Annotated in this window: 57 protein-coding genes (2 of these 57 only partly in view); 18 read left to right on the plus strand and 39 right to left on the minus strand. The window is 55.4% G+C overall.

Annotation, left to right across the window (positions count from 1 at the left end):
- Window positions 1-600, minus strand: partial view of an AraC family transcriptional regulator gene (locus MWH02_RS17260; protein WP_101763054.1) — the 5' portion only. Its footprint begins 231 nt before the window's first position; 600 of the gene's 831 nt are visible here — the first part of the coding sequence; the start codon lies at window positions 598-600; its stop codon lies off the left edge, out of view.
- Between the two features lie 121 nt (window positions 601-721).
- On the opposite strand from MWH02_RS17260, the gene MWH02_RS17265 reads away from it, so the two are divergent.
- From MWH02_RS17265 to MWH02_RS17275, 3 genes are all read left to right on the plus strand, one after another.
- On the plus strand, window positions 722-1,249 hold the full coding sequence (locus MWH02_RS17265; protein WP_271461123.1) for an isochorismatase family protein: 528 nt from the start codon (window positions 722-724) through the stop codon (window positions 1,247-1,249).
- A gap of 72 nt (window positions 1,250-1,321) precedes the next feature.
- Window positions 1,322-1,765: an Xre family toxin-antitoxin system antitoxin gene (locus MWH02_RS17270; protein ID WP_101763056.1), complete on the plus strand. Its 444-nt coding sequence runs from the start codon at window positions 1,322-1,324 to the stop codon at window positions 1,763-1,765.
- Window positions 1,762-2,223: an RES family NAD+ phosphorylase gene (locus MWH02_RS17275; protein ID WP_271461124.1), complete on the plus strand. Its 462-nt coding sequence runs from the start codon at window positions 1,762-1,764 to the stop codon at window positions 2,221-2,223. The genes MWH02_RS17270 and MWH02_RS17275 overlap by 4 nt, the downstream gene beginning before the upstream one ends.
- A 72-nt stretch (window positions 2,224-2,295) precedes the next feature.
- On the opposite strand, the gene ssb1 is transcribed toward MWH02_RS17275, so the two are convergent.
- Entirely contained in the window at window positions 2,296-2,850 is a 555-nt protein-coding gene (ssb1, locus tag MWH02_RS17280) for a single-stranded DNA-binding protein SSB1 (protein ID WP_192236001.1), read from the minus strand.
- Between the two features lie 222 nt (window positions 2,851-3,072).
- Between ssb1 and uvrA the strand changes: the two genes are divergently transcribed.
- Together uvrA and MWH02_RS17290 are read left to right on the plus strand one after the other, a co-directional pair.
- Window positions 3,073-5,901, plus strand: a complete 2,829-nt coding sequence (uvrA, locus tag MWH02_RS17285) for an excinuclease ABC subunit UvrA (protein ID WP_110868157.1) — start codon at window positions 3,073-3,075, stop codon at window positions 5,899-5,901.
- A 219-nt stretch (window positions 5,902-6,120) separates the two neighbouring features.
- Window positions 6,121-7,185, plus strand: a complete 1,065-nt coding sequence (locus MWH02_RS17290) for an NAD(P)-dependent alcohol dehydrogenase (protein ID WP_271461125.1) — start codon at window positions 6,121-6,123, stop codon at window positions 7,183-7,185.
- 6 nt (window positions 7,186-7,191) lie between these two features.
- Here the strand turns inward: MWH02_RS17290 and MWH02_RS17295 are convergent, their stop codons facing one another.
- The 7 genes from MWH02_RS17295 to dnaB all read right to left on the minus strand — a co-directional run bounded on the left by MWH02_RS17295 (window position 7,192) and on the right by dnaB (window position 13,908).
- Window positions 7,192-7,542: an MmcQ/YjbR family DNA-binding protein gene (locus MWH02_RS17295; protein WP_101763060.1), complete on the minus strand. Its 351-nt coding sequence runs from the start codon at window positions 7,540-7,542 to the stop codon at window positions 7,192-7,194.
- Between the two features lie 3 nt (window positions 7,543-7,545).
- A complete protein-coding gene (locus tag MWH02_RS17300) occupies window positions 7,546-7,962 on the minus strand; it encodes a secondary thiamine-phosphate synthase enzyme YjbQ (protein WP_061718371.1) in 417 nt (138 codons plus the stop codon).
- Between the two features lie 108 nt (window positions 7,963-8,070).
- Window positions 8,071-9,606, minus strand: coding sequence for a catalase (locus tag MWH02_RS17305; RefSeq protein ID WP_137384966.1), 1,536 nt, complete (start codon window positions 9,604-9,606; stop codon window positions 8,071-8,073).
- 190 nt (window positions 9,607-9,796) lie between these two features.
- Window positions 9,797-10,990, minus strand: a complete 1,194-nt coding sequence (locus MWH02_RS17310; RefSeq protein WP_271461126.1) for an amino acid aminotransferase — start codon at window positions 10,988-10,990, stop codon at window positions 9,797-9,799.
- 48 nt (window positions 10,991-11,038) lie between these two features.
- On the minus strand, window positions 11,039-11,653 hold the full coding sequence (locus MWH02_RS17315; protein ID WP_008109953.1) for a YitT family protein: 615 nt from the start codon (window positions 11,651-11,653) through the stop codon (window positions 11,039-11,041).
- Window positions 11,654-11,881: 228 nt separating this feature from the next.
- A complete protein-coding gene (locus MWH02_RS17320) occupies window positions 11,882-12,373 on the minus strand; it encodes an Lrp/AsnC family transcriptional regulator (RefSeq protein WP_097095220.1) in 492 nt (163 codons plus the stop codon).
- A gap of 128 nt (window positions 12,374-12,501) precedes the next feature.
- Window positions 12,502-13,908, minus strand: a complete 1,407-nt coding sequence (dnaB, locus tag MWH02_RS17325) for a replicative DNA helicase (RefSeq protein WP_101763062.1) — start codon at window positions 13,906-13,908, stop codon at window positions 12,502-12,504.
- Between the two features lie 73 nt (window positions 13,909-13,981).
- Between dnaB and MWH02_RS17330 the strand changes: the two genes are divergently transcribed.
- Window positions 13,982-14,965 carry a quinone oxidoreductase gene (locus tag MWH02_RS17330; protein ID WP_192412679.1) on the plus strand — a complete coding sequence of 328 codons (984 nt, stop codon included), beginning with the start codon at window positions 13,982-13,984 and terminating at the stop codon, window positions 14,963-14,965.
- Between the two features lie 191 nt (window positions 14,966-15,156).
- Here the strand turns inward: MWH02_RS17330 and pspG are convergent, their stop codons facing one another.
- The 3 genes from pspG to MWH02_RS17345 form a co-directional block, all read right to left on the minus strand.
- On the minus strand, window positions 15,157-15,423 hold the full coding sequence (pspG, locus tag MWH02_RS17335) for an envelope stress response protein PspG (RefSeq protein WP_101763064.1): 267 nt from the start codon (window positions 15,421-15,423) through the stop codon (window positions 15,157-15,159).
- 233 nt (window positions 15,424-15,656) lie between these two features.
- The gene (gene dusA / locus MWH02_RS17340) at window positions 15,657-16,655 is read right to left on the minus strand and encodes a tRNA dihydrouridine(20/20a) synthase DusA (protein WP_271461127.1); all 999 of its coding nucleotides are present in this window, start codon (window positions 16,653-16,655) and stop codon (window positions 15,657-15,659) included.
- 96 nt (window positions 16,656-16,751) lie between these two features.
- Complete coding sequence (locus tag MWH02_RS17345) at window positions 16,752-18,002, minus strand: conjugal transfer protein TraF (protein ID WP_137384961.1); 1,251 nt, start codon at window positions 18,000-18,002, stop codon at window positions 16,752-16,754.
- Between the two features lie 451 nt (window positions 18,003-18,453).
- Between MWH02_RS17345 and zur the strand changes: the two genes are divergently transcribed.
- Window positions 18,454-18,972: a zinc uptake transcriptional repressor Zur gene (zur, locus tag MWH02_RS17350; RefSeq protein WP_192412683.1), complete on the plus strand. Its 519-nt coding sequence runs from the start codon at window positions 18,454-18,456 to the stop codon at window positions 18,970-18,972.
- A 75-nt stretch (window positions 18,973-19,047) separates the two neighbouring features.
- On the opposite strand, the gene MWH02_RS17355 is transcribed toward zur, so the two are convergent.
- The 4 genes from MWH02_RS17355 to MWH02_RS17370 all read right to left on the minus strand — a co-directional run bounded on the left by MWH02_RS17355 (window position 19,048) and on the right by MWH02_RS17370 (window position 21,972).
- Window positions 19,048-19,260, minus strand: a complete 213-nt coding sequence (locus MWH02_RS17355; RefSeq protein ID WP_110868149.1) for a CsbD family protein — start codon at window positions 19,258-19,260, stop codon at window positions 19,048-19,050.
- A 164-nt stretch (window positions 19,261-19,424) separates the two neighbouring features.
- A complete protein-coding gene (dinF, locus tag MWH02_RS17360) occupies window positions 19,425-20,747 on the minus strand; it encodes an MATE family efflux transporter DinF (protein ID WP_271461128.1) in 1,323 nt (440 codons plus the stop codon).
- 136 nt (window positions 20,748-20,883) lie between these two features.
- Entirely contained in the window at window positions 20,884-21,498 is a 615-nt protein-coding gene (lexA, locus tag MWH02_RS17365) for a transcriptional repressor LexA (protein WP_008109941.1), read from the minus strand.
- 105 nt (window positions 21,499-21,603) lie between these two features.
- Window positions 21,604-21,972 carry a diacylglycerol kinase gene (locus tag MWH02_RS17370; RefSeq protein WP_222184959.1) on the minus strand — a complete coding sequence of 123 codons (369 nt, stop codon included), beginning with the start codon at window positions 21,970-21,972 and terminating at the stop codon, window positions 21,604-21,606.
- A 127-nt stretch (window positions 21,973-22,099) separates the two neighbouring features.
- Between MWH02_RS17370 and plsB the strand changes: the two genes are divergently transcribed.
- Window positions 22,100-24,523, plus strand: coding sequence for a glycerol-3-phosphate 1-O-acyltransferase PlsB (plsB, locus tag MWH02_RS17375; RefSeq protein ID WP_110868147.1), 2,424 nt, complete (start codon window positions 22,100-22,102; stop codon window positions 24,521-24,523).
- Between the two features lie 48 nt (window positions 24,524-24,571).
- Here the strand turns inward: plsB and ubiA are convergent, their stop codons facing one another.
- The 4 genes from ubiA to MWH02_RS17395 all read right to left on the minus strand — a co-directional run bounded on the left by ubiA (window position 24,572) and on the right by MWH02_RS17395 (window position 27,242).
- Window positions 24,572-25,456 (minus strand): 4-hydroxybenzoate octaprenyltransferase, encoded by an 885-nt coding sequence (gene ubiA, locus MWH02_RS17380; protein WP_271461129.1) that lies wholly within the window; start codon window positions 25,454-25,456, stop codon window positions 24,572-24,574.
- 7 nt (window positions 25,457-25,463) lie between these two features.
- Window positions 25,464-25,982 (minus strand): chorismate lyase, encoded by a 519-nt coding sequence (ubiC, locus tag MWH02_RS17385; protein ID WP_101763073.1) that lies wholly within the window; start codon window positions 25,980-25,982, stop codon window positions 25,464-25,466.
- Between the two features lie 82 nt (window positions 25,983-26,064).
- Complete coding sequence (psiE, locus tag MWH02_RS17390) at window positions 26,065-26,475, minus strand: phosphate-starvation-inducible protein PsiE (RefSeq protein ID WP_061718383.1); 411 nt, start codon at window positions 26,473-26,475, stop codon at window positions 26,065-26,067.
- 68 nt (window positions 26,476-26,543) lie between these two features.
- Complete coding sequence (locus MWH02_RS17395) at window positions 26,544-27,242, minus strand: UTRA domain-containing protein (protein ID WP_271461130.1); 699 nt, start codon at window positions 27,240-27,242, stop codon at window positions 26,544-26,546.
- A 224-nt stretch (window positions 27,243-27,466) separates the two neighbouring features.
- Between MWH02_RS17395 and MWH02_RS17400 the strand changes: the two genes are divergently transcribed.
- The 6 genes from MWH02_RS17400 (at window position 27,467) to MWH02_RS17425 (ending at window position 33,718) form a co-directional block, all read left to right on the plus strand.
- A complete protein-coding gene (locus tag MWH02_RS17400; protein ID WP_101763075.1) occupies window positions 27,467-28,528 on the plus strand; it encodes an ABC transporter substrate-binding protein in 1,062 nt (353 codons plus the stop codon).
- 10 nt (window positions 28,529-28,538) lie between these two features.
- Window positions 28,539-29,348, plus strand: a complete 810-nt coding sequence (locus MWH02_RS17405) for an alkaline phosphatase family protein (RefSeq protein ID WP_217550070.1) — start codon at window positions 28,539-28,541, stop codon at window positions 29,346-29,348.
- Entirely contained in the window at window positions 29,348-30,193 is an 846-nt protein-coding gene (locus MWH02_RS17410) for an ABC transporter permease (protein WP_101763077.1), read from the plus strand. Before MWH02_RS17405 ends, MWH02_RS17410 begins: the two co-directional genes overlap by 1 nt.
- A gap of 10 nt (window positions 30,194-30,203) precedes the next feature.
- Entirely contained in the window at window positions 30,204-30,989 is a 786-nt protein-coding gene (locus MWH02_RS17415) for an ABC transporter permease (protein WP_101763078.1), read from the plus strand.
- A gap of 2 nt (window positions 30,990-30,991) precedes the next feature.
- On the plus strand, window positions 30,992-31,984 hold the full coding sequence (locus tag MWH02_RS17420; protein ID WP_222234570.1) for an ABC transporter ATP-binding protein: 993 nt from the start codon (window positions 30,992-30,994) through the stop codon (window positions 31,982-31,984).
- Window positions 31,985-32,092: 108 nt separating this feature from the next.
- Window positions 32,093-33,718, plus strand: coding sequence for a Na/Pi cotransporter family protein (locus MWH02_RS17425; protein WP_222211738.1), 1,626 nt, complete (start codon window positions 32,093-32,095; stop codon window positions 33,716-33,718).
- Window positions 33,719-33,791: 73 nt separating this feature from the next.
- On the opposite strand, the gene gntU is transcribed toward MWH02_RS17425, so the two are convergent.
- From gntU to MWH02_RS17445, 4 genes are all read right to left on the minus strand, one after another.
- Window positions 33,792-35,132 carry a gluconate transporter gene (gene gntU / locus MWH02_RS17430; protein ID WP_110868139.1) on the minus strand — a complete coding sequence of 447 codons (1,341 nt, stop codon included), beginning with the start codon at window positions 35,130-35,132 and terminating at the stop codon, window positions 33,792-33,794.
- A 2-nt stretch (window positions 35,133-35,134) separates the two neighbouring features.
- Window positions 35,135-35,671 carry a gluconokinase gene (gntK, locus tag MWH02_RS17435; protein WP_036621490.1) on the minus strand — a complete coding sequence of 179 codons (537 nt, stop codon included), beginning with the start codon at window positions 35,669-35,671 and terminating at the stop codon, window positions 35,135-35,137.
- Between the two features lie 142 nt (window positions 35,672-35,813).
- Window positions 35,814-36,809: a gluconate operon transcriptional repressor GntR gene (gntR, locus tag MWH02_RS17440; RefSeq protein WP_101763082.1), complete on the minus strand. Its 996-nt coding sequence runs from the start codon at window positions 36,807-36,809 to the stop codon at window positions 35,814-35,816.
- Window positions 36,810-36,947: 138 nt separating this feature from the next.
- A complete protein-coding gene (locus MWH02_RS17445; RefSeq protein ID WP_110868138.1) occupies window positions 36,948-37,643 on the minus strand; it encodes a pirin family protein in 696 nt (231 codons plus the stop codon).
- Window positions 37,644-37,860: 217 nt separating this feature from the next.
- Here MWH02_RS17445 and MWH02_RS17450 point away from each other — a divergent pair, with 217 nt between their 5' ends.
- Both MWH02_RS17450 and MWH02_RS17455 read left to right on the plus strand, forming a co-directional pair.
- Window positions 37,861-39,432 (plus strand): AbgT family transporter, encoded by a 1,572-nt coding sequence (locus tag MWH02_RS17450; RefSeq protein WP_192412701.1) that lies wholly within the window; start codon window positions 37,861-37,863, stop codon window positions 39,430-39,432.
- A 226-nt stretch (window positions 39,433-39,658) separates the two neighbouring features.
- Window positions 39,659-40,150, plus strand: coding sequence for a GNAT family N-acetyltransferase (locus tag MWH02_RS17455; RefSeq protein ID WP_101763085.1), 492 nt, complete (start codon window positions 39,659-39,661; stop codon window positions 40,148-40,150).
- A 68-nt stretch (window positions 40,151-40,218) separates the two neighbouring features.
- Here the strand turns inward: MWH02_RS17455 and ggt are convergent, their stop codons facing one another.
- Window positions 40,219-41,970 carry a gamma-glutamyltransferase gene (gene ggt, locus MWH02_RS17460; protein WP_110868136.1) on the minus strand — a complete coding sequence of 584 codons (1,752 nt, stop codon included), beginning with the start codon at window positions 41,968-41,970 and terminating at the stop codon, window positions 40,219-40,221.
- A gap of 329 nt (window positions 41,971-42,299) precedes the next feature.
- Between ggt and MWH02_RS17465 the strand changes: the two genes are divergently transcribed.
- Window positions 42,300-42,578: a DUF2756 domain-containing protein gene (locus tag MWH02_RS17465; RefSeq protein ID WP_101763088.1), complete on the plus strand. Its 279-nt coding sequence runs from the start codon at window positions 42,300-42,302 to the stop codon at window positions 42,576-42,578.
- Here MWH02_RS17465 and ugpQ read toward each other — a convergent pair.
- The 10 genes from ugpQ to MWH02_RS17515 form a co-directional block, all read right to left on the minus strand.
- Window positions 42,575-43,318 (minus strand): glycerophosphodiester phosphodiesterase, encoded by a 744-nt coding sequence (gene ugpQ, locus MWH02_RS17470; protein ID WP_110868135.1) that lies wholly within the window; start codon window positions 43,316-43,318, stop codon window positions 42,575-42,577. The genes MWH02_RS17465 and ugpQ overlap by 4 nt on opposite strands.
- Window positions 43,315-44,388 carry a sn-glycerol-3-phosphate import ATP-binding protein UgpC gene (locus MWH02_RS17475; protein ID WP_222234581.1) on the minus strand — a complete coding sequence of 358 codons (1,074 nt, stop codon included), beginning with the start codon at window positions 44,386-44,388 and terminating at the stop codon, window positions 43,315-43,317. Before MWH02_RS17475 ends, ugpQ begins: the two co-directional genes overlap by 4 nt.
- Window positions 44,389-45,234, minus strand: a complete 846-nt coding sequence (ugpE, locus tag MWH02_RS17480) for a sn-glycerol-3-phosphate ABC transporter permease UgpE (protein WP_101763091.1) — start codon at window positions 45,232-45,234, stop codon at window positions 44,389-44,391.
- A complete protein-coding gene (ugpA, locus tag MWH02_RS17485; protein ID WP_101763092.1) occupies window positions 45,231-46,118 on the minus strand; it encodes a sn-glycerol-3-phosphate ABC transporter permease UgpA in 888 nt (295 codons plus the stop codon). Before ugpA ends, ugpE begins: the two co-directional genes overlap by 4 nt.
- 63 nt (window positions 46,119-46,181) lie before the next feature.
- Window positions 46,182-47,498: a sn-glycerol-3-phosphate ABC transporter substrate-binding protein UgpB gene (ugpB, locus tag MWH02_RS17490; protein WP_271461131.1), complete on the minus strand. Its 1,317-nt coding sequence runs from the start codon at window positions 47,496-47,498 to the stop codon at window positions 46,182-46,184.
- 282 nt (window positions 47,499-47,780) lie between these two features.
- Window positions 47,781-48,494 (minus strand): high-affinity branched-chain amino acid ABC transporter ATP-binding protein LivF, encoded by a 714-nt coding sequence (livF, locus tag MWH02_RS17495; RefSeq protein ID WP_101763094.1) that lies wholly within the window; start codon window positions 48,492-48,494, stop codon window positions 47,781-47,783.
- 1 nt (window position 48,495) lies between these two features.
- Window positions 48,496-49,263, minus strand: a complete 768-nt coding sequence (livG, locus tag MWH02_RS17500) for a high-affinity branched-chain amino acid ABC transporter ATP-binding protein LivG (protein ID WP_192412710.1) — start codon at window positions 49,261-49,263, stop codon at window positions 48,496-48,498.
- Window positions 49,260-50,531, minus strand: a complete 1,272-nt coding sequence (locus MWH02_RS17505; RefSeq protein ID WP_110868130.1) for a high-affinity branched-chain amino acid ABC transporter permease LivM — start codon at window positions 50,529-50,531, stop codon at window positions 49,260-49,262. The genes livG and MWH02_RS17505 overlap by 4 nt, the downstream gene beginning before the upstream one ends.
- The gene (gene livH, locus MWH02_RS17510; protein ID WP_101763097.1) at window positions 50,528-51,454 is read right to left on the minus strand and encodes a high-affinity branched-chain amino acid ABC transporter permease LivH; all 927 of its coding nucleotides are present in this window, start codon (window positions 51,452-51,454) and stop codon (window positions 50,528-50,530) included. The genes MWH02_RS17505 and livH overlap by 4 nt, the downstream gene beginning before the upstream one ends.
- A gap of 66 nt (window positions 51,455-51,520) precedes the next feature.
- Window positions 51,521-52,648 carry a branched-chain amino acid ABC transporter substrate-binding protein gene (locus MWH02_RS17515; RefSeq protein WP_271461132.1) on the minus strand — a complete coding sequence of 376 codons (1,128 nt, stop codon included), beginning with the start codon at window positions 52,646-52,648 and terminating at the stop codon, window positions 51,521-51,523.
- 402 nt (window positions 52,649-53,050) lie between these two features.
- Between MWH02_RS17515 and panM the strand changes: the two genes are divergently transcribed.
- Window positions 53,051-53,437, plus strand: coding sequence for an aspartate 1-decarboxylase autocleavage activator PanM (gene panM, locus MWH02_RS17520; RefSeq protein WP_217550088.1), 387 nt, complete (start codon window positions 53,051-53,053; stop codon window positions 53,435-53,437).
- Between the two features lie 95 nt (window positions 53,438-53,532).
- On the opposite strand, the gene rpoH is transcribed toward panM, so the two are convergent.
- From rpoH to ftsY, 4 genes are all read right to left on the minus strand, one after another.
- On the minus strand, window positions 53,533-54,390 hold the full coding sequence (gene rpoH / locus MWH02_RS17525; RefSeq protein WP_064737937.1) for an RNA polymerase sigma factor RpoH: 858 nt from the start codon (window positions 54,388-54,390) through the stop codon (window positions 53,533-53,535).
- A gap of 239 nt (window positions 54,391-54,629) precedes the next feature.
- Window positions 54,630-55,613, minus strand: a complete 984-nt coding sequence (gene ftsX / locus MWH02_RS17530; protein WP_101763100.1) for a permease-like cell division protein FtsX — start codon at window positions 55,611-55,613, stop codon at window positions 54,630-54,632.
- Entirely contained in the window at window positions 55,603-56,271 is a 669-nt protein-coding gene (gene ftsE, locus MWH02_RS17535; protein WP_008109888.1) for a cell division ATP-binding protein FtsE, read from the minus strand. Before ftsE ends, ftsX begins: the two co-directional genes overlap by 11 nt.
- A gap of 5 nt (window positions 56,272-56,276) precedes the next feature.
- Window positions 56,277-56,595 carry the 3' portion of a signal recognition particle-docking protein FtsY gene (gene ftsY / locus MWH02_RS17540; RefSeq protein WP_101763101.1) on the minus strand. Its footprint extends 1,127 nt past the window's final position, so the window shows 319 of its 1,446 coding nt (coding positions 1,128-1,446); its start codon lies off the right edge, out of view; it ends in the stop codon at window positions 56,277-56,279.

Raw genomic sequence — 56,595 nt, forward strand, 5'->3', positions numbered from 1 at the left:
CGACAGTGATGCCAGCGCCGCAAGTTCTTCGAGGCGCACCGGTTCGGCGAGATTTTCACGCAAATAGTCTCTTACCGCATCAAAGCGATGTGCACCTTCGACAGGTCGCTGCTGTCCCTGACGCGCCAGCGGACGCATTAACTCCAGCAGTTCGAGCAAAATGCTTTCACGCTCCAGCGGGGTTTCCGCCTGCCACATCTGCGCCAGCAATTGAGAAAACGGCTGCGCCAGACGCGCATCGGTGCGCAGAGCATCGGTGAACCACCAATGACGATCGCCGGTCAGACGATCCATCTCCTGCGGATCGATATAGATCATGCGATAACGCCAGCCTTCGTCGCAGGCAGATTCACCGGTGTGCAGCTCGTCAGGATTCATCATCACCAGCGAATGCTGCGGCGCGGTGTAACTGGCGCCGCGATAGCGAAAGCGCTGGGCGCCGGATTCGATAGTGCCGATGCCAAAGGCTTCATGGGTATGCGGTTCAAAAGCGTAGCGGGAGATGTGCGCCTGATACAGCTCGATGCCCGGCAGCTCAGCGAAATGCTGAAACTGCGCACGATCTTGCTCACAAGGAAAGATTTCAGGAACCACCTTCACGACACACCTCCGGGAAAAATCGCTTATAAGCATGCGCGGCAGTGGCGATAAATGCAAAGCGGATTTGCTTTACCTCGTTGCGAGTTCACCGGACACTGTCAAAACTTAACAGGAGATCAAAATGGCTAATCGTGTGGTTGTGGTAGTGGATATGCAAAATGGCGTGCTGGCATCGCCGCGTTTTGATCGTGCCGGACGCTGCGAGCGGATCAATCAGTTAACCGCTGCGGCCGATCAGGTGATCTTCATCCAGCACGTTGGGCCAGGTTTAGAGGTCAATTCAGCAGGCTGGGCCATCGTGCCCGAGTTGCAGCAGCCGGCCAACGCCATCTTTGTCAATAAAACCGCCTGCGACAGTTTCTGGCAAACCGATCTCGCCGCTCAGCTCGACCAACGCAGTATTAAAAGCTTCGTTATTTGCGGCTGCGCGACCGATTACTGTGTCGATACCACCATCAAAGTCGGCGCCAGCCTCGGCTATCACATCACCGTCGCCGCCGATGCGCATACCACCGCCGACCGCACGTATGTTTCCGCGCAGCAGCAGATTAATCAGCACAACGAAGTGTGGGCCGATTTGATTATGCCGGGCAACCCGGTGCTGGTACGTGAGACGGAAGCGTTATTGCGGGAATGGCGACCGCATTAGAGGTTCTGCTATTGAAAACTTCTGACAAGTGTCAATAATAGAGTATGACATTTGTCAGACCTGGAGAATTTTATGAGAGCCTACATTCCTGATGGCAAATCACATGACAATGCACTTTGGCGCTTTGCTGGCTTACCCCCACGCGGATTGGAGCTAACTCGCATGCTTGAGGCGGGCTTGCCGGTCGCGGTGATTGATGACATTCGTCATTGGTCGGCAATGAGTAGAGCCGAAATTATGAAGGTCACTGGCATCAATGAGCGAAATATTGCCCGCCGTAAAAGCGCAGGTAAAAGCTTGTCACCCGATGAGAGCGAACGCATAGCCCGCTTCGTCCGAGTGATGGATGCAGCCGTTCAATTGTTTGGTGGTAATAAAGAAGATGCTACGCAATGGTTAAGCCGGCCGGTCAAAGGATTAGGTAACATTGCCCCTATTACATTGCTAGCCACTGAAAGCGGCGCACTGGATGTGCTCGATTTGATTGGCCGTTTGGAGCATGGTGTCTTCTCGTGATTTTCTATCGGCTAACCAAAACGCTATACGCTTCTGAAGCCTGGACCGGCAACGGTGCGAAACAGTACGGTGGCCGCTGGAATCACAAAGGCCACGCAACCATTTATGTCGCAACCTCGGTTTCACTTGCTGCGCTTGAAGTGCTGGTGCACGTTTCGAACGAGTCGATTTTGGATGATTACACTTTATTCAGCATCGAGATTCCTGACGATGAAGTCTCCTATATTGGAGAAGCATTTTTGCCAACCGATTGGCGACAGGATCCGGCTCCGGTTTCGACTATGGATTTGGGTACAGGTTGGCTTCAATCGGGGGAAGATGCAGCGTTGATTATTCCCTCAAGCATTATTCTGATGGAAAATAATGCGATATTGAATCCGGAACATACGGTATTTGAGGATTATCTGTCGAGCATAAAAAAGCTGCCGTTTTCATTCGATAAGCGATTGATTAAATAATAAAAATATCTTTTTTGAACAATAAAAAGCCCCGCATTGCGGGGCTCTGAACAGATACTACATTCTGTATTTTTAGAACGGAATATCGTCGTCAAAATCCATTGGCGGTTCGTTGTTAGCAGGCGCGCTCTGCTGCTGTGGACGCTGCTGCGCACCGCCGCTGAACTGGTTGCCACCGCCCTGCGGCTGCTGTTGTGGCTGCTGTGGCTGGCCCCAACCATTGTTATTGCCGCCGCCCTGGCCGCCCGCTGGTGCGCCACCTGCGTTCGCGCCCTGCTGACGTCCGCCCAGCATCTGCATGGTGCCGCCAACGTTAACCACCACTTCAGTGGTGTATTTATCCTGGCCGGCCTGATCGGTCCATTTGCGGGTACGCAGCTGACCTTCGATGTAAACCTGAGAACCTTTACGCAGGTATTCGCCAGCCACTTCCGCCAGCTTGCCGAACAGCACAACGCGGTGCCATTCCGTGATCTCTTTGTTTTCACCGGTTGTCTTATCGCGCCAGCTTTCTGACGTGGCCAGCGTAATGTTGGCTACCGCGCCACCATTTGGCATGTAGCGCACTTCCGGATCCTGACCCAGATTCCCGACTAGAATCACTTTGTTTACGCCACGACTGGCCATGTTGCTGTCTCCCGATGAGTTGATGCTAAAAGTCTAAGCGAAAAATTGTATCACGTCACATTGGCGTGTGCCCACTTTAGAGCGGGATTCCAAAATTTATCGGCGGACGGAATAGCAAAAACACTGGATATTTATTCAGTTTATTTTTTGTGCCATAATGGACCGTTTCTGCTGGTCGTGCTGGCAAGGCATGGCGAGTGTTGTTCAATCCGGGAAAGGTGAATGGATAAGATCGAAGTCCGCGGTGCTCGCACCCATAATTTGAAGAACATCAACCTGATCATCCCTCGCGATAAGCTCATTGTGGTCACCGGTCTGTCAGGTTCCGGTAAGTCTTCGCTGGCGTTTGATACGTTGTATGCGGAAGGCCAGCGTCGCTATGTCGAGTCGCTTTCGGCCTATGCGCGCCAGTTTCTTTCATTAATGGAGAAACCGGACGTTGACCATATTGAAGGTCTTTCGCCCGCCATCTCCATTGAGCAGAAATCGACTTCGCATAACCCGCGTTCCACTGTCGGTACCATTACCGAAATTCACGACTACCTGCGCCTGCTGTTCGCGCGCGTGGGTGAACCGCGCTGTCCGGATCATGACGTTCCACTGGCGGCGCAAACCGTGAGTCAGATGGTCGATCAGGTGCTGTCGCAGGAAGAAGGCCGTCGTCTGATGCTGCTGGCACCGGTGGTGAAAGATCGCAAAGGCGAACACACCAAAACGCTGGAAAACCTCGCCGCGCAGGGCTATATCCGTGCGCGTATCGATGGTGAAGTGTGCGATCTGTCGGATCCACCGAAGCTGGAGTTACAGAAGAAGCACACCATCGAAGTGGTGATTGACCGCTTCCGCGTGCGCGAGGATCTGGCAACGCGCCTGGCCGAATCCTTTGAGACCACGCTGGAACTTAGCGGTGGCACCGCGATCGTCGCCGATATGGACGATCCCAGCGCCGAAGAGATGCTGTTCTCGGCCAACTTTGCCTGCCCAATCTGTGGCTACAGCATGCGTGAACTCGAACCGCGCCTGTTCTCGTTCAACAATCCGGCTGGCGCCTGCCCGACCTGCGATGGCCTGGGCGTGCAGCAATATTTCGATCCCGATCGAGTGGTGCAGAACCCCGAGCTGTCGCTGGCCGGAGGCGCTATCCGCGGCTGGGATCGCCGTAACTTCTACTACTTCCAGATGCTGCGCTCGCTGGCAGAGCATCTGCAATTCGATGTCGAAGCTCCGTTTAACAGCCTAAGCGACAAAGCGCGCGAAGTGATTCTGTACGGTTCCGGCAAAGAGAATATCGAATTCAAATACATCAACGATCGCGGTGACACCTCAGTGCGCCGCCATCCGTTTGAAGGCGTGCTGCACAACATGGAGCGCCGTTATAAAGAAACGGAATCCAATGCGGTGCGCGAAGAGCTGGCGAAATTTATCAGCAACCGTGCCTGCGCCAGCTGTGAAGGTACGCGTCTGCGTCGTGAAGCGCGCCATGTTTTTGTTGAAGACACCAACCTGCCGACCATCTCAGAAATGAGCATCGGTCATGCGATGGATTTCTTTGCCAACATGAAGCTGAGCGGCCAGCGTGCGCAGATTGCGGAAAAAATCCTGAAGGAGATTGGCGATCGCCTGAGCTTCCTGGTGAACGTCGGCCTGAATTACCTGTCGATGTCACGCTCGGCGGAAACGCTCTCCGGCGGTGAAGCGCAGCGTATCCGTCTGGCCAGCCAGATTGGTGCCGGTTTAGTCGGCGTGATGTACGTGCTGGATGAACCCTCAATCGGCCTTCACCAGCGCGACAACGAACGCCTGCTTGGCACGCTGATTCACCTGCGCGATCTCGGTAACACGGTGATTGTGGTGGAGCACGATGAAGATGCGATTCGTGCCGCTGACCATGTGATCGATATCGGCCCAGGCGCGGGCGTGCACGGTGGTCAGGTGGTTGCCGAAGGTGATGTGCACGCGATCATGGCGAATGAAAATTCCCTGACCGGCCAGTTCCTTAGCGGCAAACGTGAGATTGCGATCCCTCAAGAGCGCGTTAAAGGCGATCCAGCCAAAGTGCTGAAACTCACCGGTGCGCGCGGTAACAACCTCAAAGATGTCACGCTGACGATTCCGGTCGGCTTATTTACCTGCATCACCGGCGTGTCCGGATCGGGTAAATCGACGCTGATCAACGATACGCTGTTCCCGATTGCGCAGCGCCAGCTCAACGGCGCGACCACCATCGAAGCCGCGCCTTATCGTGAGATCGCCGGTCTGGAGCATTTCGATAAAGTGATCGATATCGATCAGAGCCCGATCGGTCGCACACCGCGTTCGAATCCCGCGACCTACACCGGCATTTTCACTCCGGTGCGTGAACTGTTCGCCGGCGTGCCGGAAGCGCGTTCACGCGGCTACAATCCGGGGCGCTTCAGCTTCAACGTGCGCGGCGGACGCTGCGAAGCCTGTCAGGGTGACGGCGTGATCAAGGTAGAGATGCACTTTCTGCCCGACATCTACGTGCCGTGCGACCAGTGCAAAGGCAAACGCTATAACCGCGAAACGCTGGAGATTAAATACAAAGGCAAGAGCATCCACGAAGTGCTGGATATGACCATCGAAGAAGCCCGCGAATTTTTTGATGCGGTGCCGGCGCTGGCGCGTAAGCTGCAAACGCTGGTCGATGTCGGCCTGTCGTATATCCGTCTGGGCCAGTCAGCTACCACGCTTTCTGGTGGTGAAGCGCAGCGCGTCAAGCTGGCGCGTGAGCTGTCAAAACGCGGCACAGGCCAGACGCTCTATATCCTCGATGAGCCGACCACCGGCCTGCACTTTGCGGATATTCAGCAGTTACTGGAAGTGCTGCATCAGCTGCGCGATCAGGGCAACACCATCGTGGTGATTGAGCACAACCTCGACGTGGTGAAAACCGCAGACTGGATTGTCGATCTCGGCCCGGAAGGCGGCAGCGGCGGCGGTGAAATCCTGGTGTCCGGCACGCCAGAAACGGTGGCGGAGTGTGAAAAATCACACACGGCGCGTTTCCTTAAGCCAATGTTGAAGAAGTAAACTTCTCTCAGGCCCGCCATTGCGGGCCTGTTTTTTTCTGTCGGATTCCGCAACGAAATGCAGGAACAGGCAAGAATCAGACAACTTCAGGCATATACGCATTCCCCCCTGCTGACTATCCTTACAACGTTCCTTTTGGCGTCCCTTACGCCCTTTATCCCTTCAGTGCGCTGAACGGGATCCCGCATAGAAATCACGACACATCCTACTGGAGACACCATGAATATTACGCATGCCTATGCCGCACAGGACGCGAAAGCAAAACTCGCCCCGTTCGATTTTAAGCCACGCGAACTGCGCGCTCATGATGTGCAGATTGAAGTGTTGTACTGCGGCGTCTGCCACTCGGACCTGCATACCGCGCGCAACGAATGGCGCAACACCATTTTTCCTGTAGTGCCTGGCCATGAAATTGTTGGTCGCGTGACGGCAGTTGGCGCTCACACCCACAACTACAAAGTGGGCGATTTGGTCGGCGTTGGTTGTATGGTTGATTCCTGCCGCAGCTGTCCAAGCTGTCAGGAAGGGCTGGAGCAGTATTGCGAGGATGGCTTCGTTGGTACTTACAACGGTGAAGACCGTGAAACCAAAGCCATCACCTACGGCGGTTACTCCACCAGCATGGTGGTAGATGAAAGCTTCGTGCTGCGCGTACCAGAAAATCTCGATCTGGCGGGCGTTGCGCCGCTGCTGTGTGCCGGTATCACCACTTACTCACCGCTGCGCCACTGGAATGTCGGTCCGGGTAAAAAAGTTGGTATCGTCGGTTTGGGCGGCCTTGGTCACATGGGCGTGAAGCTAGCTCATGCGATGGGCGCACATGTGGTGCTGTTCACCACGTCACCGTCAAAAATTGAAGATGGTAAACGTCTGGGCGCTGATGAAGTGGTGATCTCGAAAGATGCCGACCAAATGGCCGCGCACACCAACAGCTTCGACTTCATCCTGAACACCGTTGCAGCGCAGCACGATCTGAACCCGTTCATCGCCCTGCTGAAGCGTGATGGCAACATGACGCTGGTCGGCGCGCCGGAGCACGATCACCCGGCACCGCAGGTCTTCAACCTGATCTTCAAACGTCGCAGCATCGCCGGTTCACTGATTGGCGGCATCGCGGAAACCCAGGAAATGCTGGATTTCTGCGGCAAGCACGGTATCACTTCAGATATCGAACTGATCGCGATGAATCAAATCAACGAAGCCTACGAACGTATGCTGAAAAGCGACGTGAAATACCGCTTCGTGATTGATATCAATACTCTGCGCGAGGATTCTGCGGCTTAATTTGCCTCAGTGTTCATCATGGTTGACGCCCGCCGCGCGCGTGGCGTCAGCCTGTTGCCAGGAAGCATCCACCAGATAGTAAATCTGCGAATCTTTTAGCGAACCATCCAGCCACAGCGTGCTCCAGTGCGACTTATTTAAATGTTCGCTGGGAAACACATCGTTGTGCTCCTCACGTAATAACTCCGCCAACGCAGGCGTGGCTTTCAGCGACAAGGCCGGACGCCCTTTTACCTCATAAAGCATGGCAAACAGCACACCTTCACTTTTAATCTGCGTCGCCTGCCAGCACTCTTTAAAGCTTTGCTCCGCGCCCGGCTTGCTCATGCAGTAAGTCAGTAAATCCGAAGTATTCATCTTTTATTCCCCTTGTAAGGTTGCCACGATACGCCGCGCACCGCCCTGCACCCGATGTTCACCCAACCAGATTCCCTGCCACGTACCTAACATCAGACGACCGCGGTTAACCGGAATCAGCAGCGAAACGCCGAGCAGTGACGATTTGATGTGTGCCGGCATGTCGTCTGCCCCTTCGTAATCGTGCTGATAAGGCGCACTTTCCGGAACATGGCGTAAGAAATGCTGCTCCATATCGCTGCGCACGGTGGGATCGCAATTCTCATTGAGCGTTAACGACGCCGATGTGTGTTGCAGCAGCAGATGCAGTTGGCCGACGCGCACATCGGATAAGCCATGAAGCTGGCCGACAATCTCGTCGGTGATCAGATGAAAGCCGCGCGCTTTGGCGCCAAGCGTAAGCGTTTGTTGATGCCACATGCCAGAATCCTAAAAGTAATTACACCGTTTAAGTGTGCAGCATGTCGGCGAAAGGTAAACCCTGAAGAGAGGAAAAAACGGCAGAGCGTGAACTCTGCCGACTGAAGGTTAGTCGCTCAGCTTAGCGGCCATGGTTTTGATGCTGCCCACATCGTCTTTAGTAATTGCAGCCAGACGTTCGCCGTACTCTTTATCAGCCTTGTAGAAGTACGACAACATAATGGCGCGGCTCTGCACATCCACGCCTTTCAGCGCGCCGCCCAGAGAATTGATCAGATCGGTTTTCTCTTTGTCATTGAAGGAACGATACAGATCGCCCGCCTGCTTAAAGTTCTGCGTTTTGGCAATCATCGCCTGCTGCGTGGTGCCGCTCAGCGGGCTGTGGCTGTATCGGGCGCTCTGCAGCTCTTCGCGTGGATAGACACGGCTTGGCTGATAGTTGACGCCATGATCGTCAGCCTTGCCGCTGTTCATCGCGCCGTCCTGATTACCGTTGCTCACCGGCACGCGCGGCGCGTTGACCGGCAACGTCAGGCCATTGGCGCCCAAACGGTGCATCTGGGTATCGGCGTAAGAGAACAAACGACCTTGCAGCAAGCGATCTTCCGATGGCTCAATGCCCGGAACCAGATTCGATGGCGCCATCGCCACCTGCTCGGTTTCCTGGAAGAAATTATCCACGTTGCGGTTCAATTCCATCTGGCCGACTTTCACTTCTGCGATACCCGGCCAGATTTTGGTAGCGTCCAGCGGGTTGAAGTCGAACTTATCCAGATCGCTGGCTTTGATGGTTTGAATATAGAGATCCCATTTCGGGAAGTCTTTGTTGTTGATCGATGCCACTAAATCTTCTGTCATGTGGCTGAAAGTGCTGCTCTGAATAGCCGCCACTTCGCCCGGATCGAGATTTTTCTCGCCCTGCAGGGTTTTCCAGTGGAATTTCACGTAGTGCACTTCACCTTTGGCGTTGACGAACTTATAGGCGTGCACGCTGTTGCCATCCATCTGGCGATAGTTTGCTGGCGTCCCCATGTTGGAGAACAGCATGGTCAGGCCGTGCGTGGCTTCCGGTACGTGAGAGAAGAAATCAAAGGTGCGCGCGTCGTTGCCAAGATTGGTGCGTGGATCAGGCTTAAAGGCATGCACCATGTCCGGGAATTTAATCGCGTCGCGGATGAAGAATACCGGCAGGTTGTTACCCACTAAATCCCAGTTGCCCTGGCTGGTGTAAAACTTGGTGGCAAAACCGCGCGGATCGCGCAGCGTTTCCGGTGAATGTTTGCTGTGCACCACGGATGAGAAGCGCACAAATACCGGCGTCACGCTGCCTGGTTTAAAGACTTCGGCAATGGTTAAGTCGCTGATGTCTTTGCTGGCGCGGAACTCGCCGTGCGCGCCGGTACCGCGTGCATGTACCACGCGCTCTGGAATGCGTTCTCGGTCAAAGCGTTGCAGCTTTTGGATCAGCTGCACATCTTGCAGTAACACTGCGCCATTTTCGCCTGCGGTTTGTGAGTTCTGGTTATCGCCGACGGGTGCGCCGTTATCACGCGTTAAAGCGGTGCTGTAAACCGGAAGGGAAAAGGCTAAGGCTAATACACAAGCGAGGGGTTTGACTGCAAAAGAGTAAGCGGTCCGGGTCATAAGCGTGCTTCCTTGTGAGTTTAAATATGCGACTACATTGCCGCTCTCGCGCCGTTTCAGGCTGGAGGATATTTACACTCATGGGGAGAAGCGCTAACGAGACCAGTCCGGTTTATAGTTAAAAAAAGTTATAAATAAAAAACCGCCAAACCATGTTGGCGGTTTTTTGTGGCGCGCAGTCGCAGTGAAGTTACATCACCGCAGCAAACGCCTCAGCAACCTGGTTGACGTTACGGCTGTTCAGGCCGGCAACGCACATGCGGCCGCTGGCGATCAGATACACGCCAAACTCATCACGCAGACGGTCAACCTGCTGCGCGCTCAAGCCGGTATAGCTGAACATGCCACGCTGTTTCAGCAGGTAATCAAAGTTTTGTCCCGGCAGTTTGGTACTCAACATGTCAACCAATGCCTGACGCATGTCGATGATGCGCAGACGCATCGCTTCGACTTCTGCCAGCCAGTTGTTGAGCAGCGCTTCGTCGTTCAGCACGCAGGAGACCACCTGCGCACCAAAGTTTGGCGGGCTGGAGTAATTGCGGCGCACGGTGGCTTTCAGCTGGCCCAGCACACGAGCGGACTCTTCCGCGCTATCGCAGACAATAGACAGGCCGCCAACGCGCTCGCCGTATAGCGAGAAAATCTTGGAGAACGAGTTGCTGACCAGCGCAGGCAGACCCGCGGCCGCAATCGCGCGAATCGCATAAGCATCCGCTTCCATGCCCGCGCCAAAGCCCTGATAAGCGATATCGAGGAACGGAATCAGCTCCTGCGCTTTCAGTACTTCGGTGGTTTCATCCCACTGTGCGTTGGTGAGATCGGCGCCGGTTGGGTTATGGCAGCACGGATGCAGCAGCACGATGGATTGCTTCGGCAAGGTTTTCAGTTTGGCGATGAACGCATCAAACTTCACGCCGTTGGTTTCCGCGTCATACCACGGATAGGTATTCACCTCGAAACCGGCACCGTTGAAGATCGCGACGTGGTTTTCCCACGTCGGATCGCTCACCCACACGTTGGACGCCGGGAAGTAACGCTTAAGGAAATCAGCACCGACTTTCAGCGCGCCTGAGCCGCCCAACGTCTGGATGGACGCAATGCGGCCCGCTTGCAGCATCGGATGTTGTTTACCGAACAGCAGCGGTGCAATGGCGTTACGGTAAGCGTTCAGACCTTCCATCGGCAGATACAGCGACGCCTGATGCGGCTGCGCCTGCAGGCGCTCTTCTGCTGCGGCAACCGCCTGCAGCTGAGGAATGATGCCCGCTTCGTTGTAATAGAGACCAATGCTCAGGTTTACTTTGTTATCGCGCGGATCTTGTTTGAAGGTTTCCATCAACGACAGAATCGGATCGCCGGCATAGGCATCAACGTTTTGAAACACGGTGCAGATCTCCATGATTGGTCATAAATAAGAGGTAAAGATGCGTCATCAAACCATGTAACGGCCGGGACGATGATTCATTGCGATGATGAGATTGAGGATCACCGCGCCCGCGATTGAAGCAAACAGCATCGGTAACGACACCACAAACAGCGACGCTAATACCACGCAGGTATCGACCGCCATTTGCAGTTTTCCGGCACGCAGACCGATGCGGTCCTGCAGCCAGAGCGCCAAAATATTAATACCGCCGAGGCTGGCTTTGTGACGGAACAACACTATAAACCCAATGCCCATCACCACGTTACCGAACAGTGTCGCATAAAACGGATTTAGCGCAGAAAAATGCACAAACAGTGGATGCAGATGGGTGAACAGCGACACCAGGCCAACCGCGCAGAAGGTTTTCAGGGTAAATTCCCAGCCCATGCGCCGCACGGCCAGCCAGTAAAATGGTAGGTTGATCAGGAAGAAGGCGCTACCGAAGGAGAGCGGTGACAAATAGCTGATTAAGAAGGCAATACCGGCAGAACTGCCGGTGAGTGCACCCGCCTGTTTCAGCATAATGACGCCGAAAGAGACCATTAGCGTGCCGAGGACTATCGCCAGCGCATCTTCAATCAGCGAATGGGGAACTTTAGTGGGTTGAACAACGTTATCCATGGGTTAATCTCATTGCAAATGATGCGGTTCAAATGCAAAAAACGCACCACATCGGCGGCGTATGCTCGCCGCCGATGGGTGCCAGTGATTATCCAATTGATAACTAAGGCGCTTTATTGCAGGTTTTTGTGCATCAGTTGAGACTTAAACCATCAACCCATGCACAAATCTGTTTTCTGGTGCGCGTTTTTTGCATTATTAAGGCAATAATTGCACCAGATTAGCACGTCACGCACTTTTTTGGCGCGTTTTGTGCTGCGGGATGATCATCAAACCGTTCTCTTTCAAACGGCTCAATACCACGGAAGTTTTCACGTGCGCCACGCTTTGATGGCCAGCCACTAACTGGCTGATCAGCGCGCTCAGTGAAGCCAGATCGGCTACCGCCACTTTCAGCAGATAATCGGCATCGCCGGTGGTTTTGAACGCATCAACAATCGCGGCTTCTTCTTCCACCATGCGATGGAAACTCTCTTCATAATCCGGCGTATGGTTTTTCAATCGCACTTCAATCAATCCCACCATGCCAAGGCCCACCGCGTCGGGCGAGAGGCGTGCGTGATAGCCGAGAATGAGATTGGCCTGCTCAAGATTGATGCGGCGGCGTGAACATTGCGACGCCGAAAGTCCGACTAAATCACTGAGTTCCTGGTTGGTGAGGCGTCCGTTAGATTGTAATAATGTCAATATCTTAAGGTCGTGATCGTCTACCTGAGTCATTCTGTTTCCACAGCGTAATAAGGGGCGCTTTGCTACAGATAACCTGATTAAAGCCGGGGTTGTCCAACACTATTTTCTGATGACGTGAAATGCATGCACAAAACGTGCATGCATCCGGAATGAAAGGGTTATTCGTCGTCGTATTGCGGGCCAGCGTAGTTATCAAAGCGCGACCATTGGCCATTAAAGGTCAAGCGTACCGTACCGATCGGGCCGTTACGCTGCTTACCCAGGATGATCTCGGCGATGCCTTTGAGATCGCTGTTTTCGTGATACACCTCGTCACGGTAGATGAACATGATCAAGTCGGCATCCTGCTCGATCGAACCTGATTCACGCAGATCCGAGTTCACTGGGCGCTTATCCGCACGTTGTTCCAGTGAGCGGTTTAGCTGCGACAGCGCCACCACCGGCACATTCAGCTCTTTCGCCAGCGCTTTAAGTGAGCGCGAGATTTCAGCGATCTCCAGCGTACGATTGTCCGACAGCGCAGGCACGCGCATCAGCTGCAGGTAGTCGATCATGATCAGGCTCAACCCGCCATTTTCACGGAAGATGCGGCGCGCGCGTGAGCGCACTTCGGTGGGCGTCAGGCCAGAAGAGTCATCGATAAACATGTTCTTCTTCTCAAGCAAAATCCCCATGGTGGCGGAAATGCGCGCCCAATCTTCATCTTCCAGCTGACCGGTACGAATGCGCGTCTGATCTACGCGCGACAGCGACGCCAGCATACGCATCATCAGCTGCTCGCTGGGCATCTCCAGGCTGAAAATCAACACCGGCTTGTCCTGCAACATCGCGGCGTTTTCGCACAAATTCATGGCGAAGGTGGTTTTACCCATCGAAGGACGCGCCGCGACGATGATCAGATCCGAGCCCTGTAAACCGGCGGTTTTTTTGTTCAAATCCTGATAGCCGGTATCGACGCCGGTGACGCCGTCGTGCGGCGTTGAGACCAGCGACTCAATGCGCGATACCGTGGCTTCCAGAATCTGCTCGATATTCTGCGGGCCCTGATCTTTATTAGCGCGCTGTTCAGCAATTTTGAAAACATTCGATTCAGCAAAGTCGAGCAGATCTTCACTGCTCCGTCCTTGCGGATCGTAACCGGCATCGGCGATTTGGTTCGCCACAGAAATCATTTCGCGCACTACCGCACGTTCACGCACGATATCGGCATAAGCACCAATGTTCGCGGCACTTGGCGTATTTTTTGCCAGTTCGGCCAGATAGGCGAAGCCGCCGGCCATCTCTAATTCACCAAGCGTTTCCAGCGATTCAGAGAGCGTAATCAGGTCGATCGGTTGGCCAGCTTCCAGCAAACGCTGCATTTCCGTGAAAATCAGACGGTGCGAGCGGTTGAAGAAATCACTGGCGACGACGCGTTCAGAAACGTTGTCCCAGCGCTGGTTATCCAGCATCAACCCACCGAGCACCGACTGCTCCGCTTCTATGGAATGCGGCGGCATTTTCACGCCTTCCAGCTGCCGATCGCGGGGTTCGTTCGATTTGTTGGTGGGTTTATTTCCTGCCATAGTGAATGCATTACCGATCGTGAAAGGGACGCGCAAGTATACCGTCCCAGGATGAACAATCACAGGAGTCAGAATGGCAAAGCGTATTCAGTTCAACCAACACGGCGGCCCAGATGTACTGCAATGGGTCGATTTCGAACTGGCCGATCCCGCCGAACATGAAGTGCAGGTGGAAAACAAGGCAATTGGCATTAACTACATTGATACCTACGTGCGCAGCGGCTTGTATCCGCAAAGCAGCTTCCCTTCCGGCCTGGGTACCGAAGCAGCCGGCGTGGTGAAACGCGTCGGATCGGCGGTGACGCGGTTTAAGGCGGGCGATCGCGTGGTCTATTGCCAGGCCGCGCTGGGCGCCTACAGCGAAGTGCACAATGTGGCGGAAGATCGTCTGGTGATCCTGCCGGACAGCATCTCCTTTGAGCAAGGTGCGGCCTCTTTCCTCAAAGGTTTAACCGTGCAGTATCTGCTGCGCCAAACCTATAAAGTGAAAGCTGACGAAATCTTCCTGTTCCACGCCGCTGCGGGTGGCGTGGGTTTGATCGCCTGCCAATGGGCCAAAGCGCTCGGCGCACATCTGATTGGCACGGTGGGTTCGGCTGAGAAAGCGAAGATAGCTAAAGATGCCGGTGCCTGGGCGACAATTAACTATCGTGAAGAGAATATCGCGAAGCGCGTCAGCGAGTTGACCCATGGCGAGAAAGTGGCCGTGGTGTATGACTCGGTGGGGAAAGATACCTGGGAACCTTCGCTAGATAGCCTGCGTCGCCACGGGTTAATGGTCAGCTTTGGTAATGCGTCGGGTCCGGTTACCGGCGTTGATCTCGGCATTCTCAACAAGAAAGGCTCGCTGTTCGTCACCCGACCTTCGCTGTTCGGTTACATCACCAACCGTGAAGAACTGGATACCGCCAGCAATGAGTTGTTCTCATTGATCGCCAGCCGCGCGATTCAGCTTAACGTGCCCGAGCAGCAGAAATTTGCCTTGAGTGACGCGGTGCGCGCGCATCAGGTGCTGGAGAGTCGCGCGACTCAGGGTTCCAGCCTGCTGATTCCCTGATCGCTAAATGCAAACGGGGCTTCCCGTAGGAAGCCCCTTTTTTTCTTTTTATAGTTCGCGCTGGTGTAGGGACAGCGGCGATGAATTCGTTTGAAACAACGCCAATCATCCTGACAGAAAACATAAGTAAAAAATATGTTTAAATGCGGAATAATGCTAAGCAATATCCGAGTCTGTGATCGTCACCGCAATTAGCGCCAGTCCCTTCTATCTAAGTCGCTGATTTTTCTTTTCAGCCTGCGCATCTTTGCCTCACCTGAAGGCGTGGTAAATGCCCGATAAAGCCAGACAGCGACAACCGCCAATACCAACCATGGCAACACTTTAATAACAATTGCCAGCAATCCGCCAAAGAACATCAAAGCGGTCGCCACCACCAATGCTGCAATAACGCCCAGCAACGAAACGCCGGTGAACAGCAGCATCAGAAAAAAGCCGATAACAAATAGAATTTCCACGAAGGCTCTCCTGTGTAAGTAACATCAGGAACATTACAAGATACGTGCCAGGTTATAAAAATAGCTAACTGCTTGAAAGCAATGGACAAGAGTTGAATGAAGAAATAATGAGGTGATGAAAAAAACTAATTCTCGGCGTAGAAATAACCATCTATAAAATTATGGTACTGGCTTACGGTGCGCATGAAGGCGCACCGTATCAAACCGGAAGGTTCCGGCATGCTAAACAGTGATTACATCACTTCCTGTGGGATCTTATCCGCTACCAGCGCCAACGCCGCTTCCAGCACGCGCACATCGGCGCCGGGTTTGTGGGCGTTTTCACTTAAATAGCGACGCCACTGGCGCGCACCCGGAATGCACTGGAACAGGCCAAGCATATGGCGCGTCACATGGCCGAGGTACATGCCTTTGGATAGTTCAGCTTCAATGTAGGGATACATCGAGCGCACCACCGCTACCGGATCGACGCGCGGCATATCGCGACCAAACAGCTCGCGGTCAACCTGCGCCAGAATGCCCGGATTCTGATAGGCTTCGCGCCCCATCATCACGCCATCCATATGCTGCAGATGCAGTTTGGCCTCTTCCAGCGTTTTGATGCCGCCATTAATCGCCATGGTCAGCGCCGGAAAATCGCGCTTCAGCTGGTAAACGCGGGGATAATCGAGCGGCGGAATCTCGCGATTCTCTTTCGGGCTTAAACCCGACAGCCACGCTTTGCGCGCGTGGATAATAAAGGTATCGCAGCCGCCCTGTTGCGCCACAGTGCCAATAAAATCACACAGGAATTCGTAGCTGTCCTGCTCATCAATACCGATGCGGGTTTTGACCGTCACCGGAATGCTCACCACATCGCGCATCGCTTTAATGCAGTCGGCAACCAGCACCGCATCGCCCATCAGGCAGGCGCCAAAACGTCCGTTCTGGACGCGATCGGATGGACAACCCACGTTGAGGTTGATCTCATCGTAGCCACGCTCTTCTGCCAGCTTAGCGCACTGCGCCAGGGCGGCGGGATCGCTGCCACCCAGCTGCAGCGCCAGCGGATGTTCTTCCTCGCTGTAGGCCAGATAGTCGCCTTTACCGTGAATGATCGCGCCGGTCGTCACCATTTCGGTGTACAGCAGCGTGTCACCGCTCAGCTTACGGTGAAAATAACGACAGTGACGATCGGTCCAGTCGAGCATTGGGGCGATGGAAAAACGTTGCGAGGAGAAAGTATCGGTCATGAAACGCAGTAAATCCGCAGTAAGTAAGTGATGAGAAACTGCGCAATCATATCACAGCAAAACGGGCGGCACAGCCGCCCGTTATCAGACGGGTAATTAGAAGTTGAATCCGAGCTGCAGCATGGCACCTACGGTGTTGTCTTTACCCACAGAACCGGCCAGATCCAGATGGACAGCATTGTTGAACGGTGACACACCCAAACCGGCGGTGAACACGTCAGTATCGGTCGACTTCAGATCGGCGCGATAGCCGGCACGCAGCGCCAGCCAATCCAGCACACGATATTCCGCACCTACGCCGGCATATTGGCTGGTGTCTTCCGACTTGAAGCGTTTGGTTTCAGTCAGATCAACATCCCCCGCCAGCGTGAATGGCCCGTTATTCCAGGAAAGCCCTGTAGTGACCAGCGGACGAATTTGATAAGTATCGCGGTAACCGTTCACCTCTTTGGTATCGAGATCGCGCGAGATCAGGTTTTGTCCGGTCACGCCAAAGGTCCAGTTCTCACCGAAATCTGTTGCGACACCCGCATCCATGTTGAAACCGGTATCGCTGCTGCGGTAGCGGCTGCTGTTGATGTCACTCTTGTCGTAGTTGTAGATACTCGCGGTGTAGTTATACAGCCAGGTTTTCTGCAGCTTTGGCGTCACGCCGACAGAAACCGGATGGCCGGCAATCGAGAACTCATGCGCGACTGACACACCATAATCGGTGACTAATGCCGCCAGGCCATTGGCGCTGGAGCGTAAGTTATTTTCATCACCCGGCACAGGCACTCTCGTGCCATTGGCAACCGCGCGCAGGTAGGCAATATCGCTATCTGCCACGTTGGCGCGCACAATCGCAGTGCCGTAAGCCTTGGTGATAAAGGCAAAAGGTAAGGTTTCATTCGGAACGGTGACGGCCACGGCCACGCCGGCTGTTGCGTGAGCTTTATTACCACGCAGGTCGCTGAGCTGGTTTGCCATATCGCCTGCGGCGGCCTTCAGCTGCGGGTAACCATTGAGGTAATCCTGAAAGGTCAGGTTATCGATCACGTCCTGATAACGATCAACGGTATCGGTAATGTCGTCAACGCGATCGATCAATTTGTCTTTATCGGTAACCTGTGCGCCGGCTGATGGAAGAATGATGCTGACGTTATCTTCAGGCTGCGCCTTGGTCATCAATGCTGGGTTAGCCAGCACCGCCGAACTCCAGGTGGAAGAGGCTACGCCGGTACCGCCCATTGCGTCGTTACGCGCGTCGTACCATGTACCTGCTGCCAGAGCTGAGGAAGAGAGAAATACTGCATTCAAACCAACAAGATAAGCTACTTTTTTGTGCCTGAATAATGTCTTCGCCATGAGCCTGCCATCACCTTTGAAATGTCGCTGAATCACTCACCGACTGAAAGTTTAGTTAGCCGCTATTCTGAACCCTGGCTAACGCTTCATTGCTGTGAATTAAAAGGAAATAGCACTGCTATTCGCAGAATTGGACGCTTCCACGCCATTCCGCTGTGTTTTTATGCAGAAAAATTAACAGTGAGTAAATTGAGACCAGAAATTACTTAAGACCTTTTGAACCATAGCCGCTAACCCGGTGAGTTGCAAAGCAAAATCCGTGCAGACGTTGCGCTGCCTGGCCGGACGCATTTTACAGACATAAGGGTTGCAGCAATATTGACGGAAAAATGGCGAAGGTAATCTATTGATTGGGGAGAATTTTCTTAGGGATTTTAAGGACAATAAGCAATCACAGCAGCGTAAAAATTTGTGTGATAAAATAACATCACCTGCAACCCGGAGAATGCTTATGTCAAACCTCACGCCAGAACAACTTCTTACCCAGGCTGAATCACTTTGCCTTGATCGCGGCGTGCGCCTGACCACTCAACGCGCCGAAGTGTTGCGCTTAATGGCAGAGCAGAACGGTTCGATAAGCGCTTACGATTTGCTGGATCAACTGCGTGTCAGTGAACCGCAAGCAAAACCGCCCACCATCTATCGCGCGCTGGATTTCCTGCTGGAACAGGGATTTATTCATCGCGTAGAGTCAAATAACAGTTACGTGGTTTGCCATCATTTTGATGAGCCAGCACATACTTCTGTAATGTTAGTGTGTGACGGTTGTGCGGCAGTTAGCGAAAAACATGCTCATGGCGTGGAAAAAACCATCGCTGCATTAGCGGATCAGGCGGGATTTTCTCTGCGACATACCGTGATTGAGGCACATGGCCTGTGTGAAAATTGCGTAGAAGTGGCGGCTTGCACGCACCATGAAAGCTGCGAGCATGACCATCAGGTCGAGGGTAAAAAGCGGGTAAGAAAATAGGGAGGCACATCCTTGTGCCGGGCCAATCACTACGCTAAATGATTGGCGGGTAGGAGCATCATCCGTGAAGTGAGATTACCAGCGGTAATCTTTGTTGGTTGTTTCCCAGTCTTTCACTTCTTTCTCGGCCTGGTCTTTACCATAACCGTAGCGTTCCTGGATTTTACCAACCAGCTGATCGCGTTTACCTTCGATCACAGTGAAGTCGTCATCGGTCAGCTTGCCCCACTTCTCTTTAAACTTGCCTTTGAACTGCTTCCAGTTTCCGCTCGCTTCGTCTTTGTTCATAATATTCCTCCACTACATCCTGAGTGAGATAGATATATTGCCTGCTTAGCTGGCGATATACCCAGACAACGCGCTACTCATATGCGCCGTATGAGGTAATTGTAGTAGCCGCTTCGCAGTTTGCAGGGAAATACAGATTAATCTGTAGGTTACGCTTCGCTTATTCAGGCGTTAAACCAGCTATCGCGCCGCCAGTGACCACGCCAAATGAGCCCCAGCGTGAGTCCGCGTAACGCGAGGAATACCGTCACCGCCAGCCATAAACCGTGATTACCGAGCCACGGCAGCGTGAGCAGCGAGACACCGTAGCCGATCGCCGCCATCACCATGCTGTTGCGCATCTCACGCCCGCGCGTCGCGCCGATAAACATGCCGTCCAGCAGATAGCACCAGACGCCAACCAGCGGCAGAATCACTTGCCAAAGCAGATAGCGGTCGGCCATCTCTCGTAGCGCTTCCAGTGACGTCAGCATCGCCACAATCTGCGGACCGGTGAATGCATAAATCAGCGCAAAGATCGCGGCGACGAAGCAAGCCTGGCGACAAGCCGCATGCCAAATCAGCAATAGTCGGCTGCGATCTTTGGCCCCAACCGCTTCACCCGAACAGGCTTCAACCGCGTAGGCAAATCCATCAAGCGCGTATGCGGTGAAAGTGAGGAACATCAGCAGCACCGCATTGACTGCCACTACATCCGGCCCAATGCGTGCGCCAAGGATGGTGAGCGACGCGAAGCATATTTGCAGCATCAAAGACCGCAGCATAATGTCGCGATTGAGGCGGAATAGCCGCGCCGCATCGCCGCGCCAGCTGCTTTTGAGTAAAGCAAAATGGATACCGCGCATCTTTAGCACCCGCGCCACCATCCACAAACCCACGCCCAGCGTGACATATTCTGCCAGCGCGGTAGCCGCCGCCGCTCCGGCGACACCCCAATGCAGTTTGAGCACGAACAGCAGATCCAGCAGGATATTCACCAGGTTGCCGATGATTAGCAGCACCATCGGTGCCCGCGCATACTGCACGCCCAGCAGCCAGCCAAGAATCACCAAATTGGCCAAGGTTGCGGGCGCACTTAGCCAGCGAATCTCAATAAATATTTTCGCCTGTTGCTGCACTTCCGGGCTGCCACCCATTAACGCTGCCGCCAGGCTGCTGACCGGCGTTCGCAGCACCATAAACAGCGCACCAAAAACCAGCGCAATCAGTAGCGGCTGTGTTAAGGCGCGCGCCAGCGCCGTTTTGTCATTGGCGCCAAATGCCTGAGCGGTGAGTCCGGTGGTGCTCATGCGCAGGAAAAGCAGGAGCATAAAGATGAAGCTGGTGGCGGTTGTGCCCACGGCGACGCCACCGAGGTAGATCGGGCTATCGAGATGACCAATAACGGCGGTATCCACTACACCCAGTAATGGGACGGTGATATTTGACAGGATCATCGGCAGCGCTAGCCGCCAGAGCGTTTTATCTGAGGAGGAAAACAGCTGCATTAGCCCATTCCGTTGTGTGCGGTAATCAGCGTAATGGCGCCAGAATGAGCCGCAGAAAGAGTCACAGAGAAGTAAAACAGCAGACTGCGGTCAGCGCAAACACGCACCGCCGCAGTTAAAGTGGATCAGAAACTGATCAGAGCCACTCGCCGTTGCGCACAATCCCGACAGCTAAACCTTCAACGGTTAGCGACTGCTCACGGGTATCCACGACAATCGGCTGAAAATCGGTGTTTTCCGGCAGCAGATGGACAATCGCACCCTGCTTTTTCCAGCGTTTCACTGTGACTTCATCATCAATGCGCGCCACGACAACCTGGCCGTTACGCACTTCCTGCGTTTTGTGTACCGCTAACAGATCGCCATCCATAATGCCGATGTCTTTCATCGACATACCGCTCACGCGCAGCAGGAAATCGGCGCTCGGTTTAAAGAGGTTAGCATCCACCTGATAGTGGGCTTCGATGTGTTCTTGAGCCAGCAAAGGTTCACCGGCAGCGACGCGGCCAATCAGCGGCAGCCCTTCGCTTGGTTCTTCTTCCATCAGCAAACGAATCCCGCGCGATGCGCCGGAAACAATTTCAATTACGCCTTTACGCGCCAGCGCTTTCAGATGCTCTTCGGCAGCATTGGGCGAGCGGAAACCCAGTTGCGCAGCAATTTCCGCACGCGTTGGCGGCATGCCCGTCTGGTTAATATGGTCGCGAATCAGGTCATAGACCTGTTGCTGCCGTGCAGTTAACGCTTTCATCCCGCCCCCTGGTTGTTTATACAGTCGCTGTGAGTATATACAGGTATTCGCGAAATGAAAACCGTAACAGAGGGAAAAATCAGCGGTTTAATGAATCTGGAATCCCTATCTCAAATGCGTCCAGAGCAGCGCGATCCAGACGAACAGAGCCAGTAAGATAGTCAGCAATACGGCAGCCGATCCCATATCTTTGGCGCGGCCCGCGAGCGGATGTTGCTCCTGCCCGATGCGGTCGACCACCGCTTCGATAGCGCTATTAAGGATCTCAACGATGATAACCAGCACTACCGAGCCAATCATCAGGATGCGGGAAAGGGTATCTACATCCAGCCAGCAAGCTACGAGAATGGCCACCAGCGCGGCAATGGCTTCCTGCCGAAAAGCGGCTTCGTGCTGCCATGCGGCACGCAGGCCCTGCCAGGAATAACCGGCGGCTTTCACTATTCTTACTATACCGGTGACGTTATTTGCCATGTCTATGGAACCCTTGAACTATTTTGACGTCAATGTGTGGGCAGTTTGAGGCGGCAGAGCCACAGACCTTCGCTGCGCTTTCTGGTATGCTTGCCGCGCTTTGCTAACAAGAGGCTTAAAGTTGTCTATGTCAGGTTGGCGTAAACTCTATTACAAATTATTGAATTTACCACTCTCTATTTTGGTAAAAAGTAAGGTCATTCCGACCGATCCTATCTCTGAACATGGGATCGATCCGACACGTCCGGTGATGTATGTTTTGCCTTATGATTCAAAGGCTGACCTGCTCACACTGCGTGCTCAATGCCTGAAACATGATCTGCCCGATCCGCTGGCTCCGCTGGAGATCGATGGCACCCTGCTGCCGCGCCACGTGTTTATTCACGATGGCCCACGCGTAATTCCCTATTTCGTGGCCAATCCCGAATCGGTAAAGCTGTTCCACGATTATCTGGATTTGCACCGCAGCAACCCGCAACTCGATGTGCAAATGCTGCCGGTCGCGGTGATGTTTGGTCGTGCGCCGGGACGTGAAACCTCCGGTGAATCCACGCCACATCTGCGCGTGCTCAATGGCGTGCAGAAGTTCTTCGCCATTTTGTGGCACGGCCGCGACAGCTTTGTTCGCTTCTCGCAAACCGTTTCGTTGCGCCAGATGGCGACCGAGCACGGCACCGATAAGTCGATTGCCCAAAAGCTGGCTCGCGTGGCGCGCATTCATTTTGCCCGCCAACGTCTGGCTGCGGTCGGCCCGCGTCTGCCTGCGCGTCAGGATCTCTTCAACAAGCTGTTACAATCCAAAGCGATCGAAAAAGCAGTAGAAGATGAAGCGCGCAGCAAAAAGATTTCGCATGAGAAAGCCCAGCAGAACGCCATCGAAATGATGGAAGAAGTGGCGGCGGACTTCTCTTATGAAGCGATTAAAGTCACTGACCGCGTGATGGGCTGGCTGTGGAGCCGCCTGTATCAGGGCATCAACGTGCATGGCGGTGAGCGCGTGCGTCAGCTGGCGCAGGATGGTCATGAGATTGTGTATGTGCCCTGCCACCGCAGCCACATGGATTACCTGCTGCTCTCCTACGTGCTTTATCATCAAGGCCTGGTGCCGCCGCACATTGCTGCCGGTATCAACCTGAATTTCTGGCCAGCCGGCCCGATTTTCCGTCGTCTGGGCGCCTTCTTTATTCGTCGTACCTTTAAGGGCAACAAACTCTATTCCACCGTGTTCCGTGAATATCTTGGCGAGCTGTTTAGCCGGGGTTACTCCGTTGAATACTTTGTGGAGGGCGGACGTTCGCGTACCGGTCGTTTGCTGGATCCAAAAACCGGCACCCTATCAATGACGCTGCAGGCGATGCTGCGCGGCGGCAGTCGTCCAATCACCTTCGTGCCGATTTACATTGGCTACGAGCATGTGATGGAAGTGGGCACCTACGCCAAAGAGCTGCGGGGTGCGGCCAAAGAGAAAGAGAGCTTCCTGCAGATGGTGCGCGGTTTACGTAAGCTGCGCAACCTGGGACAGGGCTACGTTAACTTCGGTGAACCCCTGCCGTTAATGAACTATCTGAACAAAAACGTGCCCGAATGGCGAGATGCGATTGATCCTATCGAACCGCAACGCCCAGCCTGGATGACGCCCGCCGTGAATGACATTGCGGCGAAGCTGATGGTGCGCATCAATGAAGCCGGTGCAGCCAACGCCATGAACCTGTGCGTCACTGCACTGCTGGCGTCACGTCAGCGTTCACTGACCCGCGAACAGCTGATTGAGCAGTTAGAGTGCTACACCCAGCTGCTGCGCAATGTGCCCTATTCGCCAGAAGCCACGGTGCCTGACATGAGCGCCGAAGCGCTGCTTGATCACGCCATGGGCATGAACAAGTTCGAGACCGAGCAAGACAGCATTGGCGACATCATCATTCTGCCGCGCGAGCAGGCGGTGCTGATGACCTACTATCGCAACAACATTCATCACATGTTGGTGATGCCATCGTTGATTGCCGCCATCGTGCAGCAACATCGTGAAATCAGCGAAGCAGAGCTGCTGCGTCAGGTTAGTCTGGTATATCCGATGCTAAAGAGCGAGTTGTTCTTGCGCTGGGACAAGGCGGAGTTGCCTGCGCTACTTAACGCACTCTGTGCAGAGATGGCGCGTCAGGGCCTGATCACCTTGCAGGATGGTCAACTAAGAATGACGCCGGCACGTCACCGTTCGCTGCAACTGCTGGCGGCGGGTATTCGTGAGACGCTGCAGCGCTTCGCGATTACCTTCGCTATCCTCAGCGCGAAACCGGCCATCAACCGTGGCACGCTGGAGAAAGAGAGCCGCACGCTGGCTCAACGCCTGTCTGTGCTGCACGGTATCAACGCACCAGAGTTCTTTGATAAAGCAGTGTTTACTGCGCTGGTCCTCACGCTGCGTGATGAAGGATATATCAGTGACAAAGGCGATGCCGATGCCGAACGCAGTCATATGATGTGGCAGATGCTGGCGGAACTGGTGACCAGCGACGTGCGTCTGACGATTGAAAGCGCGGTCACCCACGATTAACGCGGCGATAAGCTAATAAAAAGGCGCACTTCAGTGCGCCTTTTTTGTTTATAACAGATCCGCGAACGGCACGGTGCTGAGCAGAATGCCGAGAAACAGCACCATGCCCACATAGTTGTTATTCAGAAACGCCTGGAAGCAGGGATCGCGCTCGCGCTGGGCAATTAGCTTCTGCTGATGCACAAACAAGCCCGCAGCCAGCAGCAGCGACCAGTAAAACGCCCCATTCAGTTGAAGCATCATGCCCACCAGCGCCATCAAACCGAGCGTTGCCAGCTGCAGTAAACCAATAATCAGTTTGTCGCAACGGCCAAACAGAATCGCCGTTGATTTTACGCCGATCTTCAAATCGTCATCGCGATCGACCATCGCGTACTGCGTGTCATAGGCCACCGTCCAGCAGATGTTCGCCAGGAAAACCAGCCAGCAGACTAAAGGTAAGGACTCACTAACTGCTGCCCATCCCATCGGAATCGCCCAACCAAACGCTGCGCCGAGCACCACCTGCGGCAGATGCGTGTAGCGCTTCATAAACGGATAAACCCACGCCAGCGCCAGGCCGCCAAACGACAGCAAAATGGTCATGGTGTTCATGGTCAACACCAGCATAAACGCCAGCAAACCGAGACCGGCAAACAGCAGCTTCGCCTCTTTCCCGGACACCGCGCCGCTGGCCAGCGGACGTGACGCCGTGCGCTTGACGTGACCATCGATTTTGCGGTCTGCGTAATCGTTGATCACGCAGCCGGCAGCACGCATCACGATAACGCCGAGCACAAACACCAGCAGCACCGGCAGCGGTGGAATCGCCATGCCGGAGAGCCACAGTGCCCACAGAGTTGGCCACAGCAGTAACACAGTGCCGATGGGTTTATCGATACGCATCAGGCGGCAGTAAGCCTGCCATTTGGTCATGGGTAAGGTGTTTTGCACAGTGGTTTTATCCTTGATCCAGCGCGCGATAGAGCGGCGACGCCGGTAAAAATAGTTCAGTTAACAGCAGCGGCTTGCCCGACAAACGCAGGCGGGAACGGCGTCCCCATAAATCGCCAACCTGACCGGGATTGATAAAATCGCGGCTCAGGGTAGATGAAGAGAACAGATAGCGGCCAAGCGGGCGCGTACCGAGCTGTTGCAGCATCTGCTCGGGGCCGTTCAGCGTGCTTTCTGGCACCACGGTGCGGCCAATCAGCCAGGGTTCGCCATCACCGCACAGCACAATTTCACGTAACCAGAAGCGCGGGTCGGCGGGCAAAAATTCCGCTTCTTCCGAGATCTCTTCAGCGCCAATAAACGCTTCGCGGATCAGTTTTACGGTCACTTGCTGGCAATGCTGCTCGAAGCGACGCGTCATGGAGTCTTCTTCCATTAACCAGTCAAGTAGCGGGGCAGAAAGCTGCGGTGAAGAGGCTGGCAGCCAGTGCAGTGCGCGTAACTGGCGCAGCGCGTCATGCGACATCAGGACATCTCCGGGAAAAAAGTTGCCCTAGTTTAGCGCAGAGGAGAATGCGTGGCACGGCTCGTTGTGCCACGCGATATTATTACTCGCGTTTCAAGCGGTTACTGTTCGCTAGCCACAGCGTCACCACCAGAATCAAAATCGCCGCCGAGTAGTAGAGCGTATCGAACGGATTTTTATGGTCGACGATGATCAGGCGGATAATCGCCGTGATGCCAATGTAGATGAAGTAGCGCAGCGGGAAGTGATAGCCAGACTGAAAGTACTTCACAATCAACGCGATAAATTCGAAGTAGAGGAAATAGATAACGATGCCTTCAATTAGCAGATAGGAAGACGTCTGCTCACCGGTGCTCAACAGCACGTTGGCCAGATGAATGGTTTCTTTACCGAGGAACACCACCAGAATAATGGCCAGAATGATCAGACCAATATTCAGCACCCACTGCAATGCTAAAGAGATGTACTGCCCAACCCCTGTTTTTATTGTCATTTTTGCGCCTCACGCTCTCAATTACTCACTGGCGCTATCATGCTGTAGTGTGATCAAAATCACAATATTTATACTTCGACATCCACGCACAGCGCGTCATAGCGCCAGAACTCGCAGTCGCAATCAATCACGCGCTTGTGCTGATCGCGATTGATGCGGGTAATCAACAATCCGGGCGTGCCGCTCGCCACGTTGAGCGCGGGCGCAGCGCGCACCGGCAGCGGTCCCGGCAAAATGGTAAAACGCGCGCCGCCGTAGCGAATGCCATAGCGCTGGTCATAAAGATCGGTGAGTGAACGCGTCAGGTCTTCATCCAGCAATCCCGGAAAGAAGGCGGGATTGAGGTAATGCTCGACATACAACACGGCGCGACCATCAATACGGCGCAAACGGCGAATGCGGTAAACCCGATCGCCCTCCAGCAGTTGCAGATGACGCGCGATGGCTAATTGCGCTGGCACTTCGCGCGCCTCCAGCACTTCAGTGCTGGCAATACGGCCTTGCTCAGCGGCCATGGCGTGAAAATGGCTATGATGAGAGGGGTTGTAGACCAACCGAGGCGGTGCGAGAAACCAGCCACGACGCAATTCACGATAGATAATGCCCTGCGCTTCCAGCAAACCCAGCGCCTCACGCAGCGTAATGCGCGTGGTGGAATAGTGTTCGCTTAAGCTACGTTCGGCGGGCAAACGACCACCGGAAAATTCACCGCTTTCAATGCGTTCCCGCAGCCCTGCTGCAATCACATCCGCCGTTTTCGACATCATTTCTCAGCCTCATTTTGGGGCAAATCTGCACTATGACAGTTCGATGACTACAATGTGACAGAGAACAACCCACGCTTTAGCGCGCTGTAACCGCATGTGGATCGTCGCGCCACACCCCGTTTCACCACCATGGTCATAAAACCTTCATCTATTCGGGCTACATTGGCTCGGTTCTTGCTGGACTAGACCAAGAAGTCCCACAACATATACCGGGAGCAATCGAGATGAAAGCGTTTATCGCCTCTGTAGTAGCCAGTGCCGTACTGCTTGCGCTGCCCGCCGCGCAAGCCGCAGATAATGACCTCGCCGCGTTAGAAAAAGCCGCGCGCGCCGAAGGTCAGGTCAACAGCGTCGGCATGCCAGATAGCTGGGCCAACTGGAAAGATACCTGGAGTGACCTCAACAGCAAATATGGCCTGAAGCACAGCGACACCGACATGTCCTCGGCGCAGGAACTGGCAAAATTTGCTGCAGAGAAAGAGAACGCCAGCGCCGATATCGGTGATGTGGGCGCTGCTTTCGGTCCGATTGCCGTCGCTAAAGGCGTGGCGCAACCGTATAAGCCAACGCATTGGGAGCAAATCCCGAGCTGGGCAAAAGATCAGGATGGCAACTGGATGCTGGCGTATACCGGCACCATCGCGTTCCTGGTGGATAAGCAGCAGGTCAAAGATGTGCCGCACAGCTGGGCCGATCTGAAGAAAGGTAAGTATGTGGTCACTATCGGTGACGTCGGCACTGCGGCTCAGGCAGCGAACGGCGTGTTGGCGGCCAGCTATGCATTAGGCGGTGACGAGAAGAATGTGAAACCGGCGTTGAGCTTCTTCGGCGATCTGGCGAAAGAAGGCCGTCTTGGCGTGACCGATCCGGTGATTGCCAACATTGAAAAAGGCGAAATTCAGGTGGCGGTGGTGTGGGACTTTAACGGTCTGAACTACCGCGATCAGATCGACAAAAACCGCTACGAAGTGGTGATCCCTTCCGACGGTTCCGTCACTTCTGGCTACAGCACCATCATCAATAAATACGCTAAACATCCGAACGCCGCCAAGCTGGCGCGTGAATACATCTTGTCTGATGAAGGCCAGATCAACCTGGCGAAAGGCTATGCGCGCCCGATTCGTGCCGAGCATTTAACTCTGCCCGCCGACGTGCAGGCCAAGCTGCTGCCGCAGTCTGAGTATAAGAATGCCCGTCCAATCAAAGACCAGGCCGCGTGGGATAAAACTTCGAAAATGCTGCCGCGTCTGTGGCAAGAGAACGTCATCATTAATATGAAGCAGTAAGGAGCGAGGGATGAAAACGATCCTGGTGGTGTTGGATGGGCTGAGTAATCAGGTAGCGCAGCACGCAATGGGCTATCTGTTTGCTGAATGCGCGCAGGGCAACGGCCAATATTATACGCTGACTTGCGAACTGCCTTCGCTGTCGCGCCCGCTGTACGAATGCATTCTCACCGGCATTCCACCGGTGCGCAGCGGTATTATTCACAACGGCGTCAGTCGCATGAGTAATCAGCGCAGCATCTTCCATTACGCACGTGCCGCCGGTCTCACCACCGCGGCAGCCGCCTACCACTGGGTGAGTGAGCTCTACAATCAATCCCCGTTCAACGCGGCGCGCGACCGCCACACGGTCGCGCCCGATCTGCCGATTCAGTATGGCCACTTTTACTGGGACGACGGTTATCCGGATTCCCACCTGTTTGAAGACGCAGAAAGCCTGCGTTTGCGGCACGATCCCGACTTCCTGCTGATCCACCCGATGAACATTGACGATGCCGGACACAAGCACAGCCTGTCATCGCCGCAGTATCGCAACCGCGCGCGCATGGCCGATGGTTATCTGTCGCAGTGGATGCCGGACTGGCTGGCGGCCGGTTATCAGGTGATTGTCACCGCCGATCACGGCATGAACGATGACCGCTCGCACGGCGGCATTTTGCCGGAAGAGACGCAGGTGCCGCTGTTCGTGTTTGGCAAAGGTTTCTCGCTGCAGCCGGATCTCCAGCCGCAGCAGACCGAACTGTGCGGCATCGTGTGCACCTTGCTCGGCGTCGAACATGACAAACCGCTATGTCGCGCGTTACTGGCGGAGCCGCAGTAATGAAAGGCAAAACGCTCGCCGCGCTATTGCTGCTGCCGTTTGCGCTGTTCTGGGTGGCATTCCAGCTCGCGCCGCTGCTGTGGATTGCCATCAACAGCTTCTGGAGCGACATCAATGAGCGTTGGGGCTTCGACAACTACAGCGATATCCTCACCTCGCCGTTCTATTTGCAGGCGTTTCGCCTGTCGCTCGACATCTCCATCTGGTCGAGCATTTACGGCCTGCTGATCTCACTGGTTGCCGGATATTCGCTGCATCAGCTCGGCAGCGGCCGCTTTCAGCGCTTTTTGATGTCATTTACCAACATGACCAGCAACTTCGCCGGTGTACCGCTGGCGTTTGCCTTTGTCATTCTGCTCGGTCTGAACGGTTGTCTGACGCTGCTGCTGCGCCATTACGGCGTGCTGGAAGGCTTCAAACTGTTCTCGCGTGACGGCATGGTGCTGGTGTACACCTGGTTCCAAATCCCGCTCGGCATTTTGCTGCTCTATCCGGCGTTTGATGGCTTGCGACAGGATTGGCAAGAGTCCGCCGCGCTGCTGGGTGCAGGCCGCTGGCGCTATTGGTGGCACATCGGTTTGCCGATTCTGTTCCCGGCGCTGCTCGGTACTTTCGTGATTTTGCTGGCGAACGCGCTCGGCGCTTACGCCACTATTTACGCGCTCACTACCGGCAACTTTAACGTGGTGCCGGTACGTATTGCCGCGCTGGTCTCTGGCGACATCTCGCTTGATCCCAACACCGGCGGCGCGCTGGCGATGTTGCTGGTGCTGATTATGGCGCTGATTACCGTGGTGCAGCAGTATCTGGTGCGCCGCAGCTATCTCAACGCCAAACCTTCCTGAGGAGCTACACGTGTCGCGCGCGGAAAAATTTTATCATCGCCTGATTGTCTGGCTGCTGCTGGCCATTTTAGCCGCGCCGCTGCTGGCGACGTTACTGTACGGCATTTCCACCAGCTGGAGCGACACCATCCTGCCGCAGGGCTTTACGCTGAAGTGGCTCAGCGCGCTGTGGAGCGATGCGCGTTTTCTGACCGCACTCGGCCATTCGCTGCTGGTTTGCTGCGGTGCGCTGCTGTTCTCGCTGGTGCTGGTACTGCCTGCCATGTTTGTAATCGCTTACTACTATCCGAAACTGGATGCGGTGATGAACGTGCTGATCCTGATGCCCTTCGCCGTGCCGCCAGTGGTGTCGTCGGTCGGGCTGCTGCAACTCTATTCGTCGTCGCCGCTGATGCTGACCGGCACGCCGTGGATTTTGATCGGCTGCTACTTCACCATCGCCTTGCCGTTTATCTATCGCGCCATCTCCAACAATATGCAGGCCATCAACCTGAAAGAGCTGATTGATGCCGCGCAGCTGCTCGGTGCCAGCACCTGGCAGGCGGCGCTATTTGTGGTGTTGCCGAACCTGCGCAAAGGGGTATTTATCGCGGTGCTGCTCTCCTTCTCCTTCCTGATTGGTGAGTTTGTCTTCGCCAATATGCTGGTCGGCACCCGTTATGAAACCTTGCAGGTTTATCTGTTTAACATGCGCAACGGCAGCGGCCATTTCACCAGCGCGCTGGTGATCTCCTATTTTGCCGTCGTCCTGCTGGTTACCTGGCTGGCGAATGCCCTCAATCCTGAACGAGGCTAACCATGAGTTATCTGAGCGTCACCCAGCTGAACAAAAGCTACGGTCCGACCACCATTTTTGAAAACATCGATTTCAGTGCCGAAGAAGGCGAGTTTGTTACGCTGCTCGGCCCCAGCGGCTGCGGCAAATCGACGCTGCTGCGCTGTATCGCCGGGTTAACCGAAGTGGATAGCGGCAACGTGTTGCTGCAAGGACAGGATATCGTGCCGCTGCCGCCGCAGAAGCGCACCATCGGCATGGTGTTCCAGAGCTACGCGCTGTTCCCCAACATGACGGTTGAGAAGAACGTGGCGTTTGGCCTGAAGATGCAGAAACTGGCGAGCAGCGAGATTCAGAAACGCGTGATGGAGGTACTGGCGCTGGTGGAACTCACCGACTTCGCGCGGCGTTATCCGCATCAGCTCTCTGGCGGACAGTGTCAGCGCGTGGCGCTGGCGCGTTCGCTGGTGACGCGTCCACGCTTGCTGCTGCTGGATGAACCGCTGTCGGCGCTGGATGCGCGCATCCGTCGCCATCTGCGCGAGCAAATCCGCAATATTCAGCGCGAGCTGAAACTCACTACCTTGTTTGTCACTCACGATCAGGAAGAGGCGCTGACCATGTCCGATCGCATAGTGTTGATGAACCGGGGCAAGATCGTGCAGAACGGCAACGCGGAAATGCTCTATACCCAACCGGCCGATCTGTTTGCCGCCGGCTTTATCGGCAACTACAACCTGCTGAGCGCCGAACAGGCAACGCAGCTGACCGGACAGGCGTTTAGCGGCCAGGTAGCGATTCGCCCGGAGTCGATCCAGCTGTGTGCGCCGCAGGCGGGCATTCCCGCCACCATCCTCAGCCACAGCTTGCTTGGCAACGTGATTCGCTATCGGGTGCGTGCGCAAAACGTGGAACTCTCGATAGATGTACTCAACCGCAGCGTGGCAGATTTGCATCCCGCTGGTATGCAGATTGGGCTACAGTTAGAGATGTCGACGTTGCGCCAGGTTGCTTAATTTAAACGAAAAAAGGCGACACAACGCGGCGAAGGTTTTACCGGTTGTGCTCACCGTCAGGCTGGCAATCGGTGTGGTTTGAGCCTGACGGATGAGGAGCCTCTATACGTGTTAACTCTGCTTAATCTACTCTCTGCCGTTGCGCTGCTGGTGTGGGGAACACACATTGTGCGCACCGGCATCATGCGCGTTTACGGTGCCGATCTGCGTCGCGTACTCAGCCGCAGCGTTGAAAAAAAACCGATGGCGTTTCTTGCCGGTATTGGCGTTACGGCGCTGGTGCAGAGCAGTAACGCCACCACGCTGCTGGTTACCTCCTTTGTTGCACAGAATCTGGTCAGTCTGACGCCAGCGCTGGTGGTGGTGCTGGGCGCGGATGTCGGGACCGCGATCATGGCGCGTATCCTGACCTTCGATCTGTCGTGGCTGTCGCCGCTGTTTATCTTCTTTGGCGTGGTGTTCTTTCTCAGCCGCAAGCAAACGCGCATTGGGCAGTTAGGCCGCGCCAGTATTGGGCTTGGCCTGATTCTACTGGCGCTGCAGCTGATTGTCGCGGCCGCCAAACCGATCACCCAGGCGGCGGGCGTTCAGGTGCTGTTCTCGACGCTGACCGGCGATGTGATGCTCGATGCACTGATTGGCGCGGTGTTCGCCATCATCAGTTACTCCAGCCTCGCGGCGGTCCTGATTACCGCCACGCTGACCGCTACCGGTGTCATCTCCTTCAAGGTGGCACTCTGTCTGGTGATTGGTGCCAACCTCGGCAGCGGCCTGCTGGCGATGATCAACGCCAGCGGCTCCAATGCAGCGGGCAAACGCGTTGCGCTCGGCAGCCTGCTGTTTAAGCTGATTGGCAGCATCGCCATTTTGCCGTTCGTCAATGTTGTCGCCGATGTGCTGGATAAGCTGCCAGTCAATGATGAAGAGCTGGTGATCTTCTTCCACGTCTTCTACAACCTGATTCGCTGTTTAGTCATGGTGCCGTTTGCCGATCCAATGGCGCGCCTGTGCCGCCGTATGATTGCCGATGATCCCGAAAACGAAGCCCATCTCAAACCCAAACACCTCGACAGCAGCGCGCTGGATACGCCAGCGTTAGCGCTGGCTAACGCCTCACGCGAAACACTGCGCATCGGTGATGTGGTCGAGCAGATGATTGAGTCATTCAATAAGGTGGTGCATGGCGACCTGCGCGAAGAGCGCGCGGTGCGGCGGCTGGATGATGATGTTGATGTGCTTTACACCGCGATCAAACTCTATCTGGCGCGTATGCCAAAAGAGGATTTGCCGGAGGATGATTCGCGCCGCTGGGCGGAGATCATTGAGATGGCGCTCAACCTGGAGCAGGCGGGCGACATTATCGAACGCATGTGCGCCGACGTAGCGGATAAGTCACTGACCGCGCGCCGCGCCTTCTCTGCCGAAGGACTGGAGGAGCTGCAAACCTTGCAGGAACAGGTGCTGTATAACCTGCGTCTGAGTTTGTCGGTGTTTTTGTCGCACGATGTCACCAGCGCCAAACGCCTGCGCCGCTCCAAGCATCGCTTCCGCATTCTGATTCGTCGTTTCTCCCACGCGCACGTCGAGCGCTTGCATCTGCAGAATGTGCAAAGCATTGAGACAAGCTCGTTGCACCTTGGCTTGCTGGGCGATTTGAAGCGTTTAAATTCGCTGTTCTGCGCCGTGGCGTACACGGTTTTAGATCAGCCGGATGATGAGCGGGAAGAAGATTAACAAGGTCAGAATCGCGCCGCTACAAATCCGCGTAATGGTCCGTAGCGGCGCAATGTATTGCGCTGGTTTTACATCACGACAGCAAACTAAACGCAATCATGCCAACAATCGCGCCGGTGGTGCCCAAAATGGTTTCCATCAGCGTCCATGTCTTCAGCGTTTCGGCTTCGGTGGCGCCGGTGAAGCGGCCAAACAGCCAGAAACCCGCATCATTCACATGACTGATAATGATCGAGCCGCCGCCGATACAGATCGACAGCGCGGCCAGCTGCGCGCCGCTGTAGTGCAGCGGTTCTATCACCGGCATCACTAAACCGACGGTGGTTAAACACGCCACGGTGGCCGAACCCTGAATCACGCGAATCGCGCCAGAAAGGATGAAGCACGCCAGCGCAATCGGCATACCTGCGCCGGTCAACGCATGCCCTAAAACCGGGCCAACGCCCGAATCCACCAGCACCTGCTTAAACACGCCGCCCGCACCAATCACCAGCAGAATAATGCCCGCCGGTTGCAGCGCGCTGCCGCACACCTGCATCACCTTCTCTTTATCCATGCCCTGACGATAAGCCAGGCCATAAATCGCCACCAAACAGGCCAGCAGAATCGCGGTGAACGGATGGCCGATAAACTCCAGCCACTCATACAGATGGGAACCCGGCGTAGTGAAGCGTGCGCCAATGGTTTTCAGGCCAACCAGCAGCAGCGGGAACAGAATCAGTGCCAGACTAAAGCCAAACGACGGCAGTTTGCCCTCTTCCACTTCCGGCTGATGATCTTCCGGCGGTGCACTAAAGCTGACGTGCTGCGCAATAACGCTGCCAAACAGCGGGCCCGCAATCAGCATGCCCGGAATCGCGGCGCACAGGCCCAGCAGAATCATCCAGCCAAAATCAGCGTGCATCTGCGCGGCCAGCAGCATCGGCGCGGGACCCGGCAGCAGAAACGCGGCGGACGCCGCAACACCGGCAAACAGCGGGATCACCAGCTTAACTAAATTGCCTTGGGTGCGACGCGCCACGGCGAACGCAATGCTGATTAGCAACACCACCGCCACTTCAAAGAACAGCGGCAACGCACAGATCAAGCCAGCGACGCCCATCGCATAGTGCGCGCGGCTTTCCCCAAAGGTTTTCAACATGCGAATGGCGATCTGATCGACGGCGCCGGTTTCATGCAGGATCTTGCCGAACATCGCGCCTAACGCCACCACAATGGCGAGAAAGCCGAGCGTTCCGCCCATGCCTTTTTCCATGGTTTGTGCGATTTTATCGAGCGGCATGCCGGAGAACAGACCGGCACCAATGGAGACTAACATCAGGGCAACAAAGGCGTGCATACGCGCTTTCATCACCAAAAACAGCAGCAGCAGGACAGAGCCTGCTGCGGTTAACACTAGCGTTGCGGTACTCATGACTAACCCTTGTTGATTGCACCCTCAATGGTCGCAACCGTGGCCGCAACTACCTCATCCAGTGAATGATTGATATCAACCACCAGTACATCGGGCTCATCCGCGCCGGGTTCCTGCAGCGTGGCGAACTGCGTCACCAGCATCTGCGGTTTGAAGAAGTGACCTTTACGCGCTTTCAGGCGGGATTCAATGGTTTCGAAGTCGCCCTGCAGATAGATGAATTTCAGGTTCTCGTTGCCCTGACGCAGGATATCGCGATAGGACTTTTTCAGCGCCGAACAGACGATGATGGAGATCTCCTGCGTGCGCTGCATGGCAAAGGCCGCATCATTCAGCGCCTGCAGCCACGGCTGGCGATCGTTGTCGTCCAGCGGATGGCCATCCGCCATTTTCATGATGTTGCTGCGCGGATGGAGGAAATCCCCATCGAGGAACGCAGTGTTTAACTGATGAGAAACCTGATTGGCGACGGCAGATTTTCCGCTGCCGGAAACGCCCATCAGGATAAAGACGTGGTGCGATGGAGATGGCGTTGTCATTGTTTTGCGCTCCGGCAGTGAATTCTGCCCAATGTTACCGATAACAAATTGAGCTGCCATTGTCAGAGCCCACTGAAAGGCTGGCAACCCTTCTCAGGTGGAAAAGCACGAAAATGTGAACTGACTCAAATAATCGCCAAAATCAGATGCTGTCACCTTCGGAGATTTCAAAGCCAACATCCAGCGGTTGCGTTAGCGTGCGATCGCCGCCAATGCGCGCCAGCAGCATCGCTGCCGATTCCCGTCCCATACGCTCGCGCGGCGTTAACACCGTGGCGAGGCGCGGATTCACCACTTGCGTAATGTCGTGGCCGTGGAAACCGGCAATCGCCATCTGCTGCGGCACGCGTAATCCCTGACGCTGGCACTCAAACATCGCGCCTACCGCGAGGTCATCGTTGGTACAAAACAGGCTGTCAGTTTCCGGATAACGCTTTTGCGCCTCGCACAGTAGTTGCGCGCCGGCGCTGAAAGAGGAGGCATCTTCCATCATCACGCTGTGTGGCGTGAGCCCCGCTTCGCGCATCGCTTTTTCGTAGCCCTGTTGCTTCTGCAAGGTACGTTCATCAAGGCGCGCGCCGAGATAAACCGTATGGCGATGCCCTTTTTTCAGAATAGCATGCGTCATCTGCCGCGCGGCTTCGACGTTATCAAAGCCCACCGCCATATCGAGGCACGGCGTGACCGAATCCATCATCTCAATCACCGGGATGCCCGCCACTTCCAGCATGCGCAGCGTGCCCGGCGTATGGGTACGCTCGGTGAGGATCACGCCGTCGATGTTCCAGCCGAGCAGCGATCGCAGCTGTAACTCCTCTTTCTGCGCGTTGTAGCCAAAATGCGCCACCAGCGTTTGGTAACCCGCTTCGTCGGTGACGGCCTCAATGCCGCGCAATACGTCGGCGAAAACCTGGTTGGTTAAGGAAGGCAGCAGCACGCCGATAGCGCGGCTGGTGGCGTTGGAGAGCATATCGGGGGCGCGATTGGGGATGTAACCGAGTTCGTCCAGCGCCACGGCGATTTTGTCGCGCAGCGCCGCAGAGACCTGATCGGGATTGCGCAGGTAGCGGCTGACGGTCATTTTTGTGATGCCGACGCGATCGGCAACGTCCTGTAATACCGGTCTTTTCTTCTTCATCGTATGCGCCTGAAATCAGAGATACGACGAGTTTATCATTTTTTTGTCATGCACTGCCTTTGAGGAAAACCTGCGCGATCAATCGCGCCGCTACAAATACGTGCAGATATTGCAGCGGCGCCGTTCATTGCGCGACCTTTAAACCGGTGGCAAATCAAACAGCAGAATCTCTGCATCGCTGTCAGCTTTGATGCTCAGCGCGCTTTCATCCCAAATCGCCAGCGCATCGCTGCTGCCAACCTGTTCGCCATTCACGCTCACCAGCCCTTTCACCACCTGAATCCACACGCGACGACCGGCTTCAACTGTCACTTCATCGCTTTCGCCCTCCGCAAAGACCCAGCGCGACAACGTCATGTCCTGAAACACCTTGAGCGATCCGTCACGTTCATCCGGCGTCAGCACAAACTGGCGGCCTTTAACATCATCGAAACGGCGTTGCGCGTAACGCGGCTCAATGCCTTTGCGCTCTGGAATGATCCAGATCTGATACAGGTGCAGCGGATCGGTGGCGCTGGCGTTGTACTCCGAATGTCGCACGCCGGTACCGGCGCTCATGATTTGGAACTCACCGCTCGGAATCTGCTCTTTATTGCCCATGCTGTCCTGATGTTCAACGGTGCCAGACAGCACATAGGTCAGGATTTCCATGTCTTTATGCGGATGGGTGCCGAAGCCCTGACCACCATCGATAACATCTTCGTTAATCACGCGCAGTGCCGAGAAGCCCATAAAGTTGGCATCGTGATAATCGGCGAAAGAAAAGGTGTGCCAGCTATCCAGCCAACCGTGATTAGCGTGACCGCGTTCTTCAGCTTTACGTACATAAATCATGTTCAATTCTCCTCAATGTTTTTTACAGTTTGGTACTGCGAAGGATTGATTGATAGCTGAAAAACTTCATCCCTCTGTTCAAAAAAAGTGAATGAAAACGAAAAAACGACCCAGGTTTTACTGATGAGGAAGTGCGAACGAGATTGGTCTTGTAGATAACCCACTACATAACAATGAGCATCACGGACCCTGCAAGCAGGAATAACAAGGAAAAATTATGTCAGAACACATCACTCCACCCGCTAAGCGCCCGATTGAACGCTTTTTGAATACCGTTGAATGGCTGGGTAATTTATTACCGCATCCGATTACTTTATTTGCCCTGTTTTCACTGTTTATCATTGTTGCGTCTGCCATTGCCGCAGCGTTTGGCGTCAACGTGATCGATCCCCGCCCAGTTGGCGCGGCAGGACGCGCACCAGACGGTGTGATTCACGTGGTTAGCCTGATGAGTGCCGAAGGTTTGCAACGCATCGTCAGCCATCTGGTCACCAACTTTACCGGCTTTGCGCCGCTCGGCACCGTGTTGGTTGCGCTGCTCGGTGTGGGGATTGCCGAACATTCAGGGCTGCTCTCGGCGGCGATGCGCGCGCTGGTGTTTAACGCACCGAAAAAGCTCATCACCTTCACCATCGTCTTCGCTGGCATTATCTCCAACACCGCTTCTGAGCTGGGCTATGTGGTGCTGATTCCGCTGGCCGCGATGATTTTCCACTCATTGGGCCGTCATCCCCTGGCGGGCCTGGCCGCGGCGTTTGCCGGGGTTTCTGGCGGCTACAGCGCCAACCTATTGCTTGGCACCATCGATCCGCTGCTCTCGGGCATTACCCAAAGCGCCGCGCAGATCATCGATCCTGACTACCATGTTGGCCCGGAAGTGAACTGGTACTTTATGTTTGTCAGTACCTTCGTGATTGCCATTCTTGGCACCTGGATCACCAACAGCATCGTCGAACCTAAACTGGGCAAATATCACGACAGCGAAGGTGATGCGGTGCGAGGCGATATGGGCGCGCTGACGACGCAAGAACGTCGGGCGTTGAAAGGCGCGGGCTGGGCGGTTCTTGGCGTTACGCTGCTGCTGATCCTGACCGTGATTCCGGGCTACGGCGTGTTGCTCAACCCGAAAACCGGCACGCTGGCGGGTTCACCGTTCCTGAAGGGCATCGTGGTGTTTATCTTTGTCTTCTTCGCTATTCCCGGCATGGTATATGGCCGCCTGATCGGCAATATGCGCAACGATCGCGACGTCATTAACGCCATGTCCGCCAGTATGAGCAGCATGGGCATGTATATCGTGCTGGTGTTCTTTGCTGCGCAGTTCGTGGCGTTTTTTAACTGGAGCAATTTCGGCACCGTGGTGGCAGTGAAAGGCGCTAATCTGCTGGCATCAATCGATATGGGCGCGCCGCTGCTGTTTGTCTGCTTTATCATGATCTGCGGCTTTATCAACCTGATGATTGGCTCCGCCTCGGCGCAATGGGCGGTGACCGCACCGATCTTTGTCCCGATGCTGATGCTGGTCGGCTTTGCGCCCGAAGTGATTCAGGCGGCATATCGCATCGGTGATTCGGTGACCAACGTGATTACACCCATGATGAGTTACTTTGGCCTGATTATGGCGGTGGCGGCGCGTTATCGACGCGACATGGGCATCGGTACGCTGGTGGCGATGATGTTGCCGTATTCGGTGGTGTTTATGATTGGCTGGACGCTGCTGTTTGTGCTTTGGGTGTTTGTCTTCAATCTGCCGGTCGGGCCCGGTGCGGCAACCTGGTACACGCTGTAAAGGCAAAAAAAAGCCAGCACCCGAGCTGGCTAAATAATACCTGGAAGCAATGTGAGCAATGTCGTGCTTACCCGGTTGTCAGGAGACGTTTCCGAGCTCGCATGGCAATAATAATCATTATCATTCGCGTCTGTAAAGCCCTTTTGCGAATTATTTTGCATTGACGAAGAGCGAGAATTCCTTGATGTTAAAGGGGATTTTATCCATTTTGTACAAGGAGTCGCTCATGAGTCAGATCGTTGTTCGTCACGCTATTCCCGAAGATGCTGCTGCTTTAACGCGCATGTACAGTCAGCCTGAACCGCAGGCCAACACGCTGCATCTGCCGTATCAATCGCCGACGCTGTGGCAGGACCGCCTCAGTAATCTGCGTCCGGGTGTGCATATGCTAGTGGCGTGCATTGACGATCAGATTGCCGGGCAACTCACGGTGGAAGTGCTGTCGGTGGCGCGCCGTCGCCATACCGCGACATTTGGCATGGGCGTCGATTCTGCTTTTCATCGGCGCGGCGTCGGTAAAGCGCTGATGTCAGCGATGATTGATTTGTGCGACAACTGGCTGCAGGTGACGCGCATTGAGCTGACGGTGTTCGCCGATAATCATAAAGCGCTTGGCTTGTATCGGCAGTTTGGCTTTGAGATCGAAGGCACCGCACGTCGCCACGCCATGCGCGACGGCGAAATGGTGGATACGCACTATATGGCGCGCTTGAAATAACCTGTTAAATCGCGCCGCTACAAATGCGTGCACATACCGTAGCGGCGCAATTTATTGCGCATTAGCGATCAATAACCTGCGCTTAAATCATCCACTGAACGCGGATCCGATGCGCCATAACGCGTGCCGTCCGGCCCAATCATAATGCTCTGCGTGCTGCCCATCGCGGGCATCACTTTCACATGCTGGCCTTTGGCTTCCAGCAGGCGCAACGTATCCGGGCTGAAGCCTTTTTCCACGCGCAGCTGATCGGGCAACCATTGATGATGGAAGCGCGGTGCGTTGGTCGCTTCCGCTACGTTCATGCCGAAATCGATGCTGTTCACCACCATTTGCAGCACGGTGGTGATAATACGGCTGCCGCCTGGGCTACCGGTAACCAGCCAGGTTTTACCGTCTTTTGCCACAATAGTAGGCGACATTGATGACAGCGGACGTTTAGCCGGTTGCACCGCGTTCGCCTCGCCGCCGACTAAGCCGTAGACGTTTGGCGTACCCGGTTTGGCGGAGAAATCATCCATTTCATTGTTCATCAAGATGCCGCTTTGTCCGGCGACAATGCCGCTGCCGAAGTAAGTATTCAGCGTGTAAGTCACCGCGACCGCGTTGCCATCTTTATCCACCACCGAGAAGTGCGTGGTTTGATTGCTTTCATACGGCGCCAGTTTGCCCGGCTTGATCTCGCTGGATGGACGCGCTTTATTGACGTCAATCTGCTGCGCCAGGGTTTTGGCGTAGGCTTTGCTGGTCAGCGCCTGCTGCGGCACTTTGACGAAATCAGGATCGCCAAGGTATTCGGAACGGTCGGCGTAAGCGTATTTTTCCGCTTCCGCCATCACCTGCATCGCATCCGCGCTACCAAAGCCGAATTTTGCCAGGTCGAAGTTTTCCAGGATATTGAGGATCTGCACGATGTGAATCCCGCCGGACGATGGCGGCGGCATGGAGAACACTTCATAGCCGCGATAGGTGCCGCTCACCGGTTTACGTTCCACCGCGCGATAGGCCGCCAGATCCTGCTTGCCGATCAGGCCGCCGTGCTGCGCCATTTCACCGGCAATTTCATCGGCGATTTTGCCTTTATAGAACGCATCCGGCCCTTGCTGGGCGATCAGCTGCAGGCTACGCGCGAGGTTTTTCTGCACCAGACGTTCGCCCTTCTGATACGGCTTACCGTCGGCTTTGTAGAAAATCGCGCGGCTGTTGTCGTGGTTGATCAGCGTCTCTTTGCCGTAGGTGGCGAGATCGTCGGCCAGCGCATCGTTCACTACGATACCGTCACGCGCCAGTTTGATAGCAGGCGCCAGTAATGTGCTCAGCGGCAAGGTGCCGTATTTCTGCGCCGCCAGCGCAAAACCGGCCACGGTGCCCGGCGTGCCCGAGGCTAAATGAGAAGTGAGTGACAACTTACTGTCAGCGTTGCCCTGCTTATCAAGGAACATATCGCGTGACGCGCGCGCCGGTGCCATTTCGCGGAAGTCGATGGCGGTGGTGCGGCCCGATGCGGTACGTAGCAGCATAAAGCCCCCGCCGCCGAGGTTACCGGCCTGCGGATGCGTCACCGCCAGCGCGAAACCCACCGCAACGGCCGCATCCACCGCGTTACCGCCCTGCTTAAGAATATCGACGCCCACTTCTGTCGCCATCGCATCCACCGATGCCACCATGCCATGTTTGGCTTTTACCGGGTGAAAGGTATCACTATCAACGCCATACGAAACCGGCGGCGCGTTGGCGGGCGCAGCGTGTGCGCCCTGCACCACGGTAAAACTCATCAATAATGCCCAGCCGAACTGACGCACGTTGCCCTGTATCCTCATCCTGCCACCACCCTTTTAAAGTTATTTATACCCTTCATACTTCAAGGTGCAGATGCGTTGGCTGCTCTCGTTCACCCGAATCACTTACTTGTGTAAGCTCATCGGGACTCTCTCGTTTGCCGCCTTCCTGCGCCTTGAATTATTTTGGGTATCCATTTGTTATTTATTGATGCAAGTGTTTGCAAACACGGTAAAAAGCGTAGCAGTAAGCTAAATTCGGCGCACTCCTGGATCATAGGTTTGTGATATCGCATAAACTTATGGCTGCAGCGCGTGTTGCCACTTTGGCAGCATCAGCACACAGCAGGCTGCATGAATGGAGGAAGACCATGAACAAATGGCTAATTGTGATCGCAGCATTGCTGCCGTTAAGCAGCATGGCAAATACGTTGAACAGCACCAACGACCCGAACAAACCCGGCTTCAACCCGAGCCAGCAGCGGATGCAGTCGCAGATGCAGAATCAGCAGCAACAGCAGAAGCTCAGGTTGCAGCAGAATCAGCAGCAGCAAAGTCAGGATGTCCAGCGCAAGGTGCAGGAACAGCGGGATAGCGCCCAGCAGCGGGTGATTCAGTCGCAGCCGGGCCAGAAACAGCAGCAGAACTAGCGGAAGTCGGGACCGATAATATCGATGCGGTCGGTGCAGATAGCATCGACGCCCCAACTCAACAGCTCGCGCGCCCGCGCGGGCTGATTCACGGTATACACCAGAATATGCAGACCGGCCGCTTTCAGCTGCGCGGTGCGTTTGGCGTCGAGTAATTTGTGGTTGAGATGGATCGACACGCAATCCAGACGCGCGGTCAGCGCCTGCCAATCGTCGTGCCACTCATCCAGCAGCAACCCGCGCGGCAGTTCAGGTGCTGCCTCCATCGCCGCCTCCAGCGCTGCGTAAGAGAAGGAGGAGAGCAGCGGTGCGGTTTGTCCTTGCCACAGTTCGCGTGCGGCCAGCGCCACATTGCGGCCAGTTTCCACCTCCTGCCCGGTGGTGGGTTTGATCTCGATGTTCGCCATCATCTGATGCTGGCGACAACGCTCGGCCACTTCGCTCAGCAGCGCCAGCGGTTCGCCTTCGTAATCGCGGCTAAACCAGCCGCCGGCATCCAGCTGTGACAGCTTATGCCACGACAGCGCGCCCGCCACGCCCCAACCGTTGCTGGTGCGATCCAGCGTATCGTCGTGCAGCAGGAAAATTTGCTTATCTTGCGACAGCTTGGCATCAAACTCGATCATGGTGTGGCCGTGCTGCGCGCCGACATCAATTGCCGCGAGGGTATTTTCCGGGGCCAGTTTGCCGCCGCCGCGATGCGCGACAATGTGCGGATAAGGCCAGTTGTGTTGACTCATTCCAGACGCTTTCCATAGGTTGAATCGAAGAAGTGTAACGCATCTGACGGCAGATGCAGCCACAAGGTGCTGCCCGCCAGCGGGCGCTCGCTGTGTGGCAAACGGACCACCATGCGTGCGTTACCGATGCGGCCGTGCGCCAGATTGTCCGCGCCGAGCATCTCCAGCGTTTCAACCACCAGCGGAATGCCGCCCGCATCGCGGCTGCTGAGTTTAATGTGTTCGGGACGAATGCCGAGCGTCAGCAGGCGATTGGCCCATTTGGCTCTGCTCTCGCCCAGCAGCAAGCTGTTAAGCGCATCCAGCGTGAAACGCGTGCCGTCGCTGCTGATTTGCCCTGGCAGCAAATTCATGGCGGGCGCGCCGATAAACGAGGCAACAAACTGGCTGGCCGGACGCTCGTAGACTTCCACCGGCGTGCCCACCTGCTCCACCACGCCTTTGTTCATGACCATCACGCGTTGCGCCAGCGTCATCGCTTCTACCTGGTCGTGCGTCACGTAGATGCTGGTGGTTTTCAGGCGGCGATGCAGCTGTTGCAGCTCAAGACGCATCTGCACGCGCAGGCGCGCATCCAGATTCGACAGCGGCTCATCAAACAGGAAAACCGCCGGTTCACGCACGATAGCGCGCCCCATCGCCACGCGCTGACGCTGCCCGCCCGACAGCTCACGCGGGCGGCGATGCAGCAGATGATCCAGTTCGAGGCTGCGCGCGGCTTCCATCACGCGCTGATCAATCTGCACTTTGCCCATGCCGCGAATTTTCAGGCCATACGCCATGTTTTCGCCCACCGTCATGTGCGGATAGAGCGCGTAGTTCTGGAACACCATGGCGATGCCGCGATCTTTCGGCTCCATGTGGGTGACGCGTTTGTCGTCGATGTAGATGTCGCCCGACGATACGCGCTCAAGGCCCGCCACCATGCGCAGCAGCGTCGATTTACCGCAGCCGGAAGGGCCGACCATCACCATAAATTCGCCATCGTTAATGGTGATATTCAGGGGCTGAATGATCTGATTTTTTCCGTCGTACGATTTGGTAACGGTCTGAAGGGTTACGCCTGCCATTTATTTATCACTCTCTACCAGGCCACGCACAAACGCACGTTGCATCACGAGTACCACCACCACCGGTGGAATCAGGGTTAATAACATTGCCGCCATCACTTCATTCCACTGCGTCGGCCCGCCGCTGCTGTTGATCATGCTTTTCACTCCGGCGACGGCGGTGCTGAGGCTGGCATCGTTGATGATCAGCAGCGGCCACAGATATTGGTTCCAGCCGTAGATAAAGGTGATCACGAAGAGCGCGGCGAGATTGGTTTTGGACAGCGGTAACACAATGTCCCAGAAGAAGCGCATCGGGCTGGCACCGTCGATACGCGCCGCCTCAATCAGCTCGTCCGGCAGTGACATAAAGAACTGACGGAACAGGAAAGTGGCCGTCGCCGATGCCATCAGCGGCAGCGTTAAGCCGCTGTAGCTGTCGAGCATATTCAGCGTCGAAATCACTTCCACCGTTGGGAAAATACGCACTTCCACCGGCAGCATCAGGGTGATGAAAATCAGCCAGAAAAACAGCGAGCGCAGCGGGAAGCGGAACCACACCAGCGCGAAGGCGGAGAGCATCGAGACGCTGATTTTGCCAATGGTGATGCCGAGCGCCATCAGCAGGCTGTTGAGCATCATCATGCCAAATGCCGGGCCGTTGCCATTCACGCCATGCGTCCAGATCCGCGCGATGTTCTCCCACAAATGCGTACCCGGCAGCAGCGTCATCGGCACCTGATACACCGCCTCGTTATCCAGCGTCGCCGCGACAAAAGCGATGTAGAGCGGGAACAGAATGGTCAGCACGCCCAGCACCAGCAAGGTATGGCTGAAGATGTCCAGCCCGCGTCGATTCTCAATCATTGGTATTGCACCTTACGCTCGACAAAGCGGAATTGCAGGATAGTCAGGCCAATCACCAGCAGCATCAACACCACCGATTGCGCGGCGGAGGAAGAGAGATCCAGCCCGGTGAAGCCTTCGCGATAGATTTTGTAGATCAGCGTGGTGGTGGCCTGCACCGGCCCGCCGCCGGTGGCGGCATCGATCACCGGGAAGGTATCGAAGAAGGCATACACCAGATTGACCACCAGCAGGAAAAAGCTCACCGGCGTAATCAGCGGCAGGGATAAATTGAAGAAGCGACGCACCGGACCGGCGCCATCGATCGCTGCCGCTTCCACCAGCGATTTGGGAATCGACTGCAGCGCGGCGAAGAAAAACAGGAAGTTGTAGCTCATTTGCTGCCAGATCGACGCCAGCACAATCAGGAACATCGCCTGACCGCTGTTTTGCGCGTAGTTCCAGTTGTAGCCCATTTGGTTCAGCAGATGGCTGAACAAACCGAGGCCCGGATTAAACAGGAACATCCACAGCACCGCCGCTACTACCGGCGCCACCGCGTACGGCAGCAGCAGCAAGGTTTGGTAAAGCTTGCGCAGGCGAATCACGTAATCCACCAGCGCCGCCAGCAGCAGGGAAAAGGTCATGCCGCAAATCGTGACCAGCGCACTGAATTCAATGGTGGTCCAAAAGGACGCCAGATAGTACTCGTCGCTGAACAGGCGTTTAAAGTTCGCCATTCCGACGAATGTGCTGGAGATGCCAAAAGGATCAATGCTTTGCAGCGAATACCACAAGGCTTCACCGGCTGGCCACAGAAAGAAGATGGCCGTGATCACCAGTTGCGGCAGCAGCAGCAAATAGGGCAGAAAACGGGAGCGAAATACCGGGCGCGATGAGGACATAGCAGGCTCAATCCAGGAGAAAAATCGGGGCGAACGCCAGGCGTCGGCCCCGAGATAACAGCGTTACTTCACTTGCTGCTCAAAACGGCGCAGCAGTTCGTTACCGCGCTTCACAGCGTTATCCAGCGCGGCTTGCGGTGCCTGTTTGCCGGTCCACACGCCTTCCAGCTCTTCGTCCACGATGGTACGAATCTGTGGCATGTTGCCCAGACGCATGCCTTTGGTGAACGGCAGCGGATCTTTGTTCAGCATCTGACGCGTAGCGATGTCTGCGCCGGGGTTCTTGTCATAGAAGCCCTGTTGCTTAGTCAGTTCGTATGCGGCGGTGGTGATAGGCAGGTAACCGGTTTTCTGATGCCATTCGGCAGCGATTTCCGGCTGTGCGAGGAACTTCATGAACTCCGCCGCGCCTTTGTAGGTGTTGGCATCTTTGCCTTTCATCACCCACAGGCTCGCGCCGCCAATGATGGCGTTTTGCGGTGAATTTGGAACGGTTTCATCGTACGGCATCATGCCAACGCCGAAGTTAAATTTGGCGTAGTGTTTGATATCGGCCAGCGAACCGGACGACGCGGTGGTGATGCCGCAATCGCCGTTATAAAACTTGGCGGTGGATTCATCTTTGCGGCCGAAGTAGGTGAAATCCCCCTTCTTGTTCATCGCTTCCAGCATTTCGATATGGCGCACCTGCACCGGCTTGTTGAATTCCAGTACCGCATCGGTACCGTCAAAGCCGTTGTTTTTGGTGGCGACCGGCAGCGCATGCCAGGCGCTGAAGTTTTCAATCTGAATCCAGCCCTGCCAGCCGCTGGCGTAACCGCAGGTCAGGCCCGCTTTGCGTAGCGCTTCGGCGTCTTTCGCCAGCTCCTGCCAGGTTTTTGGTGGCTGATCCGGGTTCAGACCGGCTTTTTTGAACGCATCTTTGTTGTAGTACAGCACCGGCGTGGAGCTGTTGAACGGCTGCGAGATCAGCTGGCCTTTGCTGTCGCTGTAGTAACCGGCAACGGCTGGCACGAACTGTTTCGGATCCATCTGCACGCCAGCGTCTTTAAACACCTGGTTGACCGGCACGATAGCTTTCGACGCCATCATGGTCGCCGTACCGACTTCATACACCTGCAGCAGCGCAGGCGCTTTACCGGCGCGCACCGCCGCGATACCCGCTGCTAAGCTCTGCTCGTAGTTGCCTTTGTAAGTCGGAACGATTTTGTAATCGGGATGAGCCTGGTTAAAACGTTGTGCCAGAGAATCAACTTCTTTGCCTAACTCGCCTTCCATTGAGTGCCAGAAAGGGATCTCAGTTGCAGCCAGCGCATTACCGCTGAGCGCCAGGCCGAGCACGACACTCATCAGGCGGGGACGAAGCGTAAAAGCGGACATAAGGTTTTTCCTGTGCTGTTAAGTACGCGCGAATGCGCGCATTTTTTAGTTCGCGACGTAACATGACACGGGGAAATGACGGATTAATAACAGGTTTATGACGGGGATGTGACAGGTGGGTTAGGAGTGCTGGCTGGTACGTGCTGGCTGTCCCCCTCCTCGGTCCTCCCCCATTAATGGGGAGGAAGATGCTGCCATATGTTCGTTCTGAAGCTGCATGTGGCAGCGTCTCCTTCCCCCGCTTGCGGGGGAAGGCCGGGATGGGGGACAGCGAGCACCAACTTAAGCGCCTAAATAAGCACTCCGCACCGCTTCGTTGGACAGCAGTGCTTCGCCGCTGTCCTCCAGCACCACGTGGCCGTTCTCTAGCACATAGCCGCGATCTGCCAGCTTCAGCGCCTGGTTGGCGTTCTGCTCGACGAGGAAGATGGTCATGCCCTCTTTACGCAGCTGCTCAATGGTGTCGAAGATCTGCTGAATGATAATCGGCGCCAAACCCAACGACGGCTCATCCAGCAGCAGCAAACGCGGCTGGCTCATCAACGCGCGACCAATCGCCAGCATCTGCTGCTCACCGCCAGACATAGTGCCCGCGCGCTGTGCTTTACGTTCTGCCAGCCGTGAAAACAGCTGATAAACGCGATCGATACGCTCCAGATACTGCTGACGCGTGGCGAAAAAACCGCCCATCGCCAGGTTCTCTTCCACCGTCATGCGCGAAAACACCCGACGGCCTTCCGGCACGATGGCAATCGCTTCACGCATGATTTTCGCGGTTTGCCAGTCGGTGATCGTTTTACCATCAAAGGTGATGGTGCCGCTGGTGGCGCGTGGTTCGCCACACAAGGTGCCGAGCAGCGTGGTTTTACCCGCGCCGTTGGCACCGATCAGCGTGACGATTTCACCCTGATTGATGTGCAGATTAATGTTATGCAGCGCCTGAATCGGACCGTAATGGGCGCTGACATTCTGCAAAGTTAAAATCGGGTTTGCCATGTTACGCCTCACCTAAATAAGCACGGATCACATCCGGATTGTTACGCACCTGTTCCGGCGTGCCGTTAGCCAGCGGCGTTCCCTGATTAACCACGTAAATGCGGTCAGAAATGCCCATCACCAACTTCATATCGTGTTCAATCAGCAGCACGGAAACCTTGTGCTCACCGCGCAGTTCGGCGATCAGCTCATCAAGTTCGTGCGTTTCACGCGGGTTAAGACCCGCCGCCGGTTCATCCAGCATCAGGATTTCCGGACGCGTCACCATGCAGCGCGCAATCTCCAGACGACGCTGCTGACCGTAAGCAAGGTTACCCGCCTGACGGTTAGCCAGATCCAGCAAACCGATGCGTTCAAGCCAGGTTGCCGCGCGATCCAGCGCTTCGCTCTCACCGCGACGGAAAGCCGGGGTTTTGAACAAGCCGGAGAACACGCCGCTTTTCAGGTGCTGATGTTGTGCCACCAGCAGGTTCTCAATCACCGTCATTTCACGGAACAGACGCACATGCTGAAAGGTACGCACAATGCCCATACGCGCAATCTTCTGGCCCGGCAAACCTTGCAGCGGCTGATCGCGCAGTTTGATGGTACCGCCGGTCGGCTTGTAGAAACCGGTCAGGCAGTTGAACACCGTGGTTTTACCGGCACCGTTCGGGCCGATCAGCGAAACAATTTCCTGTGGATGCAGCTCAAGCGCCACGTTGTTGACGGCTAACAGGCCGCCGAAGCGCATCATCAGGCCTTCAACGGCTAATAAAGGCTGACTCATGCCTGCTCTCCTTGTTTACTGCTTTTCATCTTCAGATGCGGACGCTTCATCGGCAGCAGACCTTGCGGACGCCATATCATCATCAGCACCATCAAACCGCCGAGCACCAGCATGCTGTACTCGTTCAAATCACGCATTAGCTCGCGTGATACCACCAGCAGAATCGCTGCAAGGATCACTGCCAGCTGCGAACCCATGCCGCCCAACACCACAATCGCCAGCACAAAGGCCGATTCGACGAAGGTGAAGGATTCCGGGCTGACGAAGCCCTGACGTGCAGCGAACAGCGTCCCCGCGAAGCCGGCGAACACGGCGCTGATGGTGAAAGCCGTCAGCTTGATGCGCGTTGGGCTCAGGCCGAGCGAACGGCAGGCGATCTCATCTTCACGCAACGCTTCCCACGCGCGGCCCAGCGGCATACGCAGTAAACGGTTGATCACAAACAGCGTCAGCACCACCAGCAGCAGCGCCACCAGATAGAGGAAAATCACGCGGTCGCTGGGATCGTATTTCAGGCCGAAGAAATCATGGAAAGTGCTCCAGCCGCCTTCACTGACGCGGCGGCCAAACTCCAGACCAAACAGACTTGGCTTGGGAATCTGCGCGATGCCGTTCGGGCCGCCGGTGATCGCGGTATTATTCAGCAGCAGAATACGCACGATTTCACCGAAGCCGAGCGTGACGATCGCCAGATAGTCACCGCGCAGGCGCAGCACCGGGAAGCCGAGCATCAGGCCAAACGCACCGGCGACTAAACCGGCCAGCGGCAGACTTTCCCAGAAACCAAAACCGTAATAGTGATTAAGCAACGCGAAGGTGTAAGCGCCGATGGCGTAGAAACCGCCGTAGCCTAGCACCAGCAAACCAGACAAACCCACCACCACGTTCAATCCGAGCCCGAGCATTACGTAGATTAGCGTCAGCGTGGCGATATCGACGCTGCCGCGCGAGACCAGAAACGGCCAGATAACGGCGGCGGCAATCACCAGCGCCATCAACAGCTTCTGCTTTGGCGTTGATCCATCAAAACCCGGCAGAACAAAACCTTTGCCGCTGCGTTTGAATTTACCCTGCACCAGCGGACGCAGCAGCTGGAAGACAAACACCACCGCACAACCCATGAAGATCCAGTTCCAGCGCACCGCGCCCGCATTGGCGACCACCAGTTTGGTGCCGTCCAGATCGAGGCGCACGCCCATAAAGAAAGTAGCGAGAATCAGCAACATCACCGTGGAGATCACGGCGTTGACCAAACCGAGGCGTTTCATACTTTCTCCACCTCCGGACGGCCAAGAATCCCGGTTGGCATTACCAGCAGCACCACAATCAGCAGCGCGAAGGAGACCACATCTTTATATTCGGTCGACAGATACGCCGAGGTAAGCGCTTCTGCGATACCCAGCACCAGGCCGCCAATCATCGCGCCCGGAATACTGCCGATACCGCCCAATACTGCGGCGGTGAAGGCTTTCATCCCGGCCATAAAGCCGATGAACGGGTTAATCGAGCCGTAGAATTGACCGAGTAATACGCCCGCTACCGCCGCCATCGCCGCACCAATGATAAAGGTGAGAGAGATAACACGGTCGGTGTTGATGCCCAGCAGGCTGGCCATTTTCAGGTCTTCTGCACAGGCGCGGCAGGCGCGGCCCATGCGCGAATAACGGATAAACAGCGTCAGCGCCAGCATCGACAGGAAGGTCACCACCCAAATCACCAGTTGCATGGTGGAGAGCGTGGCCGCAAAGCCGTTGCTCTCGCCCAACGTCCACTGGCCGGTGATCAGGCTTGGCAGCGCAAGATCGCGCGAGCCTTGCGTCAGGCTGACGTAGTTTTGCAGGAAGATCGACATCCCGATCGCGGAGATCAGTGCGATCAGGCGCTTGGACGATCGCACTGGCCGGTACGCCACGCGCTCGATGCTCCAGCCATAGGCGCTGGAGATGATCACCGCCATCACGAAACCAGCGGCGATCATCAGCCACGAGGTATCGATGCCCATCATCATCAGGGCGGCAATCACGATAAAGGAGACATAGCTACCGATCATGTACACCTCGCCGTGGGCGAAGTTGATCATGCCGATAATGCCGTAAACCATGGTGTAACCGATGGCGATCAGCGCGTAGGTGCTCCCGAGGGTCACCCCGTTGAACATCTGCTGAATAAAATAGAGAAACTGCTCGGACATAGTGAGGACCTGCTCTGGAGCTGAATAATTCCCTCTCCCGCGTGCGGGAAAGGGAATTTTGGGGGATTACTTAACTGCGGTAGAAGAGCCGTCTTTGTGCCATTTGAAGACACCAAATTCGAAGCCCTTCAGGTCACCTTTCTCATCCCAGTTCAGGTTGCCCATCACGGTTGGAACGGCAGCGCCCTCTTTCAGGTTCTTCGCAATTGCATCAGGCTCATCGCTCTTGCTGCGTTCGATTCCGGCCACCAGCGACTGAATCGCCGCGTAGGTGGTCCAGACGAACGGACCGGTTGGATCTTTGCGGTTAGACGCGGTGTTGGCTTTAATCGCATCAACAATCGCCTTGTTCTCTAGCAGCTGGTCATAACGTTTCGGCAGGGTCACGAACAGGCCTTCAGACGCATCGCCAGCGATGTTAGACAGAGAAGCATTGCCCACGCCTTCCGGACCCATGAAGCCGGCATTCAGGCCAGCGGATTTTGCCTGACGCAGAATCTGGCCCAGCTCCGGGTAATAGCCACCGTAGTAAACGAAATCGACGTTTTCTTTCTTCAGACGCGCAATCAGCGTGGAGAAGTCTTTATCACCGGCGGTGATACCTTCAAACAGCACCACGTTGCCGCCTTTGGCTTTCAGGGTTTTCTGCACCGATTCCGCCAGGCCCTGACCATATTGCTGTTTGTCATGCACCACAGCGATACGTTTTGGCTTGATGTGGTCGAGGATGTAGGTCGCCGCCGTTGGGCCCTGATCGGAATCCAGACCGGTAGTACGCAGCACGTCAGCATAGCCACGCGCAGTCAGTTCAGGCGCGGTAGCGGCTGGGGTGATCATCAGCACGCCTTCATCGTTATAGATGTCTGAAGCTGGCTGAGTAGAGGAGGAGCACAGATGGCCGATAACGTATTTGATGCCGTCGTTAACCACTTTGTTGGCAACCGCAACCGCTTGTTTCGGGTCACAGGCATCGTCATATTCCACGCCAACCAGTTTGTCACCGTTAACGCCGCCTTTGGCGTTGATGTCCTTAATCGCCTGCGCGGCACCGGTAAACTGCATGTCACCGTACTGCGCGACCGGACCGGTTGATGCGCCTACGATGGCAATTTTGATGTCTTTAGCCAGCGCCGCATGGCTCATCGCCAGGGCAACGCAGCCCGCCAGTAATGCGCGTCCTTTACTCATTTTCATGCGAACTTCCCCATCTGTTGTGTCGTGTATGTTGTGATTGTTTATTTTCTGCCAGTCAAAGAGGAAAACTCATTCTGCAATAATGGGTTAGCGCGCTTTTCTGGCATTTATAGGTAATAAGGCTTTATTTTTCAGGTTATTAAACAGGAACTTTCTTCTGTAAATCAACTGACATATTCAGAATTGACTGAGTGGATCAGCAGAATCGTCTGGTTGTTATGGCCGATTTTTCAACAGGATACCAGCGCGTTATGCTGGCTTTTTCAACTATCGTTGATGGCTTACTCCACAATCCTGGCAAACTGACCGGCATTTGACCTATTTTCATCAGAAAAAAGTGACAGCGCTCTGACTGTCTAAATTCGCTACACTATCGCCTTTGCACTAGTACAGGTATTAGGTATGAAGCTGACAATCCAGCGCTTAGCATCGTTAACCGCTCAGGATCGTATCGATTTAGCTAAAGTCTGGCCGGAAATCGATATTGTGCAACTGGAAGCACAACTCAGCGACACGCAGCGTTTGTATGCGGCGCGTTTTAACGACCGATTACTGGCGGCGCTGCAGCTGACCCTCAGCGGCACGCAGGGGAAAATTACCCACCTCAACGTTCGCGAAGTCACGCGTCGACGTGGCGTGGGGCAATACTTGCTGGAAGAGACGATCGCGCAGAATAGCGCGTTAGCAGATTGGTGGATTGCCGATGACGGCGACGCCGAACAGGGGGTGCGTGCGGCGTTTATGCAGGCTTGTGGTTTTCGTGCGCAGGCTGATGGTTGGGTACGTTGAAAGGATGTCGCGCGGAATGCCTGAACGTGATGCGTAGCGACCAGGTAATAAAAAGGGCGACTTAAAAGTCGCCCCGTTTTTCCACCCGATCACTATCAGGCTTCAATCGCCACACGCAGTTTCTTCATGGCGTTCTTTTCCAGCTGACGCACGCGCTCCGCAGAGACGCCGTATTTGTCGGCCAACTCCTGCAGCGTGGTTTTGTTGTCATCGTCCAGCCAGCGGGCACGGATAATGTCCTGACTACGCTCGTCGAGGCTCAGCATCGCATCGCTCAGCTTATCAGCCGCATGTGCATCCCAGTTGTCCTCTTCGATGCCATCGGCAAAGTCAGAGGTTTTATCCTGCAGATACAGCACCGGCGCCATCGCTTTGCCTTCGCCTGCTTCGTCATCAGACGACATGTCGAAAGTCATATCCTGCGCAGCCATGCGCGATTCCATTTCCAGCACGTCTTTACTGCTCACGCCCAGCTCGCGTGCGACCATTTCTACTTCGTCCTGGTTAAACCAACCGAGACGCTGTTTGCTTTTACGCAGGTTAAAGAACAGCTTGCGCTGCGCTTTGGTGGTCGCGACTTTCACGATACGCCAGTTACGCAGCACGTATTCGTGAATCTCTGCTTTAATCCAGTGCACGGCGAACGACACCAGACGCACGCCGACTTCAGGGTTGAAGCGACGCACCGCCTTCATCAGGCCGATGTTACCTTCCTGAATCAGGTCCGCCTGCGGCAAGCCGTAACCGGAGTAGTTACGAGCAATATGAACAACAAAGCGCAGGTGAGACAGGATCAGCGTCTTTGCTGCATCCAGATCGCCCTGGTAATGCAGCCGCTCAGCCAATGCTTTTTCCTCTTCTGCCGTCAGCACCGGCCAGTTGTTGGCAGCCCGAACGTAAGATTCCAGGTTACCCAGAGGAGCAATCGCTAAAGTTTGCATTTCTTTGGTCATTCAAACCCTCACAAATTCAATGGACTTGCTGCACAGTTCCTTGCGCAGACGCTACATTATGTCAACGTCGCGAAAAAACCAGAAGCAATCTGTGCTACTTGGACGACAAAGTTATCCACAAGTTCAATTATAGCAGTGAATATTTTACACACAGATGACGGCGGGGGATATAGGAGAATTCCTCTGCTCCCAGGTCGTCGGCAGCAGAGGAAGAGTATAGCAAAAAACGTTGCTTTTGGTTACTGCGGCGTAAAACGGCGTAAATGTTGCACTGTTGCCAGCCAGGCGGCAATCCAGCCGATGATGGCGGCGATCAGCAGTAACAGCAGCCCTTCATCCCAGGAAAAACCCTCCAGCACAAAGGTGGTACCGAATACGGTTGCTACTTGCGCCACCACCGATTGCAGGCGCAACACCAGCACTTCGGAGAGCAGCAGCGACAGTACCGCACCGCCCAAACCTAACAGCGCACCGCCGTACAGGAATGGACGCAGGATAAAGCCGTCGGTGGCACCAATCAGCTTCTGCACGTTAATTGTATCGCGCCGCGCAAAGATGCTGAGCCGCACGCTGTTGCCGATCACCAGGAACACCGCAACCACCATCAGCAGGCCGATCATTGAGGCAATCTGCCCTACCAGCCCGGTTAGCGCCGCTAAACGCGCGAACCAGCTGTCATCCATACGCACTTCATCAACGCCCTGCACTTTAGATACGCGATCGCGCAGATTCGCCATGGTGTCCGAATTCTGGAAATTAAGTTTCGGCGTGATGATGGCCACCGCCGGCAGCGGATTCTGCTCCAGCATGTCCATCGAACCACCAAAACCAGACCAGTTGCGGAACTCATTCAACGCTTCTTCACGCGTCAGATAGTTGACGTTGTCCACGCCATCGAGCTGCTTGAGCTGCGCGGTGACATTCTCCGCTGCAGTGTCATCCAGCGCTTTATCCAGATAAACCGTTAGCTGCGGCGCGGGATACCACTGCGTCGCCGCCTGGCTGACGTTCTTCCACACCATGTAGCATACGCTCGGCAGCGTCAGGGAAATGGCGATCACCATCACCGTCAGCAGCGTCGCCAGCGGCTGACGCCACATATCCGACAGCGTGCCGCGCAGCGCATAGCGCCACTGTTCCTGCCAGCCGCCTTTCAGCGCCTTGCTTTTAGAGGGCTGCTTCGCTTTCGGCGCTGGTGCGCGCTTGTTGCGTTTATTGACCATCGTGGCCTCCGTGCAGACGTCCCTGATTAAGCGTCATCACGCGGTAATTCCGGCGTGCAATCAGCCCGACATCGTGCGTTGCCATCAACACCGTGACACCAACGCGGTTGAACTCTTCGAACAGGCGCAAGATATCTTCCGACAGCGCATTGTCGAGGTTACCGGTGGGTTCATCCGCCAGCAGCACCGCAGGCTTGTTCACCACCGCGCGGGCAATGCCGACGCGCTGCTGTTCACCGCCAGAGAGCTGAATCGGATAGCTTTTCGCTTTGTCGAGCAGGCCGACTTTATCCAGCGCGGCCGACACGCGCCGACGAATATCTTCGCCGCTGGCACCGGAAATAATCAGCGGGATCGCCACGTTGTCGTAGACCGAACGATCCATCAACAAATGGTGATCCTGGAAAATCATGCCGATTTGACGTCGCAGGAAAGGCACTTCGCTGTGACGCAGACGCGAAATATCGTGGCCGCTAAACCAGATCTGCCCGGCGCTCGGGCGCTCAATGCCACAAATCAGCTTTAGTAAGGTACTTTTCCCCGCACCGGAATGGCCGGTCAGGAACGCCATTTCGCCGGGACGCAGATGGAAATCCACTCCCTGCAGCGCCTGACGTCCTCCCAGGTAAGCTTTACTGACCTCTTCAAAGCGAATCATCCCAATCATTCCTCTCGGGCAAACAGTGCCTCAATAAAGTCTGCGGCCTTAAACGGCCGTAAATCCTCGATGCCTTCCCCAACACCGATATAACGAATCGGAATGCCGAACTGATCGGCAACCGAGAAGATCACGCCGCCTTTGGCGGTTCCATCCAGTTTCGTCAGGGTGATGCCGGTCAGGCCCACCGCTTCATGGAACAGTTTGGCCTGGCTGATAGCGTTTTGCCCGGTGCTGGCGTCGAGCGTCAGCATCACTTCATGCGGCGCATCTTCGTCCAGCTTCTTCATCACGCGGGTAATTTTCTTCAGCTCTTCCATCAGG

Source organism: Pantoea leporis (assembly GCF_028048155.1).
Lineage (GTDB): Bacteria > Pseudomonadota > Gammaproteobacteria > Enterobacterales > Enterobacteriaceae > Pantoea > Pantoea leporis.

What these genes read in the sequence shown, in the direction of transcription:
- livF (WP_101763094.1), bottom strand. Translation starts at nt 48,494, where the DNA reads ATGGCAAACCCGATTTTAACTTTGCAGAATGTCAGCGCCCATTACGGT.
- ugpQ (WP_110868135.1), bottom strand. Translation starts at nt 43,318, where the DNA reads ATGAGTCAACACAACTGGCCTTATCCGCACATTGTCGCGCATCGCGGC.
- ssb1 (WP_192236001.1), bottom strand. Translation starts at nt 2,850, where the DNA reads ATGGCCAGTCGTGGCGTAAACAAAGTGATTCTAGTCGGGAATCTGGGT.
- MWH02_RS17475 (WP_222234581.1), bottom strand. Translation starts at nt 44,388, where the DNA reads ATGGCAGGCGTAACCCTTCAGACCGTTACCAAATCGTACGACGGAAAA.
- psiE (WP_061718383.1), bottom strand. Translation starts at nt 26,475, where the DNA reads ATGACAATAAAAACAGGGGTTGGGCAGTACATCTCTTTAGCATTGCAG.
- MWH02_RS17345 (WP_137384961.1), bottom strand. Translation starts at nt 18,002, where the DNA reads ATGGCGAAGACATTATTCAGGCACAAAAAAGTAGCTTATCTTGTTGGT.
- MWH02_RS17455 (WP_101763085.1), top strand. Translation starts at nt 39,659, where the DNA reads ATGAGTCAGATCGTTGTTCGTCACGCTATTCCCGAAGATGCTGCTGCT.
- MWH02_RS17465 (WP_101763088.1), top strand. Translation starts at nt 42,300, where the DNA reads ATGAACAAATGGCTAATTGTGATCGCAGCATTGCTGCCGTTAAGCAGC.
- ugpB (WP_271461131.1), bottom strand. Translation starts at nt 47,498, where the DNA reads ATGTCCGCTTTTACGCTTCGTCCCCGCCTGATGAGTGTCGTGCTCGGC.
- MWH02_RS17330 (WP_192412679.1), top strand. Translation starts at nt 13,982, where the DNA reads ATGGCAAAGCGTATTCAGTTCAACCAACACGGCGGCCCAGATGTACTG.
- ftsE (WP_008109888.1), bottom strand. Translation starts at nt 56,271, where the DNA reads ATGATTCGCTTTGAAGAGGTCAGTAAAGCTTACCTGGGAGGACGTCAG.
- MWH02_RS17515 (WP_271461132.1), bottom strand. Translation starts at nt 52,648, where the DNA reads ATGAAAATGAGTAAAGGACGCGCATTACTGGCGGGCTGCGTTGCCCTG.
- gntR (WP_101763082.1), bottom strand. Translation starts at nt 36,809, where the DNA reads ATGAAGAAGAAAAGACCGGTATTACAGGACGTTGCCGATCGCGTCGGC.
- ubiC (WP_101763073.1), bottom strand. Translation starts at nt 25,982, where the DNA reads ATGTCGCATGACGCGCTGCGCCAGTTACGCGCACTGCACTGGCTGCCA.
- MWH02_RS17400 (WP_101763075.1), top strand. Translation starts at nt 27,467, where the DNA reads ATGAAAGCGTTTATCGCCTCTGTAGTAGCCAGTGCCGTACTGCTTGCG.
- MWH02_RS17420 (WP_222234570.1), top strand. Translation starts at nt 30,992, where the DNA reads ATGAGTTATCTGAGCGTCACCCAGCTGAACAAAAGCTACGGTCCGACC.
- dusA (WP_271461127.1), bottom strand. Translation starts at nt 16,655, where the DNA reads ATGACCGATACTTTCTCCTCGCAACGTTTTTCCATCGCCCCAATGCTC.
- MWH02_RS17295 (WP_101763060.1), bottom strand. Translation starts at nt 7,542, where the DNA reads ATGAATACTTCGGATTTACTGACTTACTGCATGAGCAAGCCGGGCGCG.
- ftsX (WP_101763100.1), bottom strand. Translation starts at nt 55,613, where the DNA reads ATGGTCAATAAACGCAACAAGCGCGCACCAGCGCCGAAAGCGAAGCAG.
- MWH02_RS17405 (WP_217550070.1), top strand. Translation starts at nt 28,539, where the DNA reads ATGAAAACGATCCTGGTGGTGTTGGATGGGCTGAGTAATCAGGTAGCG.
- MWH02_RS17270 (WP_101763056.1), top strand. Translation starts at nt 1,322, where the DNA reads ATGAGAGCCTACATTCCTGATGGCAAATCACATGACAATGCACTTTGG.
- plsB (WP_110868147.1), top strand. Translation starts at nt 22,100, where the DNA reads ATGTCAGGTTGGCGTAAACTCTATTACAAATTATTGAATTTACCACTC.
- ugpE (WP_101763091.1), bottom strand. Translation starts at nt 45,234, where the DNA reads ATGATTGAGAATCGACGCGGGCTGGACATCTTCAGCCATACCTTGCTG.
- dinF (WP_271461128.1), bottom strand. Translation starts at nt 20,747, where the DNA reads ATGCAGCTGTTTTCCTCCTCAGATAAAACGCTCTGGCGGCTAGCGCTG.
- MWH02_RS17265 (WP_271461123.1), top strand. Translation starts at nt 722, where the DNA reads ATGGCTAATCGTGTGGTTGTGGTAGTGGATATGCAAAATGGCGTGCTG.
- ggt (WP_110868136.1), bottom strand. Translation starts at nt 41,970, where the DNA reads ATGAGGATACAGGGCAACGTGCGTCAGTTCGGCTGGGCATTATTGATG.
- MWH02_RS17395 (WP_271461130.1), bottom strand. Translation starts at nt 27,242, where the DNA reads ATGATGTCGAAAACGGCGGATGTGATTGCAGCAGGGCTGCGGGAACGC.
- zur (WP_192412683.1), top strand. Translation starts at nt 18,454, where the DNA reads ATGTCAAACCTCACGCCAGAACAACTTCTTACCCAGGCTGAATCACTT.
- livH (WP_101763097.1), bottom strand. Translation starts at nt 51,454, where the DNA reads ATGTCCGAGCAGTTTCTCTATTTTATTCAGCAGATGTTCAACGGGGTG.
- dnaB (WP_101763062.1), bottom strand. Translation starts at nt 13,908, where the DNA reads ATGGCAGGAAATAAACCCACCAACAAATCGAACGAACCCCGCGATCGG.
- gntK (WP_036621490.1), bottom strand. Translation starts at nt 35,671, where the DNA reads ATGACAACGCCATCTCCATCGCACCACGTCTTTATCCTGATGGGCGTT.
- panM (WP_217550088.1), top strand. Translation starts at nt 53,051, where the DNA reads ATGAAGCTGACAATCCAGCGCTTAGCATCGTTAACCGCTCAGGATCGT.
- MWH02_RS17315 (WP_008109953.1), bottom strand. Translation starts at nt 11,653, where the DNA reads ATGGATAACGTTGTTCAACCCACTAAAGTTCCCCATTCGCTGATTGAA.
- gntU (WP_110868139.1), bottom strand. Translation starts at nt 35,132, where the DNA reads ATGAGTACCGCAACGCTAGTGTTAACCGCAGCAGGCTCTGTCCTGCTG.
- MWH02_RS17300 (WP_061718371.1), bottom strand. Translation starts at nt 7,962, where the DNA reads ATGTGGCATCAACAAACGCTTACGCTTGGCGCCAAAGCGCGCGGCTTT.
- uvrA (WP_110868157.1), top strand. Translation starts at nt 3,073, where the DNA reads ATGGATAAGATCGAAGTCCGCGGTGCTCGCACCCATAATTTGAAGAAC.
- MWH02_RS17445 (WP_110868138.1), bottom strand. Translation starts at nt 37,643, where the DNA reads ATGATTTATGTACGTAAAGCTGAAGAACGCGGTCACGCTAATCACGGT.
- MWH02_RS17355 (WP_110868149.1), bottom strand. Translation starts at nt 19,260, where the DNA reads ATGAACAAAGACGAAGCGAGCGGAAACTGGAAGCAGTTCAAAGGCAAG.
- MWH02_RS17305 (WP_137384966.1), bottom strand. Translation starts at nt 9,606, where the DNA reads ATGACCCGGACCGCTTACTCTTTTGCAGTCAAACCCCTCGCTTGTGTA.
- MWH02_RS17450 (WP_192412701.1), top strand. Translation starts at nt 37,861, where the DNA reads ATGTCAGAACACATCACTCCACCCGCTAAGCGCCCGATTGAACGCTTT.
- MWH02_RS17290 (WP_271461125.1), top strand. Translation starts at nt 6,121, where the DNA reads ATGAATATTACGCATGCCTATGCCGCACAGGACGCGAAAGCAAAACTC.
- ugpA (WP_101763092.1), bottom strand. Translation starts at nt 46,118, where the DNA reads ATGTCCTCATCGCGCCCGGTATTTCGCTCCCGTTTTCTGCCCTATTTG.
- MWH02_RS17505 (WP_110868130.1), bottom strand. Translation starts at nt 50,531, where the DNA reads ATGAAACGCCTCGGTTTGGTCAACGCCGTGATCTCCACGGTGATGTTG.
- MWH02_RS17320 (WP_097095220.1), bottom strand. Translation starts at nt 12,373, where the DNA reads ATGACTCAGGTAGACGATCACGACCTTAAGATATTGACATTATTACAA.
- MWH02_RS17370 (WP_222184959.1), bottom strand. Translation starts at nt 21,972, where the DNA reads ATGGCAAATAACGTCACCGGTATAGTAAGAATAGTGAAAGCCGCCGGT.
- lexA (WP_008109941.1), bottom strand. Translation starts at nt 21,498, where the DNA reads ATGAAAGCGTTAACTGCACGGCAGCAACAGGTCTATGACCTGATTCGC.
- MWH02_RS17410 (WP_101763077.1), top strand. Translation starts at nt 29,348, where the DNA reads ATGAAAGGCAAAACGCTCGCCGCGCTATTGCTGCTGCCGTTTGCGCTG.
- rpoH (WP_064737937.1), bottom strand. Translation starts at nt 54,390, where the DNA reads ATGACCAAAGAAATGCAAACTTTAGCGATTGCTCCTCTGGGTAACCTG.
- livG (WP_192412710.1), bottom strand. Translation starts at nt 49,263, where the DNA reads ATGAGTCAGCCTTTATTAGCCGTTGAAGGCCTGATGATGCGCTTCGGC.